Origin of the sequence: Pauljensenia sp. 20925_1_34 (assembly GCF_041432775.1) — a bacterium.
Taxonomy (GTDB): Bacteria; Actinomycetota; Actinomycetes; order Actinomycetales; family Actinomycetaceae; genus Pauljensenia.
Genome location: NZ_JAPWAG010000013.1, coordinates 1 through 57,671, shown reverse-complemented (window position 1 = coordinate 57,671; position 57,671 = coordinate 1). Strand labels below are relative to the sequence as shown.

Annotated in this window: 41 protein-coding genes (1 of these 41 running past the window's edge); 23 read left to right on the top strand and 18 right to left on the bottom strand. The window is 66.6% G+C overall.

Annotation, left to right across the window (positions count from 1 at the left end; translation table 11 throughout):
• The 4 genes from O3669_RS06580 to O3669_RS06565 form a co-directional block, all read right to left on the bottom strand.
• Nucleotides 1-247, bottom strand: partial view of a UvrD-helicase domain-containing protein gene (locus tag O3669_RS06580; RefSeq protein WP_371524095.1) — the 5' end (the start) only. Its footprint begins 2,546 nt before the window's first position; 247 of the gene's 2,793 nt are visible here — the first part of the coding sequence; its start codon is at nucleotides 245-247; the stop codon falls past the left edge of the window.
• Between the two features lie 136 nt (nucleotides 248-383).
• Complete coding sequence (locus O3669_RS06575; protein WP_371524094.1) at nucleotides 384-1,874, bottom strand: DUF1846 domain-containing protein; 1,491 nt, start codon at nucleotides 1,872-1,874, stop codon at nucleotides 384-386.
• 133 nt (nucleotides 1,875-2,007) lie between these two features.
• Nucleotides 2,008-2,658 (bottom strand): LuxR C-terminal-related transcriptional regulator, encoded by a 651-nt coding sequence (locus O3669_RS06570; protein ID WP_371524093.1) that lies wholly within the window; start codon nucleotides 2,656-2,658, stop codon nucleotides 2,008-2,010.
• The gene (locus O3669_RS06565) at nucleotides 2,655-3,845 is read right to left on the bottom strand and encodes a PspC domain-containing protein (RefSeq protein ID WP_371524097.1); all 1,191 of its coding nucleotides are present in this window, start codon (nucleotides 3,843-3,845) and stop codon (nucleotides 2,655-2,657) included. The genes O3669_RS06570 and O3669_RS06565 overlap by 4 nt, the downstream gene beginning before the upstream one ends.
• A gap of 260 nt (nucleotides 3,846-4,105) precedes the next feature.
• On the opposite strand from O3669_RS06565, the gene O3669_RS06560 reads away from it, so the two are divergent.
• Nucleotides 4,106-5,848, top strand: a complete 1,743-nt coding sequence (locus O3669_RS06560) for a PspC domain-containing protein (RefSeq protein ID WP_371524092.1) — start codon at nucleotides 4,106-4,108, stop codon at nucleotides 5,846-5,848.
• Between the two features lie 14 nt (nucleotides 5,849-5,862).
• Nucleotides 5,863-6,489 carry a hypothetical protein gene (locus tag O3669_RS06555; protein WP_295921830.1) on the top strand — a complete coding sequence of 209 codons (627 nt, stop codon included), beginning with the start codon at nucleotides 5,863-5,865 and terminating at the stop codon, nucleotides 6,487-6,489.
• A 95-nt stretch (nucleotides 6,490-6,584) separates the two neighbouring features.
• On the opposite strand, the gene ptsP is transcribed toward O3669_RS06555, so the two are convergent.
• Both ptsP and O3669_RS06545 read right to left on the bottom strand, forming a co-directional pair.
• Nucleotides 6,585-8,267, bottom strand: a complete 1,683-nt coding sequence (gene ptsP / locus O3669_RS06550) for a phosphoenolpyruvate--protein phosphotransferase (protein WP_371524091.1) — start codon at nucleotides 8,265-8,267, stop codon at nucleotides 6,585-6,587.
• Between the two features lie 4 nt (nucleotides 8,268-8,271).
• Nucleotides 8,272-8,538, bottom strand: coding sequence for an HPr family phosphocarrier protein (locus O3669_RS06545; RefSeq protein WP_371524090.1), 267 nt, complete (start codon nucleotides 8,536-8,538; stop codon nucleotides 8,272-8,274).
• Between the two features lie 280 nt (nucleotides 8,539-8,818).
• Here O3669_RS06545 and O3669_RS06540 point away from each other — a divergent pair, with 280 nt between their 5' ends.
• Nucleotides 8,819-9,841: a LacI family DNA-binding transcriptional regulator gene (locus O3669_RS06540; RefSeq protein ID WP_371524089.1), complete on the top strand. Its 1,023-nt coding sequence runs from the start codon at nucleotides 8,819-8,821 to the stop codon at nucleotides 9,839-9,841.
• Nucleotides 9,842-10,497: 656 nt separating this feature from the next.
• Here O3669_RS06540 and O3669_RS06535 read toward each other — a convergent pair.
• The 3 genes from O3669_RS06535 to metG all read right to left on the bottom strand — a co-directional run bounded on the left by O3669_RS06535 (nucleotide 10,498) and on the right by metG (nucleotide 16,142).
• Nucleotides 10,498-12,501, bottom strand: coding sequence for a sucrose-specific PTS transporter subunit IIBC (locus O3669_RS06535; RefSeq protein ID WP_314768531.1), 2,004 nt, complete (start codon nucleotides 12,499-12,501; stop codon nucleotides 10,498-10,500).
• Between the two features lie 210 nt (nucleotides 12,502-12,711).
• Nucleotides 12,712-14,178 (bottom strand): glycoside hydrolase family 32 protein, encoded by a 1,467-nt coding sequence (locus tag O3669_RS06530; RefSeq protein WP_314768530.1) that lies wholly within the window; start codon nucleotides 14,176-14,178, stop codon nucleotides 12,712-12,714.
• Nucleotides 14,179-14,300: 122 nt separating this feature from the next.
• Nucleotides 14,301-16,142 carry a methionine--tRNA ligase gene (gene metG, locus O3669_RS06525; protein ID WP_314768528.1) on the bottom strand — a complete coding sequence of 614 codons (1,842 nt, stop codon included), beginning with the start codon at nucleotides 16,140-16,142 and terminating at the stop codon, nucleotides 14,301-14,303.
• Nucleotides 16,143-16,269: 127 nt separating this feature from the next.
• Here metG and O3669_RS06520 point away from each other — a divergent pair, with 127 nt between their 5' ends.
• Nucleotides 16,270-16,827 carry an isochorismatase family protein gene (locus tag O3669_RS06520; protein WP_299239825.1) on the top strand — a complete coding sequence of 186 codons (558 nt, stop codon included), beginning with the start codon at nucleotides 16,270-16,272 and terminating at the stop codon, nucleotides 16,825-16,827.
• A 46-nt stretch (nucleotides 16,828-16,873) separates the two neighbouring features.
• Here the strand turns inward: O3669_RS06520 and rsmI are convergent, their stop codons facing one another.
• Nucleotides 16,874-17,791 (bottom strand): 16S rRNA (cytidine(1402)-2'-O)-methyltransferase, encoded by a 918-nt coding sequence (rsmI, locus tag O3669_RS06515; RefSeq protein WP_371524087.1) that lies wholly within the window; start codon nucleotides 17,789-17,791, stop codon nucleotides 16,874-16,876.
• Between the two features lie 160 nt (nucleotides 17,792-17,951).
• Here rsmI and O3669_RS06510 point away from each other — a divergent pair, with 160 nt between their 5' ends.
• The 16 genes from O3669_RS06510 (at nucleotide 17,952) to O3669_RS06435 (ending at nucleotide 44,681) form a co-directional block, all read left to right on the top strand.
• Nucleotides 17,952-24,020 (top strand): Ig-like domain-containing protein, encoded by a 6,069-nt coding sequence (locus O3669_RS06510; RefSeq protein WP_371524086.1) that lies wholly within the window; start codon nucleotides 17,952-17,954, stop codon nucleotides 24,018-24,020.
• A gap of 57 nt (nucleotides 24,021-24,077) precedes the next feature.
• A complete protein-coding gene (locus tag O3669_RS06505) occupies nucleotides 24,078-25,043 on the top strand; it encodes a MoxR family ATPase (protein ID WP_295918808.1) in 966 nt (321 codons plus the stop codon).
• A gap of 5 nt (nucleotides 25,044-25,048) precedes the next feature.
• A complete protein-coding gene (locus O3669_RS06500) occupies nucleotides 25,049-26,362 on the top strand; it encodes a DUF58 domain-containing protein (protein ID WP_314768524.1) in 1,314 nt (437 codons plus the stop codon).
• The gene (locus O3669_RS06495) at nucleotides 26,359-28,788 is read left to right on the top strand and encodes a transglutaminaseTgpA domain-containing protein (protein ID WP_371524085.1); all 2,430 of its coding nucleotides are present in this window, start codon (nucleotides 26,359-26,361) and stop codon (nucleotides 28,786-28,788) included. Before O3669_RS06500 ends, O3669_RS06495 begins: the two co-directional genes overlap by 4 nt.
• A gap of 1 nt (nucleotide 28,789) precedes the next feature.
• Nucleotides 28,790-30,007: an RDD family protein gene (locus tag O3669_RS06490; protein ID WP_371524084.1), complete on the top strand. Its 1,218-nt coding sequence runs from the start codon at nucleotides 28,790-28,792 to the stop codon at nucleotides 30,005-30,007.
• Nucleotides 30,000-30,908 (top strand): PP2C family serine/threonine-protein phosphatase, encoded by a 909-nt coding sequence (locus O3669_RS06485; protein ID WP_371524082.1) that lies wholly within the window; start codon nucleotides 30,000-30,002, stop codon nucleotides 30,906-30,908. The genes O3669_RS06490 and O3669_RS06485 overlap by 8 nt, the downstream gene beginning before the upstream one ends.
• The gene (locus O3669_RS06480; protein WP_371524081.1) at nucleotides 30,901-32,949 is read left to right on the top strand and encodes an FHA domain-containing protein; all 2,049 of its coding nucleotides are present in this window, start codon (nucleotides 30,901-30,903) and stop codon (nucleotides 32,947-32,949) included. The genes O3669_RS06485 and O3669_RS06480 overlap by 8 nt, the downstream gene beginning before the upstream one ends.
• A complete protein-coding gene (locus tag O3669_RS06475) occupies nucleotides 32,949-34,487 on the top strand; it encodes a serine/threonine-protein kinase (protein ID WP_371524080.1) in 1,539 nt (512 codons plus the stop codon). The genes O3669_RS06480 and O3669_RS06475 overlap by 1 nt, the downstream gene beginning before the upstream one ends.
• Nucleotides 34,484-35,254: a hypothetical protein gene (locus O3669_RS06470; RefSeq protein ID WP_371524079.1), complete on the top strand. Its 771-nt coding sequence runs from the start codon at nucleotides 34,484-34,486 to the stop codon at nucleotides 35,252-35,254. The genes O3669_RS06475 and O3669_RS06470 overlap by 4 nt, the downstream gene beginning before the upstream one ends.
• Nucleotides 35,251-39,708, top strand: a complete 4,458-nt coding sequence (locus O3669_RS06465; protein ID WP_371524078.1) for an FtsK/SpoIIIE domain-containing protein — start codon at nucleotides 35,251-35,253, stop codon at nucleotides 39,706-39,708. Before O3669_RS06470 ends, O3669_RS06465 begins: the two co-directional genes overlap by 4 nt.
• Before the next feature lie 158 nt (nucleotides 39,709-39,866).
• Nucleotides 39,867-40,163 (top strand): WXG100 family type VII secretion target, encoded by a 297-nt coding sequence (locus tag O3669_RS06460; protein ID WP_295918785.1) that lies wholly within the window; start codon nucleotides 39,867-39,869, stop codon nucleotides 40,161-40,163.
• A 67-nt stretch (nucleotides 40,164-40,230) separates the two neighbouring features.
• Nucleotides 40,231-40,518, top strand: coding sequence for a hypothetical protein (locus O3669_RS06455; RefSeq protein WP_371524077.1), 288 nt, complete (start codon nucleotides 40,231-40,233; stop codon nucleotides 40,516-40,518).
• On the top strand, nucleotides 40,518-42,215 hold the full coding sequence (locus tag O3669_RS06450; protein ID WP_371524076.1) for a hypothetical protein: 1,698 nt from the start codon (nucleotides 40,518-40,520) through the stop codon (nucleotides 42,213-42,215). Before O3669_RS06455 ends, O3669_RS06450 begins: the two co-directional genes overlap by 1 nt.
• 90 nt (nucleotides 42,216-42,305) lie before the next feature.
• Entirely contained in the window at nucleotides 42,306-43,064 is a 759-nt protein-coding gene (locus O3669_RS06445) for a hypothetical protein (RefSeq protein ID WP_371524075.1), read from the top strand.
• Between the two features lie 148 nt (nucleotides 43,065-43,212).
• Nucleotides 43,213-43,737, top strand: a complete 525-nt coding sequence (locus tag O3669_RS06440; RefSeq protein WP_371524074.1) for a hypothetical protein — start codon at nucleotides 43,213-43,215, stop codon at nucleotides 43,735-43,737.
• Entirely contained in the window at nucleotides 43,734-44,681 is a 948-nt protein-coding gene (locus O3669_RS06435) for a hypothetical protein (RefSeq protein ID WP_371524073.1), read from the top strand. Before O3669_RS06440 ends, O3669_RS06435 begins: the two co-directional genes overlap by 4 nt.
• Nucleotides 44,682-44,786: 105 nt before the next feature.
• Here O3669_RS06435 and O3669_RS06430 read toward each other — a convergent pair whose 3' ends face one another.
• The 7 genes from O3669_RS06430 to O3669_RS06400 all read right to left on the bottom strand — a co-directional run bounded on the left by O3669_RS06430 (nucleotide 44,787) and on the right by O3669_RS06400 (nucleotide 52,745).
• Nucleotides 44,787-45,068: a hypothetical protein gene (locus tag O3669_RS06430; RefSeq protein ID WP_295918770.1), complete on the bottom strand. Its 282-nt coding sequence runs from the start codon at nucleotides 45,066-45,068 to the stop codon at nucleotides 44,787-44,789.
• Between the two features lie 157 nt (nucleotides 45,069-45,225).
• Nucleotides 45,226-47,604 carry a sensor histidine kinase gene (locus O3669_RS06425; RefSeq protein WP_371524071.1) on the bottom strand — a complete coding sequence of 793 codons (2,379 nt, stop codon included), beginning with the start codon at nucleotides 47,602-47,604 and terminating at the stop codon, nucleotides 45,226-45,228.
• Nucleotides 47,604-48,239 (bottom strand): DNA-binding response regulator, encoded by a 636-nt coding sequence (locus O3669_RS06420; protein ID WP_371524070.1) that lies wholly within the window; start codon nucleotides 48,237-48,239, stop codon nucleotides 47,604-47,606. Before O3669_RS06420 ends, O3669_RS06425 begins: the two co-directional genes overlap by 1 nt.
• A gap of 816 nt (nucleotides 48,240-49,055) precedes the next feature.
• On the bottom strand, nucleotides 49,056-49,886 hold the full coding sequence (locus O3669_RS06415) for a metal ABC transporter permease (protein ID WP_371524069.1): 831 nt from the start codon (nucleotides 49,884-49,886) through the stop codon (nucleotides 49,056-49,058).
• The gene (locus tag O3669_RS06410) at nucleotides 49,883-50,893 is read right to left on the bottom strand and encodes a metal ABC transporter permease (protein WP_371524068.1); all 1,011 of its coding nucleotides are present in this window, start codon (nucleotides 50,891-50,893) and stop codon (nucleotides 49,883-49,885) included. The genes O3669_RS06415 and O3669_RS06410 overlap by 4 nt, the downstream gene beginning before the upstream one ends.
• Nucleotides 50,890-51,606 carry a metal ABC transporter ATP-binding protein gene (locus O3669_RS06405; protein ID WP_371524067.1) on the bottom strand — a complete coding sequence of 239 codons (717 nt, stop codon included), beginning with the start codon at nucleotides 51,604-51,606 and terminating at the stop codon, nucleotides 50,890-50,892. The genes O3669_RS06410 and O3669_RS06405 overlap by 4 nt, the downstream gene beginning before the upstream one ends.
• Nucleotides 51,606-52,745, bottom strand: coding sequence for a metal ABC transporter solute-binding protein, Zn/Mn family (locus O3669_RS06400; protein ID WP_371524096.1), 1,140 nt, complete (start codon nucleotides 52,743-52,745; stop codon nucleotides 51,606-51,608). Before O3669_RS06400 ends, O3669_RS06405 begins: the two co-directional genes overlap by 1 nt.
• 153 nt (nucleotides 52,746-52,898) lie before the next feature.
• Here O3669_RS06400 and O3669_RS06395 point away from each other — a divergent pair, with 153 nt between their 5' ends.
• Nucleotides 52,899-54,722, top strand: a complete 1,824-nt coding sequence (locus O3669_RS06395; RefSeq protein ID WP_371524066.1) for a phospholipid carrier-dependent glycosyltransferase — start codon at nucleotides 52,899-52,901, stop codon at nucleotides 54,720-54,722.
• A 148-nt stretch (nucleotides 54,723-54,870) separates the two neighbouring features.
• Here O3669_RS06395 and O3669_RS06390 read toward each other — a convergent pair whose 3' ends face one another.
• A complete protein-coding gene (locus O3669_RS06390; RefSeq protein WP_295921077.1) occupies nucleotides 54,871-55,395 on the bottom strand; it encodes an NADPH-dependent FMN reductase in 525 nt (174 codons plus the stop codon).
• An 828-nt stretch (nucleotides 55,396-56,223) separates the two neighbouring features.
• On the opposite strand from O3669_RS06390, the gene O3669_RS06385 reads away from it, so the two are divergent.
• Both O3669_RS06385 and O3669_RS06380 read left to right on the top strand, forming a co-directional pair.
• A complete protein-coding gene (locus tag O3669_RS06385) occupies nucleotides 56,224-56,838 on the top strand; it encodes a transposase family protein (RefSeq protein WP_371524065.1) in 615 nt (204 codons plus the stop codon).
• Nucleotides 56,747-57,598: an ISL3 family transposase gene (locus tag O3669_RS06380; protein WP_371524064.1), complete on the top strand. Its 852-nt coding sequence runs from the start codon at nucleotides 56,747-56,749 to the stop codon at nucleotides 57,596-57,598. Before O3669_RS06385 ends, O3669_RS06380 begins: the two co-directional genes overlap by 92 nt.
• Nucleotides 57,599-57,671: the final 73 nt, after the last annotated feature.

The window sequence follows — 57,671 nt, the reverse complement described above, 5'->3', positions numbered from 1 at the left end:
TGAGGGAATCGGGGTCCACGCCCGGGCGCCGGGGTTCGTCCCACACGGGCACGGACGAGGCCGGGGCTTCCTCCCACACGGAAGGCTCCCCGAAGGCGCCGCCGGGCACAGTGATCTCGGGCCAAGCGCCGTCGTCGTCCGCCCCCAGCGCATCCTCGACATCGAAGGCGGGCGCCTCCGGCGGCACGTAGTCGTCCTCGGGGCCGATCAGGAAACCAAGGTCAGGCAAAGAAGTCGCGTCACTCATCGACTCCAAGCCTAAACCGCCCCACCCTCACCTGCGACCCCCGCCCCGGGTGGCGCCAACCACGAAAGGCGGCACACGACGAGGCCGGGGCCTCCCGCGCGCGAACGCGAAGGAAACCCCGGCCTCGGGCAGGTGATTACTTCTTGCGGTACAGCGACTTCGTCGCGTACACGGGCTCGGTCGTGACCTGGATATCGAGGGAGCGGAAGATACCCTCGTCGACGGGGCCGAGGATGACGGACTCGTGGACGTCGCAGCCGCGCAGGCTGCCCAGCTGGTCCAGGGCGCGGCGTGCGTTATCGTCGCCGTTGGCGGACACGGCCAGGGCGATGAGGACCTCGTCGGTGTGCAGGCGCGGGTTGCGTGAACCCAGGTCGTGGGTCTTGAGGCGCTGGATCGGCTCGATCGACTCGGGTGCGAGGAGCCGGACCTCATCGGGCAGGCCCGCGAGCCTCTTGAGCGCGTTGAGCAGCATCGCCGAGGAGCAGCCCAGCAGCGCCGACGTCTTACCCGTGACGATCTGGCCGTCGGGCAGTTCCATGGCGGCGGCGGGCTGGCCCGTGGCCTCGGCCAGCTCGAGGGCGGGGCGCACGACCGGGCGGTCCATGCGGCCCACGCCGACGCGACTCATCAGCAGGGAGATGCGCCTGGACTGAATCGGCTCGCTCATCTCCTTCTTCTCGGTCACGAGGGCCTTGTAGTAGCGGCGGATGATCTCTTGGCGCGAGGCTTCCCTGCAGGCCTCGTCATCGACGATGCAGTGACCCGCCATGTTCACGCCCATGTCCGTGGGGCTCTTGTACGGGGAAGATCCGAGGATCTTCTCAAACAGACGGCTCAACACCGGGAAAATCTCGACGTCACGGTTGTAGTTGACGGTCTTGATCCCGTAGGCCTCGAGGTGGAAGGGGTCGATCATGTTGACGTCGTCGAGGTCGGCCGTGGCCGCCTCATAGGCGACGTTGACAGGGTGATCCAGCGCAATGTTCCAGATCGGGAAGGTCTCCCACTTCGCGTACCCCGACTCGATCCCGCGTTTGTGGTCGTGGTACAGCTGCGACAGGCAGGTCGCCATCTTGCCCGAACCCGGGCCGGGAGCCGTCACGACGACGAGGTCGCGGCTGGTCTCCACGTATTCGTTCGCGCCGTAGCCCTCGTCCGAGACGATGCGCTCGACGTCCGAGGGGTAGCCGGGGATCGGGAAGTGGCGGTAGACGCGGATGCCGAGCTTCTCGAAGCGCTCCTTCACCTCGGCGGCCGCCTTGTTGTCGTCCGTCCACTGCGTGATGACGACAGAACCGACGTACAGGCCACGCTCGCGGAACTCGTCGATCTGGCGCAGAACCTCGTCATCATAGGTGGTGCCCACGTCGGCGCGGACCTTGCGGCGCGCGAAATCCTTGGCGTTGACGGCGACGATGATCTCCACCTCATCGGCCAGCTCACGCAGCATGCGTACCTTGTTGTCGGGCGTGAAGCCGGGCAGGACGCGCGAGGCATGCATGTCGTCGATCAACTTGCCGCCGAACTCCAAATACAACTTGCCGCCGAACTCGCTTCGTCGCTGCGCAATGTGTCGAGACTGCATCTCGACGTACTGATCACTGTCAAAACCGATGCGGTACATGCATCCTCCGAGGTAGCAGAAATATAAGAGGCCGTCCGTGCGGGGCGGTCAGGCGCTGTCACGCTCTCGGGATTCCATTGTAAGCAAGCTGGGTCCGCGGTCGACGATCGGCGCGCGCGAAAGAGGGCTGACCTCACACGATGTGGCGCTGCATGGCCCAGCGGGTCAGCTCGTTGCGGTTGGAGAGCTGGAGCTTGCGCAGCACGGAACTCACGTGCGTTTCCACCGTCTTGATGGAGATGAACAGGTCGTGGGCGACTTCCTTGTAGGTGTAGCCGCGGGCGATGAGGCGCATGACCTCCTGTTCGCGGGCGGAGAGCAGGTCCAGCTCGGTGTCGGTCGTGGAGACCTCGCCCGTGCCGAAGGCGTCGAGCACGAAGCCCGCCAGGCGGGGGCTGAAAGCGGCGTCGCCGGCGGCGACGCGCCCGATGGCCTCGACGAGGTCGGGGGTGGAGATTGACTTGGTGACGTATCCGCGAGCGCCCGCGCGGATGACCTGGACGACGTCCTCGGCGGCGTCGGAGACGGACAGCGCCAGGAATTGCAGGCCGTTGATGTCGCGGCAGGCGCTGGCGACCTCGGCGCCGCCTCCGCCGTTGCCGCCGGGCAGGTGTACGTCGAGGAGGGCCACGTCGGGGGTCAGGGCGTGGCACGCGGCGATGGCGCCGTCGACGTCGGCGGCGTCTCCGACGATCTCAAGGTCGGCCCCGGAGTTTTGGAGCTCGGAGCGCACCCCTGCGCGAACCATGGGGTGATCGTCGATGACGAGGATGCGGATGGTCACTGTGTCCTCCCGGTGGGCGCTGTTTCTTCAAGAATATCGGAGCGAGGCATGCTCAGGGCGATTTCCGTGCCGCGCGCGAGATGGCGAATCGTGGCCTCTCCCCCGGCGCGGCGCATACGCCCCACGATGGAGTCGCGCACGCCGTGGCGGTCCGCGGCGATGGCGGCGGGGTCAAAGCCCTCGCCGCTGTCTTTGATGAAGGCTTCGACGACTCGTGCGCGAACCTCGACGTAGACGGAGACGGGCGGGGCGCCGTGCCGCACGGCGTTTTGGCTGGCCTCGGCCAGGGCGGCCACGAGCGCGAGCTCGCCGGGGCCCGGCCTCATGTCGCCGACGACGACCACGCTGATGGGCACGCCGTAGCGGCTCTCGACCCCGACGACGGCCTCGGTGACCGCGGCGTCGAGAGAGTCGGCAGCCTGCGCGTGGCCCGTGTAGAGCCAGGCGCGCAGCTCCCGCTCCTCGGTCAGGGCGATGGCGCGGACGCGTGCGGGGTCCTCGGCGGAGGCGCGGATGAGGGTCAATGTCTGGAGGACGGAATCGTGCAGGTGGGCGGCGATGTCCGCGCGCTCAGCCTCACGCACCCGCTGGGCCTGGGCCTGCGACAGGTCCTTCGTCGTGCGCAGCCACATGGGCACGAGCGCAAAGAGAACGCCCGCGACCAGGGCGGCCCCGATGAGGCCGCCGCGCAGCAGGATGACGGGCGGGTTGTCGCGCGAGGCCACCATCACGACGCCGAGGCTCAGGAGCATGATGCCGCCAAGAACCGCGCCGATAAAACGCAGGGAGCGCCAGTTGCTCACCTCGCGGCTCTGGCTCCACACCAGGGAAATACCGGCGATGATCGAGACGATGGCCCCCATGTCACGCCAATCGAGCGTGCTCGTTGCGTTCAGGATCGTGCCGGCCAGGGCGGCGACCAGCAGCGCCACGCCCGTGACGATCATGCGGTTGCGCGACACCTGGGCGGCCCTTTCCTCGCGCAGACGCACGAGGCCGGGGCTGAGCGTGCCCGACGCGCTGGCCTCGGGCGCGTCCTCGGGGACCGTCACCCACAGCCACAGGTAGGCGAATGCGCCCACGCCCATCGCGGTGAACACGATGAGGAGGACGCGCACGAGCAGGACCGGGATGCCTAGGTGCACGGACAGGCCAGCGCACACACCCCCCATCCAGGGGGCGGGCATGTCGGGGCTGGAGGCTGTCGCACGCACGAGCGGGGGCCGGGAAGGCGGTGCCGGAATCGGCGGGGTCCACCCGGGGCGCGGGTTGTTGACGGGGCTGCTCACGTATCCATTGTGGCACGCCCCCGTACGAGGCCGGGGTACCCCCCGGGCCAATCAGGGATCGTTCAGGGGGTCCCCTACTATCGCGACCCACCCCGTGTTTGGTTGAGTAGTGGTATCGATCCGCGTCTCATGCGGATCCCATCGAGAGGAAGTTCATCATGAGTTGGTCTCAGGGGCCCTCAGACCCCGGTGCCGCGTTCCAGCAGCGCCCGTCCCGTCACAGTTTCTTCGAGTCGATGCGGAACTCCGGCTGGTATCGCGCGCACCCCCGCGTCATCGGAGGCGTCTGCTCGGGCATTTCGGCGCGTCAGGGCTGGGACCTGTCGCTTGTGCGTGTGTTCGTGGTTATCGCCGCCTTCTTCCTGCCGATCGTGTCGCTCGCCTATGCGCTCGCGTGGCTTTTGCTGCCCGAGGCAGCCGACGGGCGCATCCACCTTGAGGAAACCATTGAGGGACGCTTCGACATTGCCGTCCTCGGCGGTGGGTTCTTGGCGTTGGTCAGCCTGTCGTCGCTAGTGTCCTCCATCAGTTTCCTCGGCGTTGTGGGCATCGTTATCAGCGCCATTGTCTTCATCGGCCTGGCACTTTTCGTGATCGGCCTCCTCGTGTCAGGCCAGAAGAGCCAAGGCCCGGGCGCACCCGGGCAGCAGGGACCCCAGTACGGGACTCCGCAGTACACCGCCACCCAAGGGGGCCAGTCCGCCCCTTTCGGAGCGGCCACCCCGGCTGATGACGTGGCGGGGAACCCCATGAACGGACAGCAGGGACCCCAGTACGGGACTCCGCAGTACACCGCCACCCAGGAGGGCCAGTCCGCCCCTTTCGGAGCGGCCACCCCGGCTGGTGACGTGGCGGGGAACCCCATGAACGGGCAGCAGGGACCCCAGGCGCCCTCCGGCTACCCCGTCTACGGCATGCCCGCGACCGACGCCCCCGGCGCCACCAGCGCGCAGGCCGGGCCCCGCCCGGCCCCCGCCCGCCCTTCCCAGCCCCACCCGGGCTGGACTCCTCCGCCTAGCGCGCCCAGGCCTCGTCGATGGGCCCCTCTCCCTATGCCGACCCACCGCCCCCGCGTGGTCTCTACCCGCGCGAACATGGCGATTACCGGTTTGCTGATCCTCGTGGTGGCAGCTGTCTTCGCCGGCATCTACATGGTTGACAAGGGGCCCGCCATCCCCTTCATCACCGCAGAGACCGGGTCGCAGACGGTCGCGCGTATCATCGTCATCGGCGGCGGCGTGTGCCTGATCATCGTCGGCCTGTCCCTGGCGATTGCCGCCCTGCGCGACCGCAGCGCCGGCTGGCTGACCACGCTGTCCGTTCTCGGTATGATCGCCGCGCTGCCGACGGCCGCCATCGGCACCGAGGCAACGCAGCAGACGATCTCCACGGTCCGCTCGACCGTCGCGACATCGCCGGGCAACAACACCGTGGATTGGACGGTGAGCTCGGTGGAGGGCGTGAGCCCCCTGCGCCCTGTCACGCTCGACCTAACCGGGGCGCCCGTGGGGACGACCAAGCAGATCACCGTCAGCTGGCAGGCCTGGCAGAACCTGACGATCCAGACGGTGGAAGGACAGCCCGTCCAGATCGTGTGCCAGTCAGACATTACCTCTGTGACGACGAATATGGACCGCGACGGCTGGGCTACCCCGTTGAGGAAATGCGCGGGCCAGACTGCGTCGTCTCCTTCGTGGGGCAACTCCTCACTCGGAGGGATCACTGTTTTCATCGACAGCGAAGCAAACATCGATCACCTGACGATCCTGCAGTCCCCGGACTCCTCGGGCGTGTGGAGCAAGTCCGACCCCTCTCCGTCGGCAACCCCCTCGGCGACGCCGTCGGCAACCCCGTCACCGACCCCCTCGCCCACCTCCTCCGGCACTCCGTCGGGCAACTGAGGAAGGAAACGACCATGACTACCTCCAAGAACGACGCTACCGATCAGTTCACCGGGATCGACGTCACCTCGCAGTACCCCGAGGTGGACGTGACGAGCACCTTGCCCACGTCCTCGGAGCCGACCCTGGAGACGCCGTCCTCCGATCCGCTCGCGGTCTTCCGCGAGAACGAGGGTGCCACCGCATCTGGGAGTCGCACAGCCTTCGATCCGGCGTCCACGGGTGAGACGGCGCCGACCGCGGCCACCACTCCTTTCGGGACTTCCGGGGCTTCGGGATACGAGGCCGGGGCTGGCTCTCGCTCGCAGGCTCCCTCGGGAGCACCCACCGGGGCGCCGGGAGCAACGCCGGGTGGCAACGGCGCGCAGACGTGGAGCGCGCCTGCCTCGCCCACCAACTATCACGACCTGCCCGAGGCGCCCAGCAGGGGTGTGCGCGTCGGCGCGTTCGTCTGGGCGATCCTCGTGTGCATGGTCGGGGCGTTCCTGATCGCCGAAGCCTACATCACGACCTTCAACCTGCCGGTGCTCGGCATCAGCGCTATCGCGGCCCTCGGCATCATCCTGATTCTGACCGCGATCTTCTCCGGGCGTTCCAAGAAGAAGACTCCCGGAACAGAGGCGGCTGGCACCACGAAATAATTGATGCGCCGCCAAGCGGCGTTGCATACGGCGGTGGGCCCGGGAACCGATTGGTTCCCGGGCCCACCGTTTACGACGTGGCTACAAGCCGCGGATCACAGGAGATCCAGCATCGACGGAGCGACCAGCTTCAGGACGTTCTCGCGTCCTTCCTTCGCGTTGGGAGCATCCACCGCGAAAGCAGCCATCTGCTGGCAGGTCGCCAGGTCGTGCATGCGCAGGGCCGCACGGACCGCGTTGACCTTGGAGGGTGCCATCGACAGCGAGGCGACACCCAGGCCCGTGAGGACCAGAGCCAACAGCGGGTCGCCGCCGGCCTCGCCACACACGCCGATCGGCTTGCCCGTCGCACGACCACCATTGCAGGCGTGACGGATCATTTCGAGGACGGCCGGCTGCCACGGGTTGAGCAGGGTCGCCAGGTTTCCGTCCAGGCGGTCCGCCGCCATCGTGTACTGCGTCAGGTCGTTCGTGCCGATGGACGCGAAGTCCACGATCGACAGGAGCTGCTCGGCGCGCAGGGCGGCTGCGGGCACCTCGATCATGATGCCGACCTTGGGCAGGCCGTAGCCGCGCGCCTTGTCAGCGAACCACTTAGCTTCGCTGGCGGTAGCGACCATGGGGGCCATCACCCACAGCTCCGCGCCGGTCGCCTTGTAGGCGGCCGCGAGGGCCTGCAGCTGCGTGTCGATGAGATCCTCACGCCTCTGGCACAGGCGCAGGCCACGCACGCCCAGGGCGGGGTTCTCCTCGGCACCCAGGTCCGCGAAGCTCAGCGGCTTGTCAGCGCCCGCGTCCAGGGTACGCACGACAACGCGACGGTCACCGAAGGCCTGGAGGACCTTCGTGTAGGTGTCCGTCTGCTCCTCGAGGGAGGGGGCGTCCGCGCGTTCCAGGAACAGGAACTCCGTGCGGAACAAGCCCGAGCCCTCCAGGTCCACCTTGGAGGCCTTAAGCGCGTCATCGACCGTGCCGATGTTGGCCAAGAGCTTGACGGGGTAGCCGTCGAAGGTCGCGCCCTTGCCGGTCGAACCGGCCAGCGCCTGCGCACGACGTAGCGAACGCTCCTTGAGCAGGGTGACCTCGGCCTCGGTCGGGGCGACGATGACCTCGCCGACGCCGCCGTCGAGGGCCAGCGCTGTACCCTCTTCGACGTCCATGATTCCCTCGCACTTGACGATCGCGGGAATACCCAGCTGAGCGGCCAGGATCGCCGTGTGCGACGTGGGGCCACCAACCTCGGTGATGATGCCCAGGACGGTATCCGGGTTCAGCGTCGCGGTCTCGGCGGGAGCCAGATCGCGGGCCACCAGGATGACCGTGCCCTCGAACGCGGGCACGCCCGGCTCGGGCAGGCCACGCAGCTCGCAGATCGCACGGTCGCGCACGTCGTACAGGTCGGTCGCGCGCTCCGCCATGTAGCCGCCCAGGCCGCGCAGCATCTGCGCGTAGTCCTCAACAGCGTCATGGACGGCCTGGGTCAGACCCAGACCCTTCTTGAGCTTCTTGTCAACGGCCTTGGCCAGACCGCGGTCGCCCGCGAGCTGAGCCGTGGCCTTCAGGATTGCCTTCGTCTCTTCCGGCGCCTTTGCCGCGCGCTCACTCAGGCGCGAGGAAACGGCAGCAAGCGCCTCACGGACGCGCGCGCCGTCGGCGGCAGCATCAACGCTGCCCGGCTCCGACGTGTCAACGCCGGGCGCAGGCTGGACGATCGCGGCGGGCGCAGCAGCGGTACCGGCGGAAACACCGATGCCGTGCAAAACGTCGTGCGTCGCCATTAGCTCACTCCTGATCAAGATCGCGCGAGAGCAGCTCGACGAGCGAGTCAAGCACCTCGCCCGCGCCGTCATCCTCGGTGGACAGGGTGACAACGTCGCCGTGCTTGGCGCCCAGCGTCATGATCTCGAGGAGCGACGCGGCGTCAGCCTCCTCGCCATCGAACGCAATGGTGACCTCGACGCCCGAGTCATCGACAGCCTCGGCGAGGACGGAAGCGGGACGTGCATGAAGGCCAACGGAGGAACCAATTGCAACGGTGCGGGAAATCATAGTCGTTCCTTTCGAATGCGGGCATGTCCATCGTGAGACACAGGGACCCGTTGCGCCCATACTATGACGTAGTGCACTGATTTGAAAACCCGATCCCACAACGCGGCCAGATGGGATGAATCACCCTCATAAATGCCAAAAAACCATCCTTTTCATGCCCCCAGCCCGACACGTAACAACGCGTATTGACTAGACACTCACCGGCCTCGTCCGTGAGACGCTCGACCTAGCTGGCTCACACCGACTAGACTGGAGAGGTACCAACGAAAGGAAAGCGAGCATGAGCTCCCGCGAACCTACGCTGGCCGACGTCGCCCAGCTCGCTGGCGTCAGCCCGACCACCGTCTCGCGCGTTCTCAACAACCGGGGCTACCTGTCAGAGAAGACCAAGCGCAGTGTCGCCGACGCCATCAAGACCCTGGGCTACCGTCCCAATTCGCTGGCGCGCGCCCTGCACGGCAAGAGCACCCAGACCGTGGGTCTCATCGTGCCCGCCGTCTCCCTGCCTTTCTTCGGCGAGCTCGCCGTCGAGGTCGAAAATGCCCTCGCCGAGGCGGGGTACCGCATCCTCATCTGCAACTCGATGGGACGAGCCGAGCGCGAACGCGAATACCTGTCCCTTCTCGTGGGCAACCGCGTCGATGGCATCATTTCCGGCGCCCACAACGAGGGACTGAGCGAATACGACACGATCCGCATGCCCCTGGTGACCATCGACCGCGAACTCAGCCCGTCGATCCCGAACGTGCGCTGCGCCAACCGGGACGCCGGCGCACTGGCCACCCGTGCACTCCTCGACGCGGGGTGCCGCCATCCCCTGCTACTCACCTCACGCTCGGGCCCGCGCAACCTGCGCGAGGCCGGATACTGCGCCGAGATCGAACGCGCCGGCCTCGAGCCTCGCATCGTCACCATTCCATTCGATACGCCCACACCCCAGCGCTTCGCGTTGGTGCAGAGCAGCCTCGACCAGGCGTGCGCCCGCTCCCCCATCGACGCCGTCTTCGCCACCGATGACCTGGCCGCCGCGGAAGTCCTCGAATGGGCGCACACCCGCGACCTGTCCGTCCCCGGCGACCTGTCCATCATCGGTTTCGACGGCACCGAGACCATGCGCCGCGCCCTACCGCACCTGGCGACCATCAGGCAGCCCATCAGCCAGATTGCCCAGGCCGCCGTCGATATCCTCCTCGAGCAGATGGAGGGCACACTTCCTCGCCCCATTGACGAGGCCGGGGAGAGCCCCGCTCCCACGCTCGAATTCCCGGGCACGCTGATTCCCGGGCGTTCGATCAGCGCCTGAGCGCCTCAACACGAAAGAAAGCGGCCTAAACATCCCTACACAAAAGCCGGGACTTGACATCACGTGCTGCGAGGCGCTCGCCGCTGACCTGGTTTATTTCTTGCCCGGCGAGGGGCCACAGATGCGCATGCGGATAGGTTATCGACATATGGATAGGTTAGTGGCGTGCGGATAGGCTAATAAGCTATCCGCATCGTCATAACCTATCCGCCTATGCAGATCCTATCCGCATGTTCGCCACCTATCTGCCTGTTCGGCCCTTATTTGCGAACACATCAGCTGCCCAGCGTGCGTCAACAAACAATCCCGTCGGCGCCGCGCACGTTAACCCGATAGGTGGGCGCCTTAGCCCTTCACTGCACACGTTAACCCCTGAGGTGGAGCGTGGGCGCCCCCGCCCACGCTCCACTAGTAGGGTCCAACTGCGCCTGAAGGGGTTAACACCACCACCTCAAGGGCGCAGGTGCCCCCTTTCGTTCACACAAGGCCCCCACTGATCATTCAGCGCGCCGCAAACCCTCATCGCAATCGCCGACCATATCTCCGCGCCGGCAGCCAGCACGCAGAGGGCCCCACGAGAGCAGACAAACGGTGGGCGGCACCAGCGCGATGCTGATGCCGCCCACCCGTTACGTCGAGACTGACTCCCGGAAGGCTCAGGCTTCCTTGGGGGCCACGTCGAGCAGCGCGTCGCCGCGCTGAATCTGCCCGCTGGCGACCGGGGTCACCGGGCCGAGCTTCTTCTTGTTCGTCACGACGACGGGCGTGATGGTCTCGTAGCCGGCGGCGCGGATCACGTCGAGGTCAACCTCGGCGAGAACATCGCCGCGGCGCACGATGTCACCCTTGGCGACGCGAGGCGTGAAGCCCTTGCCATCCAGCTTGACGGTGTCCATGCCGACGTGGATGAGGACCTGGACGCCGGAAGCGGACTTCAAGCCGTAGGCGTGGCCGGTCGGGAAGGCAACCGTCACCTTGCCGTCGAAGGGAGCGACGACCAGGCCGTCGGCAGGCTCGATACCGATGCCGGGGCCGAGCATGCCCTTGGCGAAGGACTCGTCCTTCACCTGCTCCAGCGGAACCACGGTACCTGCCAGCGGCGAGCTGACGGAGAGGTCAGCCTTGGCCTCGTCAGAGAAGGACGGAACCGGGGCGGGCGCGGCGGCAGGAGCCGCACCGCCAGCGGGAGCCGCGACCGCGGCGGCCACGACAGCCTCCTTCTTCGCGGGCGCGCGGCCCTCCATGTCAGCCTTGCCGCGCGTCATGGCGTAGGCGAAGGTGAAGCCGAAGGACAGGACGAACACGAGGACCTCGAGGGCCAGGTAGGCCGGGATCGACTTCGGCACGATCGACACGAAGCCGACGAAGCCGGCCGCGCCGAGGGCCTGACCGCGCACGTTCAGCAGGGCGACGCCCGCAGAGCCGATGGCGGCAGCTGCCATGGCGCAGAAGAAGGGCCAGCGCAGGCGCAGGTTGACGCCGAAGATGGCGGGCTCGGTGATGCCGAAGACGGCGGAGGCGCCACCCGCGCCGGCCAGGCCCTTGAGCTTGGCGTCGCGGGTCTTGAAGAAGACGGCCAGGGCAGCCGCGCCCTGCGCGACGTTCGCCATGGAGGCGACGGGGAAGATGAAGTCGCCGACGCCGCCGTTGACGGGCAGGAGCGGGATTTCGATGGCGGGGAAGGACTGGTGCAGGCCGGTCACGACGATCGGGCTGTAGACGAGGCCGAAGAGAAGACCACCGAAGACGCCGAGGGTCGAGTAGGTCCAGTTAATGCCCCAGGTCAGGTACTCGGCTGCCACGCGGGTAACGGGACCGATGATCGTGAAGGCCAGGAAGCCGGTGACCAGCATCGTGATGAGCGGGGTGAGCAGGAAGTCCGCGGTGCCCTTGAGAACCTTGTGCAGGTTCTTCTCGATGAGGCACATAACGTAGGTGACAGCCAGGGTCGGAATGACCTGCGCCTGGTAACCGATCTTGGCGACGTCCATGCCGAAGATGTGCCAGTAGCTCACCGTTGCTTCACCGGCGAGAGCCGCGCCCGTATTCCAGGCGTTGAGGAGGTCGGACGACACCATAGCCGCACCGATCGCGGCACCGAGGTAGACGTTGCCACCGAAGCGCTTGGCGGCGGAGAAGCCGACGAGGACCGGCAGCGAGGCGAAGGCGGCGGAGGAGACCATGTTGATGAGGGCCGCATAGTCAGCGATGCCCGGGTACATCTGGGTCAGCGACTGCGCTCCGAACAGACCCTCAGCAGTCATGACGTTGTTGATGGCCATCATCAGACCGCCGGCGACCAGCGCCGGGAGGATCGGAACGAAGATGTCGGCGATCATCTTGATGAAGCGCGAGAACAGGTTTCCGCCCTTTTCGGCTTCTTCCTTGGCCTCATCCTTGGAGACCTCACGTACGCCATGGTTCGCAACCATGTTGGCGTAGACCTGGTCAACATCGCCGGGACCGACGATGATCTGGAACATGCCGCCGGCGGCGAACGTCCCCTTCAGATCTTCGTTGTCGTCGAGGGCCTGCTGGTTGATCTTGGACTCGTCCGCGATCACCAGGCGGAGACGGGTTGCGCAGTGTGCTGCTGCGCTGATGTTGGATGCGCCGCCGACTGCTTCGACGACCTCTCCTGCCACCTTGGCGTGATCCATTGCCGACCACATTCCTTTCTCAAAACCCCACGCGCAACGCCATTGTTACGCCGCGCTGGGCGGTGTGTAGCAATCGATTGACATACTATGGCGTCAGAACCCCCTTTGGCAAGGTGATCAGGAAAAATCTCACGCCAGCGCAATGAGACTCGCGCCACACGCGACGAGGCCGTGGCCACCTGGGTAGCCACGGCCTCGTTCTCGGGTCGTTTAGTCAGCGCGCACCGCACGAATGTCCGTCACCGACGCGCCACCCTCAAGCGCCACGCCGGCGCCCGCGCCGTTCAGGAAGCTGCGGGTCGTGAAGACGCGCGAGCCGTCGCCGAGGTAGATCTCGGTGATGGAGCGGTCGTGGAGGATTTCGACGCAGCACGCCTCCCCCGCATCCAGGGTGACGACGCGGCGGCCGCCGTGGGGGTAGCGCGTGCCCGTCAGGTCGACGGTGAGACGGCCCTCCTCCAGGGTGATCTCCAGGCCGGATTCGGAGCCGATGCGCACGGACAGGGCCCCCTCATAGGAGGCATCGAAGGCCAGGCGCCACGAGCGCGAGTCGGCCAGCTCCACGATGCGCGCCCCGGCCTCGTCAGTGGGCGCCCCCTCAAGGGTCGCGGGGGCGAGCGGCAGGCCCGGCAGGTACGGGCGCGCGATGACACGGCCTGCGCGCAGGGTCAGGGCACGCGGGGCGGTGAAGCAGTGTACCCAGCCACCGGTCTCAATGGAGGGCTGGTCGTCCTCGCTGGCGTTACCAGCCCAGCCGAAGAGGAGGGTCGGGGCGCCGGGGTCCGAGGAGGCGGAGCGCGCCATGATCTGGGGCGCGTAGAACTCGGTGCCACGGTCGAGTTCCTCGAAGGAGCCATCGGCACCCCGCAGCTCGGTTCCCACCAGCTCGCCGACGATGGCGACGCACGGGAAGATGTTCTCGAAGCCCTCGCGCTCGGGCGAGATGCCCTGCGGGCAGAAGATGAGCACGTCGTGAGCCTGCCCCGTTTCCTCGTCCGTCAGACGCACGAGGTTGGGGCACTCCCACATGTAACCGAACGCATCAAAGGCGCCACCGGCATCGGGGAAGGTCATCTCCCCCTCGCACTCCCACGCGCGCAGGTCCGTGGAGCGGTAGAGCAGGGCCGCGCCCGTGAGGTTCTCGCGCTGGACGCCGAGCAGCATCCGGTAGGAGCCGTCCGCGTCGCGCCACACCTGCGGGTCACGGAAGTGGGCCGTGTAGCCGTCCGGCTGGCGTTCGATGATCGGGGGCACGAGCTTGTCGAAGTGGACCATGTCGGTCGTGGTGACGACGCACTGGGTGGCCTCGCGCTCCCCCGTCTCAGGGTCCTTGTAGTTGCCTGTGTACCACAGCTCGACGTGGTCGCCGACCTCGATGGCCGTGCCCGAGTAGGCGCCGTTGGCGTCCTGGTGGGTGTCGGGCAGGATCGCGGGGGCGTGATAGTCCCAGCGCGTTAGGTCGGTCGAGGAGGCGTGGCCCCAGTAGACGAGTCGGCGCGGGTGCTCGGGCGTGTACTGGAAGAACGCGTGATAGACGCCGTCGACCTCGATGAGGCCGTTCGGGTCATTCAGTCGACCCACGGGCGGGGCGACGTGAAAGAGGGGGTAGTCGGGATCTTGCGGGGCGCGCGACGAGGCCTCGGCAGCGAGGGCGGACGCGAGAAAATCTTCGGCCATGACCACAAGGTAACACCCTCGCATAGACAAGCGCGCGGGCGGGACGTTTCTGTCCCACCCGCGCGCTGTCAAACGTCCGTCACATCTGTCGCAAAGCCCGACAGATCAACGAAAAACCCAGCTCAGGCACCCGTGACATCGTCGGGGCGAGCGTCCGCGTAGCGGGCAAGCTCCTCCTCGACGATTGCTTCGTCAAGCTTGACGAAGACGGGCGTGGGCTTGGCGATCGGGGTACCGACCGTGATCGGGTGACGCTCCCAGGTCGGAACCTTCGTGTAGTCGCCGGTGATGATCGGGTAGCCATCGCGTCCCTCGAAGTCGGCGGGCAGGACCTGCGGGTCGAGCTCGGCGACCTCCTCGATACGAGGCATGGGCGCGATTTCGCCCGCACCACCCATGACGCGGTCGATGTCGTTGGCGGCGTGGGGCAGGAACGGGGAGAGCATGAGGTTGAGGTCCGCGACGGCCTGGGCGAGGGTCCACAGGACGGTCGCGAGGCGCTCACGCTCCTCGGGCGCCTTGAGCTTGAAGGGCGCGGTGTCGGTGACGTACTTGTTGGCCTCGCCGACCAGGCGCATGGCCTCGGACAGGGCCGCCTTCTGGCGGTGGTGGCGGATCAGGTTGCCGACGGTGGCAAAACCGGCCTCGACGGCGTCCAGGAGAGCGCGGTCAATGTCCTGAAGCTCACCGGGGGTGGGGATTTCGCCGAACTTCTTGGCGATCATGGACGCAGTGCGGTTGACCAGGTTGCCCCAGCCGGCGACGAGCTCGCCGTTGGTGCGGCGCACGAACTCGGCCCACGTGAAGTCGGAGTCCGAGGTCTCCGGGCCGGCGGCGCTGATGAAGTAGCGCAGGGCGTCGGCCTGGTAGCGCGAGAGGAAGTCACGCACGTAGATGACGATGCCGTGCGAGGAGGAGAACTTCTTGCCCTCCATCGTGAGGAACTCGGAGGAGACGACCTCGGTGGGCAGGTTGAGGACGCCCAGGTCACCGGGGGCACCGCCCTTCGCGCCCTGGCCGTTGTAGCCGAGCAGCTCGGCGGGCCAGATCTGGGAGTGGAAGACGATGTTGTCCTTGCCCATGAAGTAGTAGGACAGGGCCTCGGGATCGTTCCACCACTTGCGCCACGCCTCGGGGTCGCCGGTGCGGCGCGCCCACTCGATGGAGGCGCTCAGGTAGCCGATGACGGCGTCGAACCACACGTAGAGGCGCTTGGTGGGCTGGTCCTCCCAGCCGGGGACCGGGATGCCCCAGTCGATGTCGCGCGTCATGGCGCGCGGGCGGATGTCCTCGAGGAAGTTCTGGGAGAACTTGATGACGTTGGGACGCCAGGTACCGGACTGCTCGCGCTCGTCCAGCCAGGCGGACAGGGCCTCGGCCAGAGCAGGCAGGTCGAGGAAGTAGTGGACGGACTCCACGAAGTTGGGGGTCTCGCCGTTGATGCGCGAGTGCGGGTTGATGAGCTCGGTCGGGTCCATCTGGTTGCCGCAGTTGTCGCACTGGTCGCCGCGCGCGCCTTCGGCGCCACAGATCGGGCAGGTGCCTTCGATGTAGCGGTCAGGCAGGGTGCGGCCGGTGGACGGGGAGATGGCGGCGCGCGTGACCTGCTCGATCATGTAGCCGTTGTCGCGCACGGTGGCGAACATGTCCTGGACGACGCGGTAGTGGTTACCGGCGGTCGTGCGGGTGAAGAGGTCGTAGGACAGGCCGAGCGCCACGAGGTCCTCGACGATGAGGCGGTTGTTCTGATCCGCGAGTTCGCGCGCGCTCACGCCAGCGCCGTCGGCGGCCACCAGGATGGGGGTGCCGTGCTCGTCGGTGCCGGAGACCATGAGGACGTCGTGGCCGGCCATTCGCATATACCGGGAGAAAACGTCAGAGGGGACACCGAATCCCGCAACGTGGCCAATATGACGGGGGCCGTTGGCGTAGGGCCATGCGACGGCGGACAGAATACGACTCATAGCCCCTAACAATACTGCCTGGCAGGCTCAAACGGGGAACCGGCACCTTTTTGCGGGAAAGGCACGCTCTCCGCGGGAAGTGCGCTCGGTGCTATCCTGGCCAAAACACCACTTTCATGGAGGAAGCATGACCCGCGCGCTCATCATCGTCGACGTTCAGCCCACGTTCTGCGAGGGCGGTGCCTTGCCCGTCACGGGCGGCAACGCGGTCGCCGAGGCCGTGGCCGCCTACGTGGAGGCCCACCGCGGGGAGTACCAGCTGATCGCAACGACGCAGGATTGGCATATCGATCCGGGCGCACACTTCTCCGAGAACCCCGACTTCGTGGACACGTGGCCCCCGCACGGCGTGGCGGGCACGGACGAGGCCGAGCTGCACCCGGCGCTCGCGAACGTGAACGCGGACGTGACGGTCAAGAAGGGCCAGTACGAGGCCGCCTACTCGGGCTTCGAGGGGACGACCGAGGACGGCAAGACGCTGGAGGAGGCGCTGCGCGCCGCTGGCGTCACCGAGGTGGACGTCGTGGGCCTGGCCGAGTCGCACTGCGTCGCGTGCACGGCCGTGGATGCTGTCCGCGCCGGGTTCCCGACGCGCGTCCTGCGTGAGCTGACCGCCCCCGTCTCCGAGGAGCTGGGAGAGCAGGCTCGCGAGTGGATGATGACGGAGGGCGTTCTGCTCGTCTGAGCAACTCCGCTGACCGCGCCCGAGCCTCGTCGCTGCCCCGGCCTCGTCACTTCGCGGCGAGGGCGGCCTTGTAGAGGTCGTTCTTGCGCGCGCCCGTTGCGGCGGCGACCTCGGCGGCGGCGTCTTTGAGGCGCATGCCCTCAGCCGCGAGCGCGAGGACCGCGCCGACGTGGTCTTCGGCGCGCGCGCTGCGTTCGTACCCGGCGACGACGATGGTCACCTCGCCGAGGATGTCGTCCGCCCCCTCCGCGAGTTCCCCGAGCGTGCCGCGGCGCACTTCCTCGTAGTCCTTCGTGAGCTCGCGGCACAGGGCTGCGCGGCGGTCACCGCCCAGCACCTCGGCCATGCGCGCGAGCGTGGCGGCTGCGCGCCTGGGAGACTCGAAGAAGATCAGCGTGTGCGGGTCGGTGGCCAGGTCCTGCAGGTAGCGCGTGGCCTCCCCGTCCTTGCGCGGCAGGAACCCCTCGAAAGCGAAGCGGTCTGAGGGCAGGCCGGACAGCGCGAGGGCGACGAGCGGCGCGGAAGGGCCGGGCAGGACGGACAGCGGGACGCCCGCGTCGATGGCGGCGCGCGCCAGGCGGAATCCCGGGTCAGAGACGGTGGGCATGCCCGCGTCGGAGACGAAGACGACGCGCGCTCCGCCCTGGGCGGCCTCGACGATTCCCGCGGCCTTCTCGGCCTCGTTGTGGTCGTGCAGGGCGATCAGGCGCCCGCCGAGCTTGATGCCCAGGCGCGAGGCTAGGGCGAGCGCGCGTCGTGTGTCCTCGGCGGCGACGATGTCTGCGCCCTGCAAGGCTTCGACGACTCGGGGCGACGCGTCGCGTACGTCACCGATGGGGGTGGCGGCCAGCAGGATCGACCCTCCCGGCTGACGGTAGGGGTCGCTTCCGCGCTCGTCGCGCGGATTCGGGGACGAGGCCTGGGCACTCGTCGCGGGTCGGGTCGAGTCGGTCGCGGCGTCCATGCCGGTATCGTCTCACTGCTTTCCAGTGCGCGCACGGCGCGGGTTCGATGAGGACCTCAAGACTGTACTAGAAATTGTACAAAGGGAGAGCCAGGCGCTGTCAGGGGCTGACGTAGCATGAGATAGATACCCATTAACGTGTTGCTCTCGGAGTCTCAGTATGCGTATTCGACGCCCCAAGAAATCGGTCCTCACCGGCGCGGTCGCAGCCCTCGGAGTCTGTTCGGTCGTGCTGGCATTCATCGCCCCCGGCGTCGAAGAAACCAAGGTCGACCTCAACGACGGCGGCGTGTGGGTCACCAACGCAAAGCGCGGCATCGTCGCACACGTAAACGTTCCCGCCCGCCTCATGGACGCGGGACTGCACGCAGCCTCCTCCACCTTCGACGTCTTCCAAAACGGCGAGCAGGTCCAGCTCTCCGATCAGGTGGCCAACACGCTGGCTCCCATTGACGTCACAACGGCCACCTTGACGTCGGCAGTGGACTACCGGGGAATGACCACGGACGTGCGCGGCGGCACGATCGCGGTCACAGACGCGCCCAACGGCAAGGTGTGGGCGCAGCAGGCTGACCACCCCGCGCCCATCAACGCGGACGATGCGGACGCCAGTATTTCTGACGTGCCCGGCGCAGTCACGACCGTGGACTTGGAGGGCAACGTGCACGCGGTGTCCGCCGAGGCTGGGCGCGTGACGTCGTTGCTGAAGCGCGGCGCGCTGACGGACACCACGACCACACCCCTGACGGGCATCGGCGCCACCGACTACCTGCAGATCGCGGCCGTCGGAACCGACGTGGTCGTCTGGGATCAGGACACTTCCACGCTCTACCTGCCGGGCGGCAAGACGCAGCGCATTGACGGTGAGCGCGTCGTCCTCCAGGACACCGGGCCGAAGACGAACGAGGTCCTGCTCTCCTCCCCCGACGCCCTCATCAGGGTTCCCATTGGCGGCGGCACGCCCACCACCACCCCCGCGCCAGCGGCCGGGGGCTCCCCCACCCGCCCGGTCCTGCATAACAAGTGTGCCTACGCGGCCTGGTCGGTGACCGGCGCGTTCGTGAGGGATTGCCCCTCCGACGCAGATGACCGGGAGATGGTCGTCGACTCCCTCGCGAGCGCCGAAAAGGCCATTTTCCGCACCAATCGTGACGTCATCGTCCTCAACGACATCGAGAAGGACGGCCTGTGGCTGCCCGACTCCGACATGATCCTGGTCGACAACTGGGATCAGCTGGAATCGAAACTCGAGTCTGAGAAAGAAACCGAGGACCAGTCCGTCGACGACATCGACAACACGGTCGCACCCGACCGCAACCAGGACAACACCCCGCCCGAGGCCGTGGACGACGACTTCGGGGTTCGCGCGGGAAAGACCGCGATCCTTCCTGTCCTCATGAACGATTCCGACGCCGACGGCGACTTTATGACGGCCTCAGCGCTCACGCAGCCCTCCCTCGGGCAGGTCAGTGTCGCCCGAGAGGGTGCGGCCCTGCAGATCGCCGTCAACAAGGACGCGTCGGGCACGTCGACCTTCGATTACGAGGTCTCGGATGGGCGGGGTGGAACCGCGCAGGCCCACGTGACGCTGACCGTCCACGGCGACGACGTCAACGAGGCGCCCGTGCAGAAGATCGTGCCCTCCGTGTCCGTGGGCCAGGGCGGTCGGACCACCGTCAACGGGCTGACGAACTGGGTGGACCCCGACGGAGACCCCTTCTTCCTGGCTGGCGCAACCGCCCCCACGGGGATGACGGTGAACTCCCACGAAAACGGCAACGTTGAAATCATCGATGCCGGGCACGCTCCCGGCAAGGACGCGGTCGCGATCAGCGTGTCCGACGGGCGCGACGCGGGCGATGGCTCGATTAACGTCACCGTCAAGGAAAGCGCCAATGAGCCGCCGGTCGCAAACGCCGACCACCTCGTCGTGCGCGAAGGCGCATCCGCGTCGATCTCGCCGATGGCTAACGACACCGACCCCAACTCCGACACGCTCAGGCTCGTCTCTGTGGACGACGTTCCCGCTGGCATCACCGCCGTGATGGATTCGACGGCGGGAACAATCACGGTGGACGGCAACACCGCCGGCACCTACTACCTGTCGTACACGATCACGGACGGCCCCACGACGGCGACCGGCATCATCCGCGTGGACGTCGCCCCCACCGGTTCTGACCTGCCGCCCAGCACCGAGGACGACCTCGGGGTCCTACCCGACGGTGGGCAAGTGCTCGTGGACCTGCTGGCCAACGACTCGGACCCCACCGGCGGCGTCCTCACCGTCCAGCAACTAGACGTGCCCCCGGGTTCACCGCTGGCGGTCGCACTCGTCAACCGCCAGATGGTGCGCGTGACCGCGCCCTCCGGCCTCTCAAACCCCGCATCGTTCACCTACACGGTGTCCAACGGGGTCGCCACGGCCTCGGCGACGGTGACGATCCTGCCCGCACCCGCCAACACCGAATCCGCGCCGCCCGAACTGAACGACGATTCCCTGGTCGTGCGCGTCGGGGACGTGGCCTCCGTGTCGGTCCTGGATAACGACCGCTCCCCCGCGGGGCTCAAGCTCACGGTCTCCAGCGAACTCCAGCACGAGATCCCCGCCGACCTGGGCAGCGTCTTCGTCTCGAACAACGTCGTGCGCGTGCGCGGCGGCTCCCGTCCCGGTTCGGGGCGCATCGTCTACACGGTCTCCGACACGGCCGGTAACGTCGCCTCGGCCGTCGTCAACCTGACCGTCGTCGCCATGGACGAGGACACCAACACCGCGCCTCGCCCGAAGGACGTTGTCGCCCGCACCGTCGCCGGGCACAAGGTCACAATCCCCATCCCGTTGGAGGGCATCGACGCCGAGGGCGACTCCGTGACGCTCGTCGGCATGGCCTCGTCGGCGCGCCTCGGGACCGTCACCCAGGTGGGGTCGAACTTCGAGTACACGCCCGGCAACGACGTCCAGGGAACGGATTCCTTCACCTACGTCGTCGAGGACGCCCTGGGGAAGCAGGCCATCGGCGGGATCCGCGTCGGCGTCGCGCCTCGTCCCTCCCTCAACCAGGCCCCCGTCGCGATGCCGGACTCCGTGAGGGTGCGTCCGGGCACCAAGGTGTCGGTCGCCGTTCTGGCCAACGACATTGACCCCGACGGCGATCCCCTGACCCTCGCGCAGGGGTCCGTGTCCGCGCCCTCGGGCATTGACGTGACGGAGCGCTCCGGGCGCATCGTCTTTACGGCGCCCCAGCAGGAGGGCACGCACGTGATCTCCTACGCCATCGAGGACGGGGCTGGCGGCCGCGCCGAGGGCGTGTGCTCCGTCGTGGTCACCCCCACCGCACCGCTCCTTGCTCCCATCGCCCGCGACGACGAGGTGTCCCTGGCCGACGTGCAGGCGGCCTCCGGGTCCGTCTCGGTCGACGTGCTGAAAAACGATGAGGACCCCGACGGCGACATCCAGGACGATACGCTCTCCAGCCCGGATTCGGGCATCGGCACCTCCGGCGACACCCTGACGATTCCCCTGTCCCCGAAGCCGCAGACCGTCATTTATACGGTGACCGACCACGACGGACTGTCCGCGTCGGCTGTTGTGCGCGTGCCCGGAACCGAGATCACCCGGCCAACGCTGGACACCCGCGCCCTGCCGATCAAGGTCACGGCCGGCGTCACCAAGGAAATCGCGCTCAACGACTACATTCTGACCAGGTCCGGGCGCTCCGTTCAGCTGACCGGCGATTCCAAGGCCAGCGCCGGCCTCGGCTGGGACGGCTCCACACTGGTCAAGGACACACGCACGCTCACCTACACTGCGCTGGAGGACTTCTCGGGCCCGACCTCCATCATCGTGGAGGTCACGGACGGCTCTGACCCCTCCGACGCGACGGGCATCGTGTCCACGCTGGCCCTGCCCATCCTGGTCGAATCCGCCCACAATCGCCCGCCGCGCATCGTGCCGACCCGCGTCGACGTCGCCGCCGGCGAGGACGCCTCCCAGATCGCGATGGACCAGTGGGTCACCGACCCCGACGGCGACGACCCGGCGGGCATGACCTACACGATCACAGATAAGCAGGTGGAGGGCGTCAGCGCCTCCGCCTCCGGCTCCACCCTGTCGGTGTCCGCCGACGCCGAGGCGCCCAAGGGCCAGGCCGGGCAGCTGACCATCGAGGTCACCGACCAGCAGGGTGCCTCAGCGAGCGCGAGCGTGCCCGTCAACGTCATCGCGTCCTCCAAGCCGCTCGTGCAGACCAGCCCGGGCCAGATAACCCTCAAGGCCGGGGAATCCAAGACCGTCGACGTCTCCGAGTACGCGACCAACCCGCTGGCCGACCAGGGGCCCCTCACCATCATGGGCGATCCTGCCACTTCCGCGGGCGGCAGCGCCACGGCCTCGGGGTCGACCATGACCATCCAGGCCGACGCCGGCTTCAACGGCTCCTTCACCGTGACCTACCGCGTGCAGGACGCGACCAAGGACGTCGAGCGCGAGGTCCAGGGAACGATCACGGCGACCGTCCTGGATAAGCCCGGCGCGCCCACCGGAGCGAGCGCGGTCTCCAACAGCGCAGGCACGGCCCTGGTGTCGTGGCGCACGGGCACCACTGGCGGCTCCCCCATCACCTCCTTCACCGTCACCGACCACACGCAGGGCGACTCCAAGTCCTGCGGCGCTGTCGCCGAGTGCCTCTTCGACGGGCGCACGAACGGCACCGAGCACACCTTCTCGGTCACCGCGACGAACGAGGTCGGGGAATCCGATCCGTCCAACAAGACGAGCGTCCTCATCGACGCCAAGCCCGAAACCCCCGGCGCGCCCACCGTGAAGCCCGGAGACGGTTCCATCACCGTGTCGTGGGCAGCTCCGGTCAACACCGGTTCCGACCTGGAGGGCTACGACGTGGAGCTCTCGCCGGGCGGTGTGCAACAGGCCGGCGCAAACGAGACATCCAAGACGATCTCCGGCCTGACGAATGGCCACGAGTACATGGTTCGGGTCAGGGCTCGCAATAAGAACTACACGTCCGAGTGGTCGTCCTTCTCCCAGGGCGTGACGCCCTACGGCGCGCCGGAAGCCCCGACGGGCGTCAGCGCCACCTTCTCGAATGGCACCGCGCAGGTCACGTGGAACGAACCGTCCAATACGAACGGTCGTAACATCGAGCAGTACACGGTCAGCGCGAACGGCGCCAAGCCGGTGCTTGTCGACGCGCCGACGACCTCCACATCATTTGAGCTCGAGCACTCCGAGCAGCAGGTCTCCATCAGCGTCAAAGCAGTCAACGACACAAAGGATCCCGAGGCGCACACCTCGCCCGCGGCGACGACCACCGTGTGGGCCGTCGGCCAAGTCAACGCCCCCACGATCACGTCACCGAAGGCCACGGGAAACTCGAAGGAGATCGCGTTCAACATCAAGTTCGAGCCGGGCAACGGCTGGAGCATGAGCGACGTCGTCGACTACCAGTGGACGCCCGACGGGGACCACTGGGACTCCCTGACCAGGGATGGCAATCACACTGTCACCAGCTCGGCACTCACGGATGGTGTCGACGCAACGCTCCAAGTCAAGGTGACCGTCCGCAAGAGCGGCACCGATAAAACATCCGAAGCAGTGGCCACCGGCGGCACCGTGAGTTCCTTCGGTCCCCCCACGGCACCAACCGTATCGTGTCGGCCCGGCGGACCCGGGTGGGTCGACTGCGACTGGAACAACGCTGCCAGCGGAGGCCGCCCCACCCAGTTGATCCTCACCGGAAACACCAGCGAGACAATTCCGTCTGTCGTTGGTGCGGAATCGGGCCACCGCTCCTTCAACCCCGGCGAAGGCGGCAGCGCGCAGCTGTGCGTCAAGGCTGTCCAGACCTCGAGCGAAAAGGGAACACGCGAGTCTGGTCAACCGTGCGACAGGGCCACGGCCCCCAGCTACGCCCGTAGCGCCAGCGGATTCAGGGGCGGGTCGGGCAAATGCGTGTCCGGCTCATGTGGAAGCGGTCCTTTCGACAAGGTGGGGCTGGACCTGTCCGGGTGGCCTCCAAACGCCAGTGTCAGGTGCTCCGGAAAGTACGACAAGAAAGATGCCTGGGTGACCCTGCAGGTTGACGGCAACGGAAACTGGAGGGGAGTCCCCGGGACGCAAGGGCTCCCCGGGTGGACCCTGGGCGGACAATATGTTTACTACCTGGTCGGAAACGATGACAAAGATTTCAACGGCTGGTTCACCTGCACTCAGTAGTAACACACGCAACCACAACAAACGAGCCCCTTTCACACAGCACAACTAAGGACAACAATGGAAGTCACCGCAGACAACGCCCACTGGTTCGCCGACTCCTTCACGAGGATCACGGACAACGTCGGCCAGGCCCTCCTGGGCAAGGAAGAGGTCATCCGCCTGGCGCTGACCTGCATGTTCGCCGAGGGGCACCTGCTCCTCGAGGACGCGCCGGGAACAGGCAAGACGGCGCTGGCGCGTGCCATCGCGGCCACCGTCCACGGGACGCATTCGCGCATCCAGTTCACGCCCGACCTGCTGCCTTCCGACATCACGGGCGTGACCATCTACGACCAGCGGACGGGATCGTGGGACTTCCACAAGGGCCCTATCTTCGCCTCGATCGTCCTGGCCGATGAGATCAACCGTGCCTCGCCCAAGACCCAGTCGGCCCTCCTGGAGGTCATGGAAGAGGCCCAGGTGACCGTCGACGGCGTGCGCCGCGAGACGGGACGCCCCTTCATGGTGATCGCCACGCAGAACCCCGTCGAGCAGGCCGGCACCTACCGCCTGCCCGAGGCTCAGCTGGACCGCTTCCTCATGAAGACCTCGATCGGCTACCCGGGCCGCGAGGCCGGCATTGACGTCATCCTCGGCTCCGCCGCGCCCGACCGCACCCGCACCCTGTCCCCCGTGATCTCCACAAAGGCGGTCGCCGACATGGCGGACCTGGCGGCCAACAACTACGTCGACCGCTCGATCGCCGCCTACGTGCAGGACCTGTGCGAGGCGAGCCGCGCCGACTCCGAGGTCCGTATCGGCGTCTCGACGCGTGGAGCCATCGCCATGATGCGCGCCGCCCGCGTGTGGGCTATCGCCCAGGGCCGTAACTTCGTGATCCCCGACGACGTGCAAGCCCTGGCGGTGCGCGTGTGGGCTCACAGGCTCGTCTTGGACCCCGACGCCGAGTTCGGCGGGGCCACGCGCGAGGGCGTCATCGAGCGTGCGCTGGGAGCGGTCGCCGCCCCGGTCATGAAGGGCTGAGGATCGTGGCACCGCGTTCCGTCGCCGACAAGCGCCACCTGCGCGAGCGCCTCGACGCCGTCACACGTGCGCGCGTCGCTCTCGCGCGCGCGTCGGCGACGGTCGTCTCCTCCTGGCGGACCTGCATCGCTGCGGCGCGGCGGGTCCCCGGCCTCGGCTCATTCCTGCGACTGCTGTCGTCCCTGACTGTGCTCGGCTGGGGAACGGCGATCATCGGGGCGGGAGCCTCCCTGGCGGGCGTCCTGTTCTCGTGGGTCGAGGCCGCGGTCCTGGGCTTCACGTGCCTGACCCTGGTGGCCCTCTCCCTCCTGTGGTCCCTGGGCCGGGCAGGGCACGCCGTCGCGCTGCGGCTCGCCAACACGCGCGTGACGGTCGGCGAGAAAGCCCTCGGCGCGCTGACAGTCTCCAACCCCACGGCTCGGCGCCTGCGCGCCACCATGGTCGAGCTGCGCGTCGGCGCGGGCGCGAACTCGTTCCTGTGCCCGGCGCTGGGACGGGACCAGAACCACGAGGAGGTCTTCGCAATCGCGACGACGCGGCGAGGCGTCGTGGCCGTGGGCCCTGCCTCCACGATCCGCGGCGACGGCCTCGGCCTGGTCCGCCGCGTCCAGACGTGGTCCGATGCCACCGAACTCTACATCCACCCGCGAACGGTCGCCATGAACGCCTCGACGGTCGGTTTCATCCGCGACATCGAAGGAGCGACCACGCAGGACCTGTCCTCCGCTGACGTGTCCTTCCACGCCCTGCGCGAATACGTCCCCGGCGACGACCGGCGCGCCATCCACTGGCGCTCCACGGCGCGCGTCGGCAAGCTCATGGTCCGCCAATTTGAGGAAACGCGCCGATCCCACCTGCTCATCGTCCTCGACCTGGACACCGATGCGTGGGCAAGCGACGAGGAGTTCGAGATCGGCGTCTCCGCGGCGGCCTCCATGGCGCGCGCGGCCCTCGTCGATGCGAAGGAGGTCTCGGTGCACACCCAGGTCGGTCACCTCAAGACCCCCACCCCGATGCACGCGATGGACTCCCTCTCCGGGGTCGAGCGCGTCCTGGGCGCAGAACGCATCAGCGCACTGACCCAGCGCGCTGGGACCGAGGCCTCCCAGGCCTCGACCGCCGTCGTCATCTCTGGATCGCGCACCCCCCTGGCGGACCTGCACGCGGCCCTCACGCGCCTCCCCCTCGACATGGTGATCACCGGCGTGCGCATCGACATGGACGCCGACTTCGAGCTGCGTACTCTCGGCAACACGCCGGTCGTCGTCGCGCCCACCCTGGATGACTTCGCCATCGGAATGTGGAAGGCCCTCGGATGACGACGAACCCTTCTCCCCTGGCCGCCTCCGCGCTCCGGCGCGGCATCGACGCCCTCGCGGTAGTCTCGCTGCTCGCCGCAGTGGCCCTTATCCACGGCCCCGTCTTTGGCGGAACCACCGGGTACGTCGCAGCTCTGGGAGGCCTCGTCGTGGGCGTCCTGGTCGCCGCGCTCACCGCCGCGCTTCGCGTCAGGACGATTGGATCGACGCTGGCCTTGGCCGCCGCCTACCTGCTAGCCGGTGGCCCCCTCGCCCTGCCCACAACGACCGCCTACCACGTCCTGCCCACGCGGCGAACGATCCAGATGCTGGTCATCGGCACGATCACCTCGTGGAAGGACCTGCTGACCGTTCAACCGCCCGCCGGCATCTTCGTCGGGCCGGCGATCATGCCCTTCCTGAGCGCCCTGGTCACCTCCTTCATCGCGCTCACCATCGTGCTGCGCACCAAGCGACCGGCGTGGGCGCTTGCTCCCATCGGCATCCTGGGCCTCCTCGGCATTATCTGGAGCTCCCATCAAGCCCCCCTCGCCCTGCCGATCGGCCTGTTCACCGTGATCGTGGGCGTCGTCTGGTCCGCGCACGTGGCCGGACGCACGCGCCGCGAGGGCGGGCGCGGGGTCGTCGAGTTCCACGAGCGTGCTGCCAACCCCGCCGTGCGCCGAGGCCTCGGCGCGGTCACGCTGATCGCCCTGGCCCTCGCGGTCGCCGTTCCCCTCACGCGCGTCGTCGTCACGGATTCGCACCGCACGGTCGCGCGCGACTACGTCGAGCCGCCGCTCAACCTCCAGGAATACCACTCACCGGCCACGCAGTTCCGCTTCCTGAACACGACCGACAAGGACACAGAGCTCCTGACGGTCGACGGGCTGCCCGAGGGAGGCAGGCTCCGCCTCGCGACCCTCGACTACTACGACGGGACGGTCATCCAGATCGCCACGAACGCCAACGGGTCTGGATTCCGCCACGTCGGAACCTCCTTCTACGAGACTCCCGCGCCCGCCGACGCCCAGGCCTCGAACGTGACCGTGCGCATCGAGGGTTACTCAGGGAACTGGGTTCCCACCGTCGACGGGGCGCGCTCCCTGGAGTACACCTCCGATCGGGCCAACCAGCTCGCTGACGCGCTCTACTTCCACGACCGCCTCGAGACTGCGCTGTCCACCGTGCGACTCGCGCAGGGAGACTCCTACCGGGTCACCGGCGTGGTGACGCGTCAGTGGAGCGACGAGGAGCTTGAAGGCCGAGCGTTCTCGCGCACGACGTCAGCAGCCGACGAGGGAGTCCCCTCCGAAGTCGCCGACGCCGCCACGGAAATGATCGGCGACGCCGCACCGGGCATCGCGCAGGTCCGCGCCATTCAGCGCACGCTCCACGACGAGGGCTTCTACTCCGACGGCTCCGACCAGCTCTCCCTGCCGGGCCACCGCACCTCGCGCATCGAGGACTTCCTGAGCGCCGACCAGCTCATCGGCGACGACGACCAGTACGCGGTCGCGATGCTCCTCATGCTGCGCTCGCAACAGATCCCCTCCCGGATCGTCATGGGATTCCACCCGGAGACCCCGGCCTCGGGACCGGTGACGATGACGGGCAAGGACACGCACCTGTGGGTCGAGGTCCCCTTCGAGGGCGCTGGATGGGTCGCCTTCGACCCGACTCCCCCGCGCGACCAGGTGCCCCAAACGGAGGTCCCCAAGCCCAAGCCCGATCCGAAGCCTCAGGTCCTCCAGCCGCCGGACCCGCCGCAGGACCCGGCGGAGCTTCCGCCGGACACCTTCGACGACTCGGACGACAACGAGGAAGGCTGGCCCGCGTGGATCGGTATCCTCCTGGCGATCCTGGGCTGGACGGCCCTCGGCGTCCTGGCGCTCTCCCCGATCTGGGGTCTGCTCCTCTTCAAGGCGCTGCGTCGGCGCCGCAGGCGCACCCAGGGGTCCGATGAAGAACGCGCCGCGGGCGCATGGGAGGACGTCGTCGACTACGCGACGGACACCGGACTGCGCGTGCCCGTGGGGGCGACACGCCTGACGCAAGCGCGCGCCATCGACGCGCGGCTGGAGGACCGCCGCGCCGAGATCCCCGCAGATACCGGTTTCCACCGGTGGGACGAGCAGTGCACCGAGCTGGTGTCCATGGCCCGTTCGCTCGACGCCGTCGTGTTCTCCGACGCGGGCGCTCAGGGTGGGGGCGCGGAGCGTTCCTGGGAGATCAGGGACGAGGTCGTGGCAGCGATTTCGGGGAAGACACCCTGGTATCGGCGCTACTGGGCGTTCCTGTCGACGCGTTCCCTGCGGATGCGCCGGGTTCCTCTGCGCGTGCGCGTCGATTCCCTCATCGAGCTGCTCGCCCAGTGGCGCGCGAAGAAGACAACACCCGCGGCCACCGACGAGGCCACACCCCTGAAAGGCACGGACAATGTATGAAATGACGGTCCCGGGAAAGCCCTCCGTCGAGGTTCCCCCACACCTGGCGGGGACGGTCGCAGTCAACATCTGGCGCCGATTCTTGTGGCGTATCCTGACCGCCATCTTCTATACCGCTGCCCAGATGCTCATTTCCTCTATCATCGCGGGTGCGATGATCAATCGAATGTCACCGGATGACATCGAGCACCTCGTGCTTGCGATCCTTTTCTTGTGCTTCGCCTGGTTCATCATGCTTGTGATTGTCATCGTGCGAACCGGCGCAACTCCAATGATGCGTGCCGTAGGCGTGCGTTGGGTTCGCTACGACACGGGAGCTGCTGCGGGGTGGGCATCGCTATGGAAGCTAGTCTTGCAGGGTCTCATCGCTTCCTTCACCTTCGGACTCGGACCCATGATCATCTGCTTCGCCAGCATGGACGAGATGAACCGGACGTGGTTCGACCGCACGCTGGGCATCGTCCCGATCAACACGAAAGCGGGACGCGACACCTACAAGACCCCCGCCCCCGAGCCCGAGGAGGAGCCCGAGCCGGTAGTCCACCCGTGGAACGCCACGTCCTCGGCCGCCGCTTCGCTGCCGCCTGTCCCGACAGTGCCCGAAAAGGAAACGGAGACGGTGCACGTGCCGTGGGGAAGTGCGATCCCCGATCCGAGCCCGGCAGCGCCCTCCGTTCCTTCGCCCGCGGCGAGCGCACCCGCGCCTTCCTCCGACTATATCGGGGCAACGCCTTGGTCGACTTCCGGCACAGGTGTCAGCACGCCAGCCCCCGAGGTGTCCGAGCCTCCTTTGTCCTTCACCCCGCCCTCGTCCTCGTATTCGGGGAGTGCGTCGGCCTCCTCCCACCACGAGGATGACGACGATGACCGCACACAGCTCGGGGTGCGCTACGACACGGCTCGGGTCACCTTCGACACGGGCGTGGACTATCCATTCGGCGGCTCGATCGTGCTCGGACGCAACCCGGTCGCCCCGGCCTCGCGCCCCACTGCCTCCCTCGTGCCCGTCGATGACCCGGATCGGACGGTATCGAAGACTCACGTCGTGCTCACGGCGACGCGGGAGGGGGTTCTCGTCGAGGACCTGCACTCCACCGGCGGCACGGTCGTTGTGCGCGCCGACGGCCAGGAGACGCCTGTCGTGCCCGGTTCCCCCATCGTCGCGGCGCCCGGAGACACCGTCCGGTACGGGCAGCGGAGCGTGGTCGTCAATGGGTAACGAGTGTGTCGAAGCGGTCGGCCCCGGGGGTTCTCGGGTCGTCGTCGCGCACGCTGCCCGCACAGATGTGGGACGCCGCCGCACGCATAACGAGGACTCGTGGGGGGCTTCCTTCCCCACCTACTTCGTGGCGGACGGAATGGGAGGAAACGACGCGGGCGACGTCGCCTCTCGGGTCGTCGTCGACACCATGTGTGACTCGTTGGCTCGGGGCGAGTTCACCACCCCCGCCCTACTCTCGACCGCGGTATCCCGCGCGGCGTTGGCAGTCGCGGATCTGGGAACGGGCTCGCGGGCACCGGGTTCAACCCTGACGGGCATCGCATTCCAGGAGTACCGGGGTAAGCCCTGCGCCGCCGTGTTCAACATCGGAGACTCGCGGACCTACCTGCTCTCCGAAGGGAGTTTCGAGCAGATCTCTGTCGATCATTCCGAGGTTCAAGAACTCATTGACGCGGGCTACGTGACCGACGTCGAGGCCCGCGCCCTGCCCCACCGAAACATCATCACCCGGGCGCTGGGAGCCGGATCCACCCGTCATGTCACCGCCGATATCTTCATGGTCCCCGTGCATCGCGGCGACCGGTGGGTGATCTGCTCCGACGGGCTGTCGGGAGAGGTGACGGACGCGCTCATCGAGATGATCGTGCGCCACGTCAAGGACCGCGAGCAGGCAGCCGACGAGTTGATCGCACAGGCGCTGGGTGCTGGCGGTAAGGACAACATCACCGTCGTCATCGCGGATGTCCTCGAGGCCGAGCCCGAGTGGGGGCAGTCGAGTACCGGCGACGAAACCGTCGATAACGACGTGACCGTCAACTCTGCCGGAGACGCGGACTCGCAGCCGATGGAGAAGCAGCAACTGGCGGATGCAACGCGAGTGGAGGAACAGCATGCGTAAACGCACGTGGACGCCGGGTGGCTATCCCGCAGCGGTGACCGAGCGCGGAATCGTCGTCCTGGAGCCCGGCAACGAGCAGCTCGCCCAGCGATTCTGGGAGCTCATGCTGGAGGGCGCGGACCTGGCTGTCCTCCTCCAGGAGCTGACCTCCGCCTTCGCCGCCAACCTGGCCGCGCTGCCGAGTTTCGTCGCACTCATCGACGAGTCGGGCGAAGCACACATCGCTGTCCGCGGAGCTTTCGAGGTCGTCGTCGACGGGTCGGAGGGGCCGACGTCCGTGAGCGGGGGCAGCGTCATCACGTGGTCTGAGCACCGCTTCCGCACGCATTCCGGCTGGCGGATCGCCACGCCGGTGGACGGTCCCATGCCCGAGGCCGCCCGGTGGCAGGTGATCAGCGCCGTCCTGCCCGTGGCCACGCTCGCGTCGGGCACGGTCGGCGAGGTAGCGTGCGGCGCGCCCGCCGATTCCCGCGTCGAGTCCGTGGCCTGGGACGAGGCCTCCCCCGCTTCCTCCAGGCCTGCTTCCTCCGCGAGCGCCGTCGTCGCTTCGGACGAGGCCTCCCCGGCTCTCGGCGCACCCGTTCCCTCTGCGGGCGCGCAAGCGAGCCCCGAGGAGCCGTTGCCGCCTGATCCCGCCCCAGTAGATTCGGGCGACGCGCCTGCCGACGGCGAGGGTTCCTCCGCCGATCTCTCTTGGCTCGCGGGGGCCTCGTCCGGGTCTGACGAGCCTGCGGGTGAGGCCGACGACGCTTCCTTGTCTGCCGAGGACAACGATTCCCCCGCTGCGGCCTTCTTCGCGCAGTTTGTCTCTCCGTCCGACGAGGAGGAGGAATCCGAGCAGGAGGACGCGGCGGCAGATCCTGTGATTGCCCAGCCGACTGCCCCCGCCCCCGTTCCTGCCGACGACGAGCCATCGGGCTCAGGGGCCTCGGGAGAAGAGACGCAAATCCCCTGGTACGAGCGCGAGGACGAGACACCCGAGCCCGACCCCGTGGACGAGGCCGAAGACCCCGACGACGACAAGCCATCCCTCGACGCGACAGCTGACGATGCGGCGGACGAACCCCTCGAGGTGGAAGCGGAGGATGGCGTGCGTTCCCGCTTCGAATACCTCTACGGTGCCGAGCGTCCAGAGTATTCCGTCGAGCAAGCGGCCGTCAGGCAGATTCAAAACTCCGATGTCATCGACGACGACCCGGTTCCCGTGCCCCCGTCGTTCGCCTCCCCGCCTGAGACAGAGCACCGGGAGGCACCGGAGCCCGCCATCGATGATCCGGTCCCACCCGTCCCCGGTCAGGCGGTTTCGGGTCCGCCGGTCTCGGCAGCAGAACCCGAGCCCCGATTCGACCCGCCCCCGGGAAGCTTCTTCATCGACTCTGTCCCCGGACTCTCCTCAGGCGCTCCGCGAGCGCAGGAAGCCGCGCCCAGCGCCGCCTATCAACGACTCGCGGCGACGCAGGCCGAGGGCGATCACGACGGACAGACGATGCTCCCGGAGCGCGCCCGCGAGCTGCGCGAGTACGCGCGACAGATTGGCACGGAGCCCGCGCAGGACACGTCCTGCGTGCAGGCGACGTCAGCCGCGGTCGGTCCGCAGGTCCTGGCGGTCCTGTGCGAGAAGGGGCACCCGAACCCGACCCACGCCTCGTCGTGTCGAATCTGTTCGTCTCCGCTGAGCAGCAGCTCCGTCACCGTCCCGCGCCCAGACCTGGGCCGGATCATCCTGTCCACGGGGGAAGAGGTGCCCCTCAACCAGGACATCATCATCGGGCGACGTCCCCGCTCAACCCCGACCGCTGGTCGCGCCCCCGCGCGCCTGGCCATTGTCCCGAGCCCCGGCAAGAAGATATCTCGCAGTCACTGCGAGCTGCGGATCGACGACTGGGACGTGCGGCTCCACGACCTCGGCTCCCAAAACGGCACTCTGCTGATGCGCCCCGGGCAGGCCCCCGTCCGCCTGGACGGGTCTGTGGCCATGGTCCTCAAGCCGGGGGACGTCGTCGAGCTCGGCGAGAACATCTCATTCCGAATGGAGGCGTAATGCGACAACCACTCGATCCCCCGGCAATTCCGGGCGCAACGTTCGTCCGCCACCTCGGCACGGGCGGTTTCGCCGACGTCTACCTGTTCCGCCAGCAGATGCCCCAACGCGACGTGGCGGTCAAGGTCCTGCGTCCGGATTCCAACGCCCGGGCCTCGGCGGCCTTTGACGCCGAAGTGAACCTGATGGCTCAGGTCGCCAACCACCCGTCCATCGTGTCCTTCTACACGGGGGGAATTGCGGACGACGGCCGCCACTACCTGGTCATGGAGTACTGTCCGCCCCCGCACCTGGGCCAGCGTTCCAAAGAACACCGCATCCCCGTGTCCCAGGCGCTTGACGTCGGCGTGCGCATCGCGGGCGCAGTGGAGACGCTCCACCAGCGCGGGATCATCCACCGCGACGTCAAGCCCATGAACATCCTGTTCACCCAGTTTGGGCACCCCGTCCTCACTGACTTCGGCATCGCCGCGCAGACGGGAACGGGCGAGGAATCCCCGGGCGGTTTCTCCGTGGCGTGGGCACCGCCGGAGCAACAGGACGGCACGGGTCCCTTCGGTCCGACCATCGACGTCTATTCCCTGGCCGCCACCGTGCACGGTATCCTCACAGGCCACTCCCCCTTCGAGATTCCCGGGGGAGACAACCGCGAGCTCTCCGTACTCAACCGCGTGCTGCGCTCCCCGGTGCCCGCCATCGGCCGCAGCGACGTGCCCGCGGAGCTCGAGCGCATCCTCGCGATTGCGATGTCCAAGGACCCCAAGCGGCGCTACCAGTCGGCGCGGGAGTTCGCCCTCGCGCTTCAAAACGTGCAGTCTTCGCTGCGCCTGACCCCCACGCCCTTCGAGGCCATGGGGGTGGAAGCGCCCACCGGGACCTTTGAGGATGAGGAGGGGGACGAGACCTGCGCGGCGCCCATCGCCGTGTTTTCTTCCCACGCCCCAGCCCCGGCCTCGTCCGTCCCTGACGAGGAGGATGACCGCACGGTCGCCGTCCTGGCGAAGGTGGACCCGGCCCCGGCTCCGGCAAGCGCGCCGCAGAGCGGTCCCGCGAACGCGGGGTCCACGCGTGAGGACGCGCCTCGGGCCTCTGAGACGGACGAGGCCGAGGAGGCTCCCTCCAGGGGCTTCGGCTCGGTCGTGGCTGGGTTCCTGCTCGTGCTTCTCCTCGTGAGCGGCGTCGCCTTCGGCGTGTGGACGGTGCTGCGCGGCGAAGGAAGCACGGTGGCTCCGGCCCAGTCCTCGCCTGATGCGCCTCCACTCGACGGGCTGCCCTCGGCCAACGCGAACGCATCGATTACCGGTCTGGCGGGCACGGTCACCCCTGAGGGGGTCACCTTCACGTGGGACGCGGTCGGCACCGGGACGACGTACCTCTACCACGTCGAGGACCCCAAGGAGGACCACCCTGTGCGCCAGACGAAGGAGACGACGGTCACCGTTCCGGTTGTACCGGGGCGCACCTGCCTGTCGGTCGCCGTGCGCAACTCGGACGGGCGCTCCTCGAACGAGGCCATCGAATGTGTGGAGACGCCATGAGCGCGGCGAGTATCCAACCGGAGTCCACCGAGGACGTATCCGCGGTCATCGACTACTGCGGCGAAATCTACGAGGTTCGCGCCGATCAGGAGTTCCTCATTGGCCGCGAGGCCGACCTGTGCATTGACGACAACCCCTACCTGCACCGCAGGCTTGTGCGGATCAGCTGCCACGACGGCCTGTGGTGGCTGGACAACATTGGGTCGCGGATCGCGGTCACCGTCGCCGACGCCTCGGGGTCCATGCAGGCTCGGGTCGGGCCAGGGGCGCGCATCCCCCTGGTCTTCGAGTCGGCCGTCGTCGTATTCGCCGCCGGGCCCACGACCTACGAGTTCTCCATCACCGTGCGCGGGACGACATTCCGCAGCTACTCCGCCCCCGCCGCCGACACCGGCGAGGCCACGGTCGGGGAAGCACGTTTCACGCCGTCGCAGTACCTGCTGATCCTGGCGCTGTGCGAACCCTGGCTGACGCAGGCTGGTTCCGGCGCGACCGATATCCCGCGCAATGCCGAGGCTGCTGCGCGGCTGGGGTGGCCGATCACCCGCTTCAACCGAAAGCTCGACAACGTCGCCGACAAGCTCGACCGGATGGGAGTGCCCGGCATGCGGGGCAGGCCGGGGTCCTTGGCGACACACAGGCGCGTCAGGCTGGTCGAATACGCGGTCGCGGCGCGGCTGGTCTCCAGCAGCGACCTGTATCTGCTCGACGATGAGAAACGACGCAACAGCACACCCGATGCACTCACCGGAAAGGACCGGCGATGAAGATCAAACTGACACTGCGCGGGCGTACCCGCGAGGATATCGACCTGCTGGTCACCACCGATGCAACGGCGACGGTCGGAGATGTTGCTGCCGCTCTGGCTTCCTCGGGTCCGCGACAGAGCGCCGCCACCCTGGCTGCACCCGATTCGCTGACGCTCAGAGTTCTCGATCCCGTGGACGGAAGAATCACCTCAGTCCTGCCGTCAACGGCATACGTGACTGAGACAGGACTCAACTCGGGTTCACTTGTCGACATCGCCTCGGCGAAAGACGCGACTCCAACGGGAGGCGTGGCGGGCGAGCTACGCGTCCTGGACGGAAATGACAAGGGCATGTGCGTCCCCCTGTATTTCGGCGGCACAACCGTGGGCCGATCTCCCTCGTGCACGATCATGCTCAACGACCGTCGAGTGTCGAAGGAACATGCTCGCATCACCGTCGGCTCAAGCATTGAAATTCACGACCTCAACTCAGCCAACGGTGTCCTCGTTGGCAACCAGCGCGTGCAGCAGGCCACGGTGACACCCGGTGACGTGGTCCTCCTTGGAGACACTCAGATCCAACTGGTCCAGACAAAGATGCCCGAATCGACTGGCGAGTCCACGGACATCGCATTCATCAGGTCGCCTCAGGTCATCCCACACGCGACCCCCCGAACGATCAAGCTCCCCGATGCACCGACCCGCCCCAAGCCCTCGCGTTTCCCATTCATCGGCCTCGTGGCCCCCCTGATTATGGGCGCATCCATGTTCCTCCTGACCCGACAGCTGACGAGCTTGGTGTTCATCATCCTGAGTCCGATCATCATGATCGGCTCGTGGTGGGACCAACGTCGACAGTCGACAAGCGAGTTCACCGAAGCAATGACACAGTTTGAAGATGCTCTGAAGGTCACCCACCAGGACCTGGATGACAGTCGACGCGAGGATGTGGAGTCCCGCCACGCTCAGTTCCCTCCGATCAAGCAGACCATCGAGGGGGCGCTGCGTCGCGACGGCTCGTTGTGGATACGCAGGCCCGAGCACCCGGAGTTCCTGAAGTTCCGCCTGGGGCAAGGGACGGACACCGCGACGGTCACCATCGAAGGGGCGGATCAGCGCACGGGTCTTCCGGAGGCGGTCGCCAAGGTGCGCGCGCTCGCCGTTGAGTACTCGCGGGTCACGAATGTTCCACTCGTTGCCGACATCCGCTCGTCCGGAGGCCTGGGCTTGTGCGGCCCGAGCGACGTCCTCAGGCAGGCGCGCGGGGCGATCGCAGCCCAGCTGGCGGCACAGTACTCGCCTGCTGAAGTCATCGTCACCTGCATGACCTCCACCGATCACGTGCAGGGATGGGAGTGGATGAAGTGGCTCCCTCACTGCTCCTCCCCGCACTCCCCCTTCGGTGCCGGCGTCCACCTTGCCTCCGACTCGGCTTCCGCGAAGGTCCTGCTCTCTTCGCTCGAAGGCCTGCTCGAAGCCCGCACTCAGGGCGACCCCAGCGAGGTCTCCGACCGCGGCCCCGAGGTTGCTTCCGCCTCCTCTAGCGAGGCCTCTGCGCAGGATACGTCGAAGAAGTTCCCTAATCCGATTCCCGCGGTGGTCGTTTTCGTGGACGACGTGCTGGTGGACCGCGCTCGCCTGAACCGTCTTGCCGAGTTGGGCCCTGATCGAGGTATCTACTTTGTGTGGATGGCCCCTTCGTTCTCCGAATTGCCTGCGGCGTGCCGGTCGTTCATCGCATTCGACGGCAGGCAGGCTTCCATCGGTGACGTACGCGCCTCGCGCGCGCTTGAGGACGTGAGCGTGGACCGCGTCTCGGACGAGGAGTTGGCTGCCCTGGGCCGGTCACTATCCCCTCTTTTCGACGCGGGAGTCCCCGTCGACGATGACTCGGATCTGCCAGGCTCCATTTCCTACGTGGATCTGACTGGCCAGGAACTGGCGGACGATCCCAACGCCATCATCGAACGGTGGAGGGCCTCGCACTCGATCATCGACCGCACACCGGGGCACCCCCATCGCAAGATTCCGGCCGTTCCCCTGTCAGCCATCGTCGGCCAGGGGGCGAGCGAGCCCATGCAGCTGGACCTACGCTTGCATGGACCGCACGCGCTGGTCGGCGGCACAACGGGTGCCGGCAAGTCCGAGTTCTTGCAGGCGTGGGTCCTCGGCATGGCCCAATCGGTGTCACCCGATAGGCTGACATTCCTGTTCGTCGACTACAAGGGTGGTTCCGCCTTCGAGCAGTGCACGGATCTGCCGCACACCGTCGGCCTGGTCACCGACTTGTCGCCCTACCTGGTGCGCCGCGCCCTGACCTCACTACGAGCGGAGCTGCACTACCGCGAGCGCCTTCTCAACAAAAAACGAGCAAAAGACCTCGTCACCCTCGAGAAGTCCGGCGATCCCGACTGCCCCCCATCGCTCGTCATTGTCGTCGACGAGTTCGCGGCGCTCGTGAACGAGGTTCCCGAGTTCATCGACGGCGTCGTCGACGTCGCCCAACGAGGACGTTCCCTCGGCCTGCACCTCATCCTGGCGACCCAGCGCCCTGCGGGCGTCATCAAGGACAACCTTCGTGCGAACACAAACCTGCGCGTCGCCCTGCGCATGGCTGACACCGATGATTCCCAGGATGTCCTCGGGGATGCCATGGCCGCCCACTTCCCGCAGAACACGCCCGGCCGTGCTGCGGCAAAGACAGGCCCCGGCAGAATCTCGGTGTTCCAGTCGGCCTACCCGGGTGCCCGCACGGCCGAGGGACTCAAGACGACGCAGGTTGACATCGAGGCGCTGGGCTTCGGCCTGCCGCAGAAGTGGAAGACGCCCGAGCCGCCCAAGCCTCGCGAGGAGATCCCTACCGACATCACCCGAGTTGTCGGTACTATCTGCGCAGCGTCGGCCAAAGCGAACATCCAGGCGCCTCGCAAGCCGTGGCTGCCCGAACTCGCACCGATCTACGACCTCTCGCTTCTACCCCAGCGTTCCGACGCCAAGATCGTCCTCGGTGTCCTAGACGACCCCGAGGACCAGTCGCAGGAAGTGGAGTACTTCCGACCCGACACGGACGGACACATCGCCTTCTACGGCGCCTCCGGTTCCGGAAAGACGACCGCGCTGCGATCGCTCGCGATCGCTGCAGGCATCACCCCCAGCTCAGGTCCCGTCAACGTCTACGCCCTCGACTTCGCCGGCGGAGGCCTCGACATGCTTCAGAAGCTCCCCAGCGTCGGCAACGTTATCCAGGGCGACGACGAAGAGAGGATTGCTAAGCTCATCGACTTCCTCGGTAGCATCGTCGACGAGCGTTCTGTCTCCTACAAGGCCGTCAACGCCAGCCACCTGACCTCCTACCGGGAACTCTCGGGTAAGCAGGACGAGCCCCGATACCTCGTGCTCATCGATGGGATCGCCACGTTCGCCGAGACCTACCAGCTCGTCGGCCGACATGCGAAGATCTGGAGCCGTTTCCAGCAGATTCTGTCGGACGGGCGCGAAGTCGGCGTTCACTTCGCGGTATCGGCGGACCGGCCGCAGGCCATCCCGAACTCGATCGCCGCGTCGTTCCAACGCAAGGTGGTTCTGCGTCTCACCGACGAGGACGCATACCTCTATTTCAATCTTCCGCGCGATGTTCTGAGCGCGTCGAGCGCTCCAGGACGCGCCATGCAGGTGGGTAACCCCAACCTCTTGCAGCTGCCGATCCTCGGCAGGAATGTCACGGACTACGACCAGGCCAGGGAGATCGAATCACTGGCAGGCGCCTCGTTTATGCGCCGACGCACCCGCCCGACACCGATCCGTTCCCTGCCGCTCGACATACCGGAGCGCGAGGTTGATCGCGTTGTCGAAGGACGCCCCGTCATCGGGGTCGAGGCGGGCTCGCTTGCCCCGATGCCGCTGCGCCCTGGGGGTACCTTCGCGATCACCGGCCCCGCTCAGTCTGGCAGGACCAACACCGTCCGGTGGCTGGCACGCAGCGTCCACAGTGCTTTCCCGAATGCGGTCATGCTGCACGCATGTGCACGCCGATCCCTGGTGGCGAGGGAACCGCTGTGGACGGAGACAGCGCAGGGAGCAGACAAGATCGCGTCCATGCTTGCCAAGCATGGTCACCTGTTTGAGGAAGAAGCTCCGGAGACCACGCCGGGAGTCGTCCTCTTTGTTGAGGGTATCGGAGAGTTCTCTTTCTCCGCGTGTGACCAACAGTTGCAGGACGCTATCGCCTCAGCGAAGGCCAATGGTCATTTGGTCGTGGCCGAGGCCGACGTGTCCGGGTGGTCATTCGGCGGCTCGCTGGCATCCGGGGTGCGCAGCGGCCGGACAGGGATCGTCCTGTGCCCCTCGCCCGGTGAGGGCGAGAACGCCGTCGGAGTTCCCGTCCCCGGTATCTTCGGGGCCGAGGCCGTGCCGGGTCGCGGCTACTTTGTTCAGTCCGGCAAACAGTGGAAAGTGCAGGTGCCCCGAGTATGACAAAACCCGATGGGGACTAGTCCCCATCGTCAGTGACAAAACGAAATGTTAGTTTGAGATTACGGGCTAATCACCCATCCGACGTGGGAACCGTCGGCTCGAACACACCAGATCCGCGATACCCACCCCGGGTATCCAATTCTCAACGGAGGAACACAATGACAAACCTGAATGTCACCTACGATCAGATGCATTCTGCGGCCACCCGCCTGCGCAACGGCCAGCAGGATCTTGAGTCCAAGCTCAACGAGCTGCGCTCGCTGGTCCAGCAGCTGGTTCAGAACGGCTTTACGACGTCGCGCGCCTCGGGCGCCTTCGACAGCTCGTACCAGGAGTTCACCCAGGGCGCGACGCGCACGGTCAAGGGAATCGACGGCATGGCCGACTACCTGAACAAAGCCGCCCAGGCCCTCCAGGAGACTGACGAGCAGCTGGCACGAGCGGCCGGTAAGTAAGGTCGTCACCGCCTGGGGCGCGGGAGGACACGTCCGCGCCCCAGGTCCTCTGAAGAAAGGAAACGCCATGGTGAACCTGTCACTCGACACGACCGAGTTGCGCAACCGGTCGAAGTCCCTGCGCGCAACGGCAGCCCTGTTGGACGATGCGAAGATCGACGCCTTGGACATTGCCTCTGTTGTCGGCCATGACAAACTCGCGGGAAAGGTCAGGGAGTTCGGCAATAACTGGGACACCACCCGGGGGCGTTTCCGCGAGCACCTGGAGGCACTGGCGAAGACCTTCGAGGCCATCGCCGAAACCTTCGAGGATCTCGACAGAGACCTCGAGAACGCGCTGAGGAGAAAGAAATAATGAGTACCCTGCCGGGAGAACCCACCGCCCTGAAAACGAAGGTTGAGGGGCTGATCACCTCCGCGAACAGCATCCAGTCCGCGATCGATGGCCTCAGTAAATTTGTGACGACGGCGAACTCGCTCGCTGTCGTCGCAACGTACAGGCAGGTGAGCAACGCTAAGAAATGCCTGGAGGCGGCACACGGCCGCTACCTGAATACGGGCCTGGCATTGCGGGAATACCAGGTGATCCTAGCCGACTGCCACAAGCGAGCCGACGCAGCGGCGGCCCGAGGAGAGACCGCCAAGCGACAGCACAGCGCCGCCCAGGAGGCCGCGAAAAAGACCAAGCGTCAGCTTGAGGCACTGAAAGATTCGCACGCCCCCTCTACCAACGTCACAAACGCGCAAAACGCCTATAAACAGGCGTGCGCCGACGAAAAGCGTGCTGCCGGTGCTATGACCGGGGCTGCGTCGGATATCAAAAAAGAACAAATGATCGTCGATGCTGTTGCAAACGCAACCATCTCCAAGATCGACACGGCGATATCCAGCACCAACGACAACCTGATCGACAAAATTTCTCAGTTCATCAAAAACGTCGGCAAGGCACTCGCAGAGTTCAGCGAGTGGAAAAAAGTCCTCAAGGAGTTTATAGACAAGATAGTTGAAGCTCTCAAGATAGTTGTCAAAGCGGCCAGCGTAGTTCTTGGTACGATTATTTCTTCCGTACTAGGGCTCGGCGCCCTACAAGACCCAAAGTTCCGCGCTTACCTCCTTCTGTTTCTCACATTAGGAGCTGCTACCCTGCAGGGACGCCGCCAAAAGTTACTCATGCAGGCACATAACGCCCAGCTCGACGAAGCCGAGCGCAAACGTGGGCCGTCTGGCGTCGGTTACGGTGACAACGGGGAGACGACGGAGACCGTCAACACTCGCCCGGGCAGGGAGGGCCTCATCCGGGACAAAATGGACCTCGCGGGTAGGCCCCACCCCCGCGGAGACTGGAAGGAGCCTCCCGGCTGGCACGAGGTGAGCCCCGCCGAGCTGCGGAAACTGGGTATCGATCCGACGATCTTCGAAGACAAGAGAACCGGCTTCCACGCGACGCTCTTCCGTGACGACAACGGGCGCTATGTCTTGTCCTACGACGGAACCAATTTCGGCGATCCGGAAGGCGACGTGACCAGCGATGTGTTGGGGGCAGCGGACATTTCGCCGCAAGTCCGTCAGGCAATTGTCGCCGCGACAAGCGTCAAACAGCGCCTGATGGCCAACGGCGTCACCGCGGGCAACTTCTCCCTGGCCGGCCATTCCCTGGGCGGGGAGCTCGCGTCGGCGGGTTCGATCGCGACGGGGTCGAGGGCGACGACCTTCAACGCTGCGGGATTGAGTTACACGAGCATGACGCTCGCTCGAGAGTCGGCAATACAAAACGGTTTCTTCACTTCCGACGTTGATGCGCGTGCCCGCGTCGAAAACTACCGCTTCTCCAAGGATCCGCTTACGTCTATACAGTCTTCGCCACTTCTGCCGGAAGCATACGGAAAGCAGATTAACATCAAAGCAGACGCCAAGGACTGGTGGAACCTCGACCCGAGATGGGGACATGGGCTCGAGGCTATGAAGCAACAGTACGATGCCAAGCACGGCCGCCTGTACAACAGACGCATTGATCGAGTAGATGAGATTGATCCGTTGCGAAATCTGGCCTGAGCCTTGTCTGCGCAACGTCTCTCATTCCCCCCCCTTCGACGAACCTAGACAACCAGCATCTAAGCTCCATGCGAGAAAGCGGAATCAACGATGGCAAGCGATAAGAGCCCCAGCGAGGACCCACGCCTCGTCTTCAACCTACCGGGCACCTGGTTCCCCGTGGCGATCACGGATGAGGGGGCCTCGGAACAGGACGTCGAGCGCATGGTCCAGGGCATTGTCGGCCCGGCGGACGACGCGGCCGTGCTGCGTCGCCAGATGCACGATCAGGTGGTCGATGCGTGCGCCGCGGCCGCGGAAGGCGGCGCCGTTGCGATGTACTTTGGCAAGGAGCTCGAAAAGGACGCGCCCTTCCCTGTGAACATCACGGTCTACCAGCCGCCGGGCCTGCGCATGAGCCCGGCGATTGGCACGGAGAGCGACGAAGTATTTGGCATCCTTCGAATGGGCTTCGATGACGCGGACGACACGTTCGTCGACGTTGAGGGCGGAAACTATCGCGCGCTGCGCCGCCTGCTCATCGAGAAGGATGATTCGTTCCAGATCGAGGTCCCCGAGGAGGAGACTCCCGAGGAAGCGGCCCTGCGCGCCGAGGCGGAGAAGCTTCAATTCGAGCGGATGCGCGTCGATTATTGGGCGCACGTGCCCGACACGAAGCAGATCGTGATCGTCTCCTTCGTAACGCAGATGGCCATGATCAAGAACCTCATGCTCGAGCTCTTCGATCTGCTCATCGCAGCGTCTTACTTCGTTTCCGGTTCCGCCGACGAGGTTGAATCCGAGTCCGAGGCCACAGCTGAGACCACGTCGGAGGCCACAAACGAACCCGAAGAAGCAACCGCCGACTAACAGTCATCCCGGGACCGCCGACGACGCACTGAGTGCCGTCGGCAGGGCTTCCTGGTCACTTGAGGGGTTCTCCCGGTGTCGCGACGAAGCAAACAATCGGGAGCCACTGCCTGATCACAACTATCATTCCAACTAGGAGAAACACATCATGACCACGGCGATAGCAATCATCATTCTCATCGCTTGCGGCTTCCTCTATTACGGGTGGTTCCGGCTGCGTCAGGAAATCTCCGCGAAGATCACCCAGCTGATTTTCCGGAAAGCGCACCGCGAGGGCGAGGGGGCGGTGGGCAGAACACACCTCATCACCCCGAAATCAGTGTCTGCTCACGCACTCCTTGAGGCTGCGTGGGAGGCAATCGACGTCCCGGCTAGCGAAAAGCCCCCACGGTGGTGGCCTGCCAGCGTCTTCAAGTGGCGCTCGGACGATCCCGCCGGTCTCGTTTTCCAATCGAAGGGCCGCCTGACCTTCACGCAGTGGTCTGCGACGCTGCTCACCGACAAAGAAGGCACGCAGCTCCTGTGGAGCGTCGTCCAAGCATTGCAGTTCAACGGTCTGGTGCCCGAGGCCAGGAGCCTAGCCAATCTGGAACGGCGCGTCATCAGGGCGATGAGGGCATGTGACCCGTACTGCGAGATCATCAGTGAACAAGGAAAGGTGAAGTGGAAATGAAACACACCACCCCACACTTCATCGCACTGGCGGTGCTCGCCATCGGCCTGCCGTGGTTTTTCCTGCTGGCCGACGAGGATCACAGGCTCCTTCCGTCGCTGTTCATCGTTGGTGGTGCGGTAGCGGTCCTGGCCTTGGATTACTTCGGCCCTGCGGCGCTGCCCGACCCCCTCGCAGCCCAGGACCCAGAACCGTGGAAGCGCCCGCCCGCCGCCAACGCTGCGGAGGCGCAGGCCTACCAGGCGTGGGTTGCGCAGGCCACCACCGCCGCTCAAGTGGCGCCGAGCGCTCTGACGACGCCCGCGGCACCGGCGTTCTCGCAGCCCCAGGCGGCCAACGTTGCACAGCCTCTCACGAACGAGGCCGTGGCTCAGCAGGTGCACACGCCCGCCTCCGGCGCGCCCTCCGCGTCGGCTCCCGCGCCGACAGCGGTTGCACCGTCGATGCCTCCAGCCCCGGAAGCCCCTGCACCGCGCCAGAGCGCGGCCGAAGAGCTTAACCGCCCGATCTCGATTGGCCCTCTCACCTCCCCCAGCGAGGACGCCCCGGTCAATCAGCCGTTCTCGGTTGGCCCGCTCGCTTCGCCCGCACCTGCCCTGCAGCAAGCCCCGGAACCCCAGCAGGTCTCGGCGCCCCAACAGGTCTCGGTGCCCCAGCAAGCCCCCGAACCCCAGCAGGTCTCGGCGCCCCAACAGGCACCGGACATCGCTCAGCCTCAGCAGGCCTCGGCCGACGCCTACGACGACGATGACCTCGACATGACGCGCGCGGCAGTCTCGCCGGGAAGCCGCTTCACTGCCGCCGACGCGATAGATCCGGCGACGCCGTGGGAGGTCCAGGCGGAGATCGCTCGGACGAGGCCTGACCTGTGGGTGGCGCTGTCGAAGAATCCGTCGATTTACCCGGATCTCAAAGCCTGGCTCGATCGCCATATCAACAAGTAGCCAACGCACGAGGCACGACATACGTGGGGGCCACCCAATGGGTGGCCCCCACAGCCACGTTCACTCGTCCGCACATCAAGGTGAATGAGCGGGAAGGCGCGCCACCTATCCGTTGATCTCGCGAATCTTGGACTGATCGTCGCCCGCCGTCACACAAAAGAGCTTCGCTGAACTGACACTCAGCTGAATCATGGCTTTTGAAGGAGTCTTCCCCTTCTCCGACAGGAGGTCCTTGACTGCCTCATATTGATCGTCAGAGGACATCGTCAAATACTCCCCGCAGGTCGTGTCACCCCCCTTGGTCCTCGTTGATCCAGAGCACGCCGTCAGCGAGACCACAACCATGACGGCCGCTACGACGCCGACCGCCTTCTTCCATCGCGTCATGTCAGACTCCTAATACCTGTGTTGTGATGTGAAAGAATCGCCCTCCATCAGAGGACACTTCCAGTATCCCCCAACGCACACCCCACAGTGTCGCAAATATCACAAGTTATACACAGTAACCGTGTAGTGCTTCAGTGATGGAACGAGGTTTCCCCACTCAACAGACGCTCGTCGATGCCGCCTTCGATTCCACGACGGCCAGCCCCGCGTCGGTGAGGATCGTCGCGGCCCACCGTCTGCCCGCGGGACACACCCGCACGACGACGCGCCCGGCCACGGCCTCGTCAAGTGCGGCGGTTGCGCGCGACACGATGAGCGAACACAGTGCGTCGTCGTCCCCTTCCCCGGTTCCACGCACACCTTCGCCTCCGCGGTCATCGAGCAGGAGGACCTCGACCCCTCGTCCTCGCGCGCGACGCGCCGCTTCCACGGCGGCGGTTCCGGTGAAGAAGGGAGCGCGGATCTCGTCGCGCAGCTCCGCCTCGAGCAGGCGCGCCTCCATGGCGATCTCAGGTGTCACTTCTTCATCCCGGAGCGCCTCGAGGGTCCTGCGCGCGCGAACGGACACGTCGGCGAGCTTGACCGCCATGGCCGAATTAATGCTCACCTGCAGTTCCCTCTCCAGGCGCGCCTGCTCCTCGGCTTTGAGGGCTCGTTCGATCGCGGAGGTCACGGTGCCCGACCACGACACGAGAGCAAACCAGAACATGAACGTGATGATGTGGCCGATCGTGAAGGTAAAGACGAGGCCGGGCGGCCTACCTGAGAGTGCAACCCAGGCGGCGACTGCGACCACAAAGCCGACGCAGCCAACGACGGCCTCGGCCGTGCGCTGACGCAGGAGGAGCAGCACAGCGAGGAACATCGATGCGCCCGCGCTCCACCCGGACCAGCCCGGCCATGCGGACGCTCCCCGAATCGGGATGAGCACCAGCAGGTTGGACACACCGATCACAGCGGCACTCCCCCAGGTCACGAGTTTCGGGGGCACGCGGTCGGGCCACGGTGCCACCAATAGGGTTCCTGCGACCGCCATGATCGCGAGGGAGAGGATGACGGGGCCCCTATGTGAGTAGGCCCCGTGGCTGAATTCGATCGCCACCATATAGCTATGAAACACAACGCCGACCAGAACAAGCAGCCGCGCTCCGCGCGACTCTGCGGCCGCGCGGACCTGCGAATCCCACGCGGTGCGCGACGGGTCTTTGTCGCGCGTACCCGCGCGGGTCCGCCACGCGAACGCGGAGCGAATCGCCTGCCGCGGCCGGAAGCGTCGACTCTGGGGGTCGCGCCATTCCAGGGTCACGAGCGTGCCTCCGCCGGGCTTCGAGGCCAGGGTTGCGTTGCCACCGACCGACTCCATCCGCTTCACGATGGAACCCCGGACGCCGTGTCGCCCCTCGGCGAGGCGCTCAAGGTCGAAGCCCTGTCCCGTGTCGGTGATCGTCACGCGCATGGAATCCGCCCCGGCTGAGACAACGACGCGGCAGCGCGCGGGCTGGCTCGGGTCCGAGGTGTCGGATCCTGCGTGGAGGCGAACGTTGTTGAGTGCCTCGTGGGTCGCGGCGACGACCTCGGCGCCCACCTGGGCGGGGATCTGCCAGCCTTTTGCAGGAAGGTGACATGCGAGCTTCCAGCGCGTGTTCCCGGGACGCACGAGGGCCTCGAATGCTCCCCGCATCTGTGTAGCGTCCATGAACCCGTTGGAGGGTGGGGCGGGGATGAGTGCGCACAGCGCGGAGTGGGCTGCCGCGCGCACCTCGATGTCGTCGATGCCTCGTTTGCACGCGAGAATCAGAGCCGAGAGCACGTAGTCGTGGATGAGACCGTTGCTACGCGCCCGTGCACGCCCCTGGGCGCGCTCTCCCGCGAGCGCATGCTCCGCGTCGCGGGCGTTGGCGCGGGTTTGGTCGAGGCCGCGCACGATCATGAGGGTCCATTCAAGCATTCCCGCGTTGGCCATGGCGGTGAGCAGGAAGAAGAGGGGGCCGACCGATGTTTCGAGTAGTTTGTTGTCGGGGTTGGCGCTCATCATGACGATGATCTGCAGCGGAGCGATGGCGCTGAGGTAGGCGGCCGTGTAGCGTCCGCGCAGGACGGCGATGCAGCTGATCGCAGCGAGTGGGTAGAGTGCCAGGATCGGGTTCGTGTCGGAGGCGATGGCGTGGAAATACACCGGGGGCACCGGGGATCCGAGGTTTATGGCTGGCAGGATCGTGCACGCGACGATGAGCGCAAGGTAGCACGCGAGGTACAGGCGCATGAGCACGAACCAGCCGGTATCGGTCCACGTGTGCGTATGCTTGCGTGTGGTCACCGCTTTGTGTATCGCGGCGAGCGCGCACGCTCCGGCGCAGAGCGGGAGAATCAGGTTCGGCGAGTAGACGACCCACTGCACGAGCTCAGCGCGCGAAAGCCCCACCGGAACCAGTTGGGGTCCGCTGATGATGGTGATAAAGATGGCTGCGAGGACGCAGGTCAGGACGAGGAGGCGCTGCATGTGCAGCGCGTAGGGGCCGAGGTCGCGCGGGTGCATTAGTCGTAGTAGCTGACGAGGCCGTCTTCAGCTGCGCGTCGGAAGAGGTCGACGCGCGATTCGGCGGGGCGTCCCGATTCCCTGTATTTACCGCGGATTCGGGCGATGTAGGTGTTGACGGTGTTTTTGGAGACGCTGAGGGCACGCGCCACGGAGGCGGAACTCTCACCGGAGGCGTAGTGGGCGAGGATGTGCGCCTCGAGGTCTGAGAGGTGTTCTGCGACGAAATCTTCGTCGGCGTCCAGTGCCGCGGCCCAATCCGGGGTGGGGAAGGTGACGCCGTCGGCGGCGGCGAGGACGGCCTCGACGAGGTCGTCGGGTGGCGCGCTCTTGCGGATGATGGACAGGGCACCGCCGGCGATCGCGCGTCGCACCAGGTAGGGGTCGTCGCCGGAGGTGTAGACAACCACGGGGATCCCGTATCCGTTGATGTACGCGATGTTCGTGTCGGGGGCGGAGCCGTCGGCGAGGCGCAGGTCGAGGACGGCGACCTGCCCGCGCTTCCACCGCGCCTCGCGAACGGTCGGCGACCAGGCAATGGAGGCGTCGGCCCCCTGGTCCTCGAACGCTGCCTTGACGCCGAGTCCGACGACGCGGTGATCGTCGATGACCACGATCTGTGCAGCGGTTTTCATCTTCGTGCCTCCCCGCGCTTCTGGGTCTGATTGACCGGGCTAAGACGTATTTTTTTCTCAGTCTAATTGCCCAGGAACGCTTTTCCAACACCGCTGGTCAGGTGGCATTTTTCGTCGCGACAACCGCGTGGGTCTTCTTGTGAGCGGCGCGGTGGGTGGGGGAAGCATCAACACGCACTGAGCGCACAAAATAGCGATTGTTTGGGTATTTGGAGGGGTGATGGATGACTGTTGCTCATACACTGCGCTCGGGGACGAGGCCGGATGGCCTCAGCGATCATCCGCGTCGGGTGCCGCTCCGGAGGTTGGCGGACCACGGCGCCTCCCCGACTAGGGACCCGCGATGAACACTTGCTGTACAAGTACTAGTACATTTCTCTCGTTGCCCGTCGCGCCGCGAGCCCCGGTTTGTATCGTGTGTATCACGAAAGGAGGTGATCACACGATGTTCACGTACGTCGCATCCGCAAGTCCGCGTGGCAATGAGAACATCCGACGAGTGTGCTCGCACTGCTCGGGCGTCTTCTACGTCACTTTCAACGCGCAGAACTACCGCTGCCCACACTGCAATTGGCAGTGCGGCTGATTGCCCACGGCACCGATGCCATGCGCCTGGGGCGTGGCTCTGTGCCAGTCGCGGATCGCTAGGGACGTCGATCCGTCGACCGACTGATTCTCCGCATCAGTTGGATCTCGAGGAGATGCCAGCCGCGCGCGCATCGGCCGATAACCCTGAACGCGTTCTCCCTGTCGGATACCTGCCGGTTTCCAATAGGGAGAACGCGCGACGGCTGCACTGTCTCCGCTCAGCACGTGCTACGCGCTCCTCGCGCGCACCCAGCCGGGCAGGCGTGAGGCCAGGACGGCGCCCGCGCACAGGAGAGCGATAGTACCGCCGGCGCTGAGCCGCGCGGGCACGGCGATCACCAAGCCAGCCAGGCCGACGAGGGCACCGAGGAGGGGGCAGGCGATGAGGAAGGCGCGCGAGCTTCGCGCGTGGGGGGCGATTGCCGCGGCGGGGGCGGCGATGAGGGCGATCGACAGAATCGTGCCGACGGCGGGGATCGCGACGGTGACGGCGGCGAGGATGAGGCCCAGGATGATGCGCTCGTTGCGAGAGGCCCCGCGCGCGGCCCCGGGGTCGGCGGGGTCGAAGCAGTGGGCCAGGAGCTGGCGGTGCCCAGCGGCGACAACCGCGAGCGCGACCGTGAGGACGGCCCCCGCCCAGGCGACGTCCGCGGGCGAGACGGTCATGACGGATCCGGTCAGGAAGGAGCTGACCGCAAGGGGCAGGGGCTTAAACCAGGTGGCCAGGAAGTACCCGGTGGCGAATCCGGCGGTCAGGACGATGCCCGCGGCGCCCTGGCTGGAGATGCCGGGGATCGACGCGAGGGATCGCATCAGCGCGACCAGCGGGATCGTTCCGAGGAAGGCGCCGACGTAGAGAGCGGCCGACATGCCCGAGTGTCCCAGGCCGAGGGCGGCGGCGATGACGACGCCGAGGACCGCGCCGGGGAAGGTGCCGTGGGTGACGGATTCGGCGAAGAAGATGCGCTTGTCCAGGTATGCGAACGCCCCGACGAGGCCACCGAGGGCGCCGATCAGGGTGACGTGCAGGGCGGGGACGAGCAGGAGACTGAGGATCACGAGGCCTCCCCCACCGTCAGCAGCGCCGACGCCCACGTTTCACGCACTGTTTCACGCTCACGGCCCGCACTCTCCCCTGTTTCACGCGCTGTTTCACGCGCGGAACTCAGATCTGGTCCCGCGACAGCACCTGTTTCACGCGCTGTTTCACGCGCGGTCAGGGAATCCTGAGAGCCGGCCGAGGCCTCGTCCCGCCCCGCGGGAGCGTCGCGCAGCTTCCGGATCACGCAGCCGAGCGCAAAGCAGGCAAGCACGCCGAGGGCGACGCAGGCCTGCGGCGACAGGGGCCGGGGCGCGCGCAGCAGGGCGACACCAAAGCCCGCCCAGCCGCCCACCAGCGCACTCAGCGCGGCCAACGCCGCCATCGCGCGCGTGCCAGAGGCGAGCAGACGCCCGAAGGCGCCGGGCACGATGAGGTAACCGACGACGAGGAGGACGCCCACGGCCGTCGAGGCCGCGACGACGATCGCGCCGAGCGCCGCGTTGAAGGCGACGTCGATCCAGGTGACGGGGATGCCGCTGACGCCCGCAGCCTCGCGGTCGAAGGCCACGGCGATCTGGGCGCGCCAGGTGGCCAGCAGGAGCAGGCCCGCCACGGCCAGGACCGCGGCGCTGGTCCACATCCGAGAGGGCGTAATGTCCAGGAGGCGCCCAAACATGAGGGATTCGAGCTGACCGGACATGTCGCCGATGCGCAGGGAGATGACGATGCCCAGGGAGAAGAAAGCGGTCAGCAGGACGGCGGTGGTGGCCTCAGAGGAGCGCGGGCGCCGCGAGGCCGCCGTCAGGGAGGCGGCAATGAGGGCCGCACATACGGCACCGCCGGGAATGATGGCGTCGCGCCCGCCCACGGCCATGCCCACCACGATGCCGGGGAAGACGCCGTGCACCATGGTTTCGGCGCTGAACTCGGCCCGGCGCAGGTTCACGAGTGTCGAGGCCGGCCCCACCGCCAGGGCCAGCAGCCCCAGGACGATGATGGGGCGCAGCAGGTAGGGGGCGATCATGACAGCGCCGCAATCGCTTCGTCGGCGCTCGACCCGTAGGCGCGTGCAAGCACCGAGGGGGCCAGGGCCTCGTCGACGGGGCCCAGGGCCACGAGGCGCGAGGCGATCACGCAGGCCCGGGAGCACACGTCGCGCGCGAGCGAGAGGTCGTGGGTGGACACGACGACCCCGACGCCGTCGGCGGTGAGGGAGGCGATGAGTCCGGTGATGATGTCGCGGCTGGGCGCGTCGAGGCCGTTGAAGGGCTCGTCCATCATGACCAGCTCGGGCTGGGCGACGAGGGCGCGGGCCACGAGGACGCGCTGGCGCTGCCCGCCGCTGAGCGTGCCGAAACGATGGGAGGCGCGGTCGGAAAGGTTGACCTTCTCGAGGGCTTCGCCCACGCGGCGCCGCATGTCCGCGGTGATGCGCCGACCCCACCCGGCCTCGGCGATCAGGCCCATGGTGACGACCTCGGAGGCGCTGACCGGGAAGGTCAGGTCCAGGTCGGCGCTCTGGGGGACCAGGCCGATGCGCGACGCAGCGACGGACACGCGCCCCGACAGGATCTGGCAGCCGCCGACGACGGCGCGCAGGAGCGTGGTTTTGCCGCCGCCGTTGGGGCCAACAAGCGCGAGGGCCTGACCCCCATCCACGTCGAGGGTCAGGCCGGACAGCGCCGGGGTATTGCCATACCCCAGCGCCGCGTCCTCAAAAGAAACGAGGTGAGACATCACTGACCCGCCAACCGTTCGGGCAACGCCGGGGCGGTGCCGCCCCACGCGTCGGTCACCGCGCGCACGTTGTGGATAATCGAGCCCACGTAGGTGGCTCCGGCGCTCCCGTCGGGGCCGAGCGAGTCGCCGTAGAGCGCGTCGTCGCCCACGATGGGGGTGACGCCGGCGCCGCGCGCGATCGCCTCGATGGACTTGGAATTGTTGGAGTTTTCAGCGAAGAGCGCGACGGCGCCCGAGTCCTTGACGGCCTGCACGGCGGAGGCAATGTGGTCGGCGGTCGCGTCCTGCTGGTCGTTAAAGTCGGTGAGAGCCGCGCCGATGAAGCGGATCCCATAGTCGCCCGAGAAGTAGCCGAAGGCGTCGTGCGAGGTGAACAGGACGCGCTGGCCCTCCGGGACAGTCTCGATGGAGGCGGTCGCCCACGCGTCGAGGGCGTCCAGGTCCTCCAGGTACGAGGCCGTGGCCGCGTTGATCGAGGCGGCGGCGTCGGGTGCGGCGGCGGCCAGGCCAGCTCCCAGGTTTTCGACCTGGACGCGGGCCCGCTTGGGCGAGGTCCACACGTGGGGGTCGAAGCGGAATTCGGGTGCCTCGCCCTCATTTTCGGGCGGGAAGGGCCAGGGGGAGACCTCGACGCGCTCGATCCCGCGGTCGATCGTGTAGGGGGTCTGCGGGTCGGCCGCGCCGGGGTTGTCGACGTCGGAGGCGGTCAGGACGCCGGAGGTGACGACCATACGCCCGTGGAAGCCGGAGGAGGCAACCGCGTCGTCCAGGAAGTGCTCGAGGTCGACGCCGGAGACGGCCATGACGTCAGCGTCGGCCAGGGCCGCGGTTTGAGCAGGGGTCATTTCGTGTTCGTGCGCCGAGGCGTTGGGGGCGAGGAGGCACGTCAGGCTCATGGTCAGGGCCGCATTGTCGGGGGCGGCGCCCACGTGGGAGCTCTTGCCGGAGGCGTCGGTCTTGTCCAGGGAGAGGTCGGTGGAGGCTGCGGCGATCTGGGTGACGTAGTCGCAGATCTGCGTGGTTGTGGCGACGACTGTGAGGCCGTGTGCCGAGGAGGTGGGCGCGCACGCCGCAAGGGGCGCGAGGGCGAGGCCGAGGATGGCGAGTGCCGCGCGGCGGGTTGTTGAGGGGATCATCATCGCTCCAACGGATTTTTCGGGTACCCGAAAATTATAGAGCATTGCGAGAACAATTCTCAACACCTGGCCGATGCACACCCTCCCACGAGCCGGTAGCAAACGTTCAGGCAATTGCTCACAGCGCCACACAGCCCGCTAGACTCGGCATCGATGGATACCACGAACACGACCCACGACAACCCACAGGACGTCGAGGCACCCGACCCCCACGGCAAGGTTCTCCCTGCCGCCGCCTCCGAGAACGCGCCCGCCCCGGCCTCGTCCCCCGCGGACACGACGCCCGAGGACGGCGCACCGGAGGACCCAAGCCCCGGGAATCCCAACCGAGAGAACGAAACATCCGAGGCCAGCGTCCCCCACGACCCCGCCCCGGCCTCGTCAACGACAGGCGGGGACATCTGGGCAGCCCGCCTGCACACCCCGACCGCCGGCTGGGTGGCCACCGCGGTCGCCACGATCATCGCTGCCATCATTCGGATGACCGGACTGGACAACGTCCGCACCCTCGTCTTCGACGAGACCTACTACGTCAAGGACGCCTGGTCACTCATCACACTCGGATACGAGGGCACGTGGCCCAACAACTACGACGCGTCCTTCGTCGCGGGCAACGTCTCCGGGCTCGCAGCCAAAGGCGGGTACCCCGTCCACCCGCCGACGGGCAAGTGGCTCATCGGCCTGGGCATGGAAGCGCTCGGACAGACAGACCCGGTGGGCTGGCGCATCGTGACCGCGATCTGCGGCGTTATCACCGTATTCCTCCTGTGCCGACTCGCGCAGAACCTCTTCCACAGCCCCCTCCTCACCCTCCTCGCGGGCCTCTTCCTGGCCACCGACGGCATCGCCATCGTCATGAGCCGCACCTCCATCCTCGACGGCTACCTCGCGATGTTCGCCCTGGCTGCGTTCCTGTGCGTCGTCAAGGACCAGCAGATGTCACGCCCAACGCTGACTAGCAAGCTCACCGCATGGGACGGCATCGGAGCCCCGCGCCACGGCTGGGCCAGCCTGAGGGCATTCGTCACCCTGCGCGACCAACACGGCTTCGCGATCGGCCCCAACGCGGGTCGGCGCCCCTGGCTGCTCGCCGCCGGCATCCTGTGCGGCCTGGCGTCCTCGGTGAAGTGGTCCGGCGTCTACGTACTCGCCTGCCTCGGTCTTTTCGTCGCCATTCGCGAGGTCACCTACCGTTGGCGGCTCGGCCACCCTTCGCCCGTGCGCGGGGCGCTCATCGCGGACGTGTGGTGGGCATTCATCCTCATGGTCCCCAGCGCAATCCTGACCTACATTGCCTCCTGGTTCGGCTGGTTCACGCACCCCCAGGCCCACGGACACGGGCGGTCCGGCATCTCCGGATTCACCGGTGCCCTCGCCGACCTGTGGATCTACCACAAGGAAATGTGGACATTCCACACCGGCCTGACGACGCCCCACACGTACCAGTCCAACCCCTACACGTGGCTCGCGCAGGTACGACCGACGTCTTTCCACTGGTCAAACGACGCGTCAATCACCGGGTGCGCCTCTGGAAAGTGCGCGACGAACGTCGTTGCTCTGGGCAACCCGGTTCTGTGGTGGATCGGCATTGGAGCACTCCTCCTCGTGTTCATCGTGACTCTTCGCTACCGAAACTGGCGCTCCGGCGTCATCCTGGCGGGCTACCTCGCCCTGTACGTGCCCTGGCTGACCTACGCACACCGGACGATCTTCACGTTCTACACGGTGGCCTTCGTGCCCTTCGTCGCGCTGGGGGTCGCGTGGATGGTCGCACTCCTGGCCGATGCCGTCACGATCACCGGGGCAGCCCCGTCCTCTCCCCCACCACTGCGCTCCGCGACCGCGGGACGTTTGTTGGCCGCCGCGCTGACGATCGCGATTCTCGCGTGCGCTTTCTACTTCATGCCCCTGTGGCGCGGCGACGTCGTCGACTACGAGTTTTGGCGCTCGCACATGTGGCTACCCACGTGGATCTGAGCCTTGGATTCGACTCCCAGTTACGACGAACGGGCGGCCCGGCAGTTTCCTGCCGGGCCGCCCGTGTCATGTCTGCGGCGCCGCGCGTGGCGCCGCAGCGTTGTTCTCGCGTCGATACTGCTCGCATGTCCCCTGTCGGGGGCAGCACTCAGGCCAGGGAGGCCAGGAGCTGGCGAAGCGAGGCGCTCAGCTCGTCAGAGGGCTTGAAGGCACCGTCGACGAAGTCCGAGCCGAGGTTGATACCCAGCTCCTGCTCACGCACGTCGGCGCCGAAGGTGGAGAGGATATCGCGGAGGTGGGCGCGAGGGGCCTCGCCGCCGTACCAGGAGTAGCCGATCAGCGCGGTGGCCTTGTCCTTGAGGGTGGCCGGGGGCAGGTAGTCGATCGCATTCTTGAGGACACCGGGGATCGAGTGGTTGTACTCGGGGGTCACGAACACGACGGCGTCGAGCGCCTCGATGTTGGCGCGCAGGCGCACGGCCTCGGGCAGGGTCGGGGCCTGCATCGAGGGGGACATCTCCTCAGCAAAGAGGGGCAGATCGTAGTCACGAAGATCGATGAAGATGGGGTTGACGCCCTCGACCTGGAGCGCCTGCTCCTCGATCCAGCGCACCACCTGCTCGCCCGCACGACCGGGGCGAACGGAACCGAGAACGACAGCAATGGAAGCCATGACGTTTCCGTTCGGGGCATTATTGAAACATCAAGTACGTTACATCCTGCAACATTTCAGAACAACCCATTCGGCTATCGATTAGGACACAGGTCCTACAAATTATCGACGCGTCTCACAACTACGCCCTGATCAGGCAATCTCCATCATTGAATTGTCAAACGATATGGGACTATCGTCCAACTGTTGTCACAGCAACATTGGCAGTGTTTCAGCTGAACAACGTTCCGTCGGCGCGAAAGTGTCAGACATAGAGCCGACACCATCCCCGCCGCCGGCGCAGAGTCTGTCACGTCCGCCTTGGTACGAGGCCGGGGTACGCAAGCAGGGCAACGACACGCCGCATCGGCGGCGAGGAGTCACAGCGGGCCGGCGGCGAGCACGAAAGAGGCGCGACAGCAAGGACAGCGAAGCGCAACGACGGGCACACCCACCTAGCCGGCCCGCCTGAAGGCCGCGCCGGCGCCACAGCGTGCGAGGACACCGACGTCACGAGCGTGCGTGCTCGAACCAGCAGCACTCACGCGCCACAACGACGCGTAGCCGGCCTAACACGGCCCAATCGGGCCCGAGGACCATTTGGTGCGCACTGTCGCGCAGGGAAGCGCCTGAGGGACGCATAGGGGCTGTGGTGGCTCGTGTGAGTAGCCAGCGCCTGTGCAGGTTGGGTTTGAAGGGGGGCGCTTCAGTTGGTTGGTGGTGTGGGTCAGGCCGGGAGCCCTATGTGGGTTCCCGGCCTGGCCTTCTGTCCGGTAAAAGGGCTCTTCCGAGTTGAGTGTGGGTGACCGGGTGTTGAGCGGGGGTTGCGGGTAGAGGTCGAGGTCCTTGATGATGAGCGGACCTCTACCCCCGCTGTCGTCAAGGACCTCGACAATGTCTCACCCTACCTGCTGCTGCTCTGCGTCGCTTGATCGTTGTGATCGGTGTGATCTGCTCGTCGGTTTGGAGGGCTTCCATCTGATGAGCGTGGCTCGCACCCCAGATGCTCTGGTACTTGATGTTGAGTCGTGCAACCAGCTGGTTGGCTGCCCTGGTTGTGGGGTGATCGCTCAAGGCCACGGTCGTATGGTGGTGGAGGTGATCGACGCGCCCTGGGCCGGGGTCCCGGTGCGGATCCGGTGGCATAAACGACGCTGGATATGCCGCGAACACACCTGCCAGACGGTGACATTCCTGGAGCACAGCGAGAAGGTGTGCGCACCTCGGGCGCGTCTGGGGACCCGGGCGATCCGCTGGGCGATCCGACAGTTGCGCTTCGAAGGAGCCACCATCGCTGGCCTGGCTCGACAACTGGCAACCACGTGGAATACCGTGTGGTCCCATATCAAGCCGTGTCTGCAAGCCGCATCTGATGACCCCGCCCGTTTCGCAGGGGTTCGGGTGCTGGGGGTTGACGAGAGCCATGTGGCATCACCAGGACCGACGCCGACGAGGGCCCCGTGAGCTCACCGGCATCGTGGACCTGACACGCGGGGAGGACCACCCCACGGCAAGGTTATTGGACCTGGTCCCAGGCAGGTCTGGCACCGTGTACAAGAACTGGCTAGAAGAGCGCGGCGAACAGTTTCGCTCCGGTATCCAGATCGCGACACTGGACCCCTTCCAAGGATACAAGAACGCCATCGACGACCAGCTCCAAGACGCCACCAGCGTCCTCGACGCCTTCCACATCGTCAAGCTCGCTGGCGACGCTCTCGATGAGGTGCGTCGCCGCGTCCAGCAAGACACGACCGGTCACCGCGGGCGCAAGGGGGATCCCCTCTATCAGATCCGGCTTCTTTTGCGCGCCTCGCGTGATCGGCTCACGAAGCGTCAAAAGGAACGCCTCCGTGAGGCCTTCGTGGCAGATGAGGCGCATATCAGTGTCGAAGTCGCCTACCACTGCGCCCAGCAAGTGCGCGAGGTCTTCCATCAAGATACACCCGCCCAAGGCCGACGCCTGGCCGCTCGTCTCATCGAGAGCCTACCAAGGTGTCCCATCCCCGAAATCGCTCGCCTGGGCCGGACCCTACGCAAGTGGAAGGACGCCTTCTTGGCCTACTTCGATACCGGCGGGGCCAGCAACGGGCCAACAGAAGCCATCAACGGAATCATCGAACTAGGCAGACGCACCGCCAGAGGCTACCGCAACCCCACCAACTACAGACTCCGAATGCTCCTCATCGCAGGAGGCCTAGATGCCTCCACCCACACTCAACTATGAAGAGCCGGTAAAAGCGCCGTGGAGAGAGACATCAGCACAGCAAGCATTCGGCAAGCAGAGATAGCATTCAGCG

What these genes read in the sequence shown, in the direction of transcription:
- O3669_RS06560 (WP_371524092.1), top strand. Translation starts at nt 4,106, where the DNA reads ATGAGTTGGTCTCAGGGGCCCTCAGACCCCGGTGCCGCGTTCCAGCAG.
- O3669_RS06490 (WP_371524084.1), top strand. Translation starts at nt 28,790, where the DNA reads ATGACGGTCCCGGGAAAGCCCTCCGTCGAGGTTCCCCCACACCTGGCG.
- O3669_RS06540 (WP_371524089.1), top strand. Translation starts at nt 8,819, where the DNA reads ATGAGCTCCCGCGAACCTACGCTGGCCGACGTCGCCCAGCTCGCTGGC.
- O3669_RS06440 (WP_371524074.1), top strand. Translation starts at nt 43,213, where the DNA reads ATGACCACGGCGATAGCAATCATCATTCTCATCGCTTGCGGCTTCCTC.
- O3669_RS06495 (WP_371524085.1), top strand. Translation starts at nt 26,359, where the DNA reads ATGACGACGAACCCTTCTCCCCTGGCCGCCTCCGCGCTCCGGCGCGGC.
- ptsP (WP_371524091.1), bottom strand. Translation starts at nt 8,267, where the DNA reads ATGGCGACGCACGACGTTTTGCACGGCATCGGTGTTTCCGCCGGTACC.
- O3669_RS06455 (WP_371524077.1), top strand. Translation starts at nt 40,231, where the DNA reads ATGGTGAACCTGTCACTCGACACGACCGAGTTGCGCAACCGGTCGAAG.
- O3669_RS06405 (WP_371524067.1), bottom strand. Translation starts at nt 51,606, where the DNA reads ATGTCTCACCTCGTTTCTTTTGAGGACGCGGCGCTGGGGTATGGCAAT.
- O3669_RS06385 (WP_371524065.1), top strand. Translation starts at nt 56,224, where the DNA reads ATGATGAGCGGACCTCTACCCCCGCTGTCGTCAAGGACCTCGACAATG.
- O3669_RS06475 (WP_371524080.1), top strand. Translation starts at nt 32,949, where the DNA reads ATGCGACAACCACTCGATCCCCCGGCAATTCCGGGCGCAACGTTCGTC.
- O3669_RS06555 (WP_295921830.1), top strand. Translation starts at nt 5,863, where the DNA reads ATGACTACCTCCAAGAACGACGCTACCGATCAGTTCACCGGGATCGAC.
- O3669_RS06510 (WP_371524086.1), top strand. Translation starts at nt 17,952, where the DNA reads ATGCGTATTCGACGCCCCAAGAAATCGGTCCTCACCGGCGCGGTCGCA.
- O3669_RS06450 (WP_371524076.1), top strand. Translation starts at nt 40,518, where the DNA reads ATGAGTACCCTGCCGGGAGAACCCACCGCCCTGAAAACGAAGGTTGAG.
- O3669_RS06565 (WP_371524097.1), bottom strand. Translation starts at nt 3,845, where the DNA reads ATGCCCGCCCCCTGGATGGGGGGTGTGTGCGCTGGCCTGTCCGTGCAC.
- O3669_RS06460 (WP_295918785.1), top strand. Translation starts at nt 39,867, where the DNA reads ATGACAAACCTGAATGTCACCTACGATCAGATGCATTCTGCGGCCACC.
- O3669_RS06505 (WP_295918808.1), top strand. Translation starts at nt 24,078, where the DNA reads ATGGAAGTCACCGCAGACAACGCCCACTGGTTCGCCGACTCCTTCACG.
- O3669_RS06470 (WP_371524079.1), top strand. Translation starts at nt 34,484, where the DNA reads ATGAGCGCGGCGAGTATCCAACCGGAGTCCACCGAGGACGTATCCGCG.
- O3669_RS06485 (WP_371524082.1), top strand. Translation starts at nt 30,000, where the DNA reads ATGGGTAACGAGTGTGTCGAAGCGGTCGGCCCCGGGGGTTCTCGGGTC.
- O3669_RS06545 (WP_371524090.1), bottom strand. Translation starts at nt 8,538, where the DNA reads ATGATTTCCCGCACCGTTGCAATTGGTTCCTCCGTTGGCCTTCATGCA.
- O3669_RS06435 (WP_371524073.1), top strand. Translation starts at nt 43,734, where the DNA reads ATGAAACACACCACCCCACACTTCATCGCACTGGCGGTGCTCGCCATC.
- O3669_RS06480 (WP_371524081.1), top strand. Translation starts at nt 30,901, where the DNA reads ATGCGTAAACGCACGTGGACGCCGGGTGGCTATCCCGCAGCGGTGACC.
- O3669_RS06575 (WP_371524094.1), bottom strand. Translation starts at nt 1,874, where the DNA reads ATGTACCGCATCGGTTTTGACAGTGATCAGTACGTCGAGATGCAGTCT.
- O3669_RS06380 (WP_371524064.1), top strand. Translation starts at nt 56,747, where the DNA reads ATGACCCCGCCCGTTTCGCAGGGGTTCGGGTGCTGGGGGTTGACGAGA.
- O3669_RS06395 (WP_371524066.1), top strand. Translation starts at nt 52,899, where the DNA reads ATGGATACCACGAACACGACCCACGACAACCCACAGGACGTCGAGGCA.
- rsmI (WP_371524087.1), bottom strand. Translation starts at nt 17,791, where the DNA reads ATGGACGCCGCGACCGACTCGACCCGACCCGCGACGAGTGCCCAGGCC.
- O3669_RS06445 (WP_371524075.1), top strand. Translation starts at nt 42,306, where the DNA reads ATGGCAAGCGATAAGAGCCCCAGCGAGGACCCACGCCTCGTCTTCAAC.
- O3669_RS06420 (WP_371524070.1), bottom strand. Translation starts at nt 48,239, where the DNA reads ATGAAAACCGCTGCACAGATCGTGGTCATCGACGATCACCGCGTCGTC.
- O3669_RS06530 (WP_314768530.1), bottom strand. Translation starts at nt 14,178, where the DNA reads ATGGCCGAAGATTTTCTCGCGTCCGCCCTCGCTGCCGAGGCCTCGTCG.
- O3669_RS06430 (WP_295918770.1), bottom strand. Translation starts at nt 45,068, where the DNA reads ATGACGCGATGGAAGAAGGCGGTCGGCGTCGTAGCGGCCGTCATGGTT.
- O3669_RS06400 (WP_371524096.1), bottom strand. Translation starts at nt 52,745, where the DNA reads ATGATCCCCTCAACAACCCGCCGCGCGGCACTCGCCATCCTCGGCCTC.
- O3669_RS06425 (WP_371524071.1), bottom strand. Translation starts at nt 47,604, where the DNA reads ATGCACCCGCGCGACCTCGGCCCCTACGCGCTGCACATGCAGCGCCTC.
- O3669_RS06465 (WP_371524078.1), top strand. Translation starts at nt 35,251, where the DNA reads ATGAAGATCAAACTGACACTGCGCGGGCGTACCCGCGAGGATATCGAC.
- O3669_RS06535 (WP_314768531.1), bottom strand. Translation starts at nt 12,501, where the DNA reads ATGGATCACGCCAAGGTGGCAGGAGAGGTCGTCGAAGCAGTCGGCGGC.
- metG (WP_314768528.1), bottom strand. Translation starts at nt 16,142, where the DNA reads ATGAGTCGTATTCTGTCCGCCGTCGCATGGCCCTACGCCAACGGCCCC.
- O3669_RS06520 (WP_299239825.1), top strand. Translation starts at nt 16,270, where the DNA reads ATGACCCGCGCGCTCATCATCGTCGACGTTCAGCCCACGTTCTGCGAG.
- O3669_RS06390 (WP_295921077.1), bottom strand. Translation starts at nt 55,395, where the DNA reads ATGGCTTCCATTGCTGTCGTTCTCGGTTCCGTTCGCCCCGGTCGTGCG.
- O3669_RS06410 (WP_371524068.1), bottom strand. Translation starts at nt 50,893, where the DNA reads ATGATCGCCCCCTACCTGCTGCGCCCCATCATCGTCCTGGGGCTGCTG.